53 protein-coding genes (1 of these 53 cut by a window edge) are annotated in these 57,671 nt (G+C 55.1%); 11 read left to right on the plus strand and 42 right to left on the minus strand.

The features are described from left to right. A protein-coding gene (gene pncC / locus AC6I8A_RS15280; protein WP_497818734.1) for a nicotinamide-nucleotide amidase crosses the window boundary here: on the minus strand, positions 1-294 show its 5' portion. 201 nt of this gene lie to the left of the window's left edge; the window shows 294 of its 495 coding nt (coding positions 1-294); it begins with the start codon at positions 292-294; the stop codon falls past the left edge of the window. Between the two features lie 102 nt (positions 295-396). After that, positions 397-1,173, minus strand: a complete 777-nt coding sequence (gene tam, locus AC6I8A_RS15285) for a trans-aconitate 2-methyltransferase (RefSeq protein WP_497818735.1) — start codon at positions 1,171-1,173, stop codon at positions 397-399. Positions 1,174-1,339: 166 nt separating this feature from the next. Between tam and AC6I8A_RS15290 the strand changes: the two genes are divergently transcribed. Beyond that, positions 1,340-2,227 carry a dihydrodipicolinate synthase family protein gene (locus tag AC6I8A_RS15290; protein WP_479489262.1) on the plus strand — a complete coding sequence of 296 codons (888 nt, stop codon included), beginning with the start codon at positions 1,340-1,342 and terminating at the stop codon, positions 2,225-2,227. Between the two features lie 32 nt (positions 2,228-2,259). On the opposite strand, the gene AC6I8A_RS15295 is transcribed toward AC6I8A_RS15290, so the two are convergent. Together AC6I8A_RS15295 and mltB are read right to left on the minus strand one after the other, a co-directional pair. Next, a complete protein-coding gene (locus tag AC6I8A_RS15295; RefSeq protein ID WP_256697208.1) occupies positions 2,260-2,595 on the minus strand; it encodes a zinc ribbon domain-containing protein YjdM in 336 nt (111 codons plus the stop codon). A gap of 85 nt (positions 2,596-2,680) precedes the next feature. After that, positions 2,681-3,763, minus strand: coding sequence for a lytic murein transglycosylase B (gene mltB, locus AC6I8A_RS15300; RefSeq protein WP_154192294.1), 1,083 nt, complete (start codon positions 3,761-3,763; stop codon positions 2,681-2,683). Between the two features lie 366 nt (positions 3,764-4,129). On the opposite strand from mltB, the gene mutS reads away from it, so the two are divergent. Further along, positions 4,130-6,673, plus strand: a complete 2,544-nt coding sequence (gene mutS / locus AC6I8A_RS15305) for a DNA mismatch repair protein MutS (protein WP_293791824.1) — start codon at positions 4,130-4,132, stop codon at positions 6,671-6,673. Between the two features lie 108 nt (positions 6,674-6,781). Here the strand turns inward: mutS and AC6I8A_RS15310 are convergent, their stop codons facing one another. The 15 genes from AC6I8A_RS15310 to cysG form a co-directional block, all read right to left on the minus strand. Then, on the minus strand, positions 6,782-7,528 hold the full coding sequence (locus AC6I8A_RS15310) for a GolD/DthD family dehydrogenase (protein ID WP_479489261.1): 747 nt from the start codon (positions 7,526-7,528) through the stop codon (positions 6,782-6,784). A gap of 26 nt (positions 7,529-7,554) precedes the next feature. Next, positions 7,555-8,862, minus strand: a complete 1,308-nt coding sequence (locus AC6I8A_RS15315) for an MFS transporter (RefSeq protein ID WP_436333202.1) — start codon at positions 8,860-8,862, stop codon at positions 7,555-7,557. Between the two features lie 369 nt (positions 8,863-9,231). Beyond that, positions 9,232-10,230, minus strand: coding sequence for an RNA polymerase sigma factor RpoS (gene rpoS, locus AC6I8A_RS15320; RefSeq protein ID WP_007893257.1), 999 nt, complete (start codon positions 10,228-10,230; stop codon positions 9,232-9,234). A gap of 48 nt (positions 10,231-10,278) precedes the next feature. Then, complete coding sequence (gene nlpD / locus AC6I8A_RS15325; RefSeq protein ID WP_256697212.1) at positions 10,279-11,394, minus strand: murein hydrolase activator NlpD; 1,116 nt, start codon at positions 11,392-11,394, stop codon at positions 10,279-10,281. A 172-nt stretch (positions 11,395-11,566) separates the two neighbouring features. Then, positions 11,567-12,193, minus strand: coding sequence for a protein-L-isoaspartate(D-aspartate) O-methyltransferase (locus tag AC6I8A_RS15330; RefSeq protein WP_008104533.1), 627 nt, complete (start codon positions 12,191-12,193; stop codon positions 11,567-11,569). Then, positions 12,187-12,948, minus strand: coding sequence for a 5'/3'-nucleotidase SurE (gene surE / locus AC6I8A_RS15335; RefSeq protein ID WP_497818736.1), 762 nt, complete (start codon positions 12,946-12,948; stop codon positions 12,187-12,189). Before surE ends, AC6I8A_RS15330 begins: the two co-directional genes overlap by 7 nt. Further along, positions 12,929-13,972: a tRNA pseudouridine(13) synthase TruD gene (gene truD, locus AC6I8A_RS15340; protein ID WP_479489260.1), complete on the minus strand. Its 1,044-nt coding sequence runs from the start codon at positions 13,970-13,972 to the stop codon at positions 12,929-12,931. Before truD ends, surE begins: the two co-directional genes overlap by 20 nt. Next, complete coding sequence (gene ispF / locus AC6I8A_RS15345; RefSeq protein WP_061719965.1) at positions 13,969-14,451, minus strand: 2-C-methyl-D-erythritol 2,4-cyclodiphosphate synthase; 483 nt, start codon at positions 14,449-14,451, stop codon at positions 13,969-13,971. The genes truD and ispF overlap by 4 nt, the downstream gene beginning before the upstream one ends. Next, positions 14,451-15,167 (minus strand): 2-C-methyl-D-erythritol 4-phosphate cytidylyltransferase, encoded by a 717-nt coding sequence (gene ispD, locus AC6I8A_RS15350; RefSeq protein WP_061719932.1) that lies wholly within the window; start codon positions 15,165-15,167, stop codon positions 14,451-14,453. Before ispD ends, ispF begins: the two co-directional genes overlap by 1 nt. Before the next feature lie 3 nt (positions 15,168-15,170). After that, entirely contained in the window at positions 15,171-15,488 is a 318-nt protein-coding gene (gene ftsB, locus AC6I8A_RS15355; protein ID WP_007893240.1) for a cell division protein FtsB, read from the minus strand. A gap of 171 nt (positions 15,489-15,659) precedes the next feature. Continuing rightward, a complete protein-coding gene (locus AC6I8A_RS15360) occupies positions 15,660-15,980 on the minus strand; it encodes a DUF3561 family protein (RefSeq protein WP_008104547.1) in 321 nt (106 codons plus the stop codon). Positions 15,981-16,035: 55 nt separating this feature from the next. Then, positions 16,036-16,641, minus strand: coding sequence for an adenylyl-sulfate kinase (gene cysC / locus AC6I8A_RS15365; RefSeq protein WP_008104549.1), 606 nt, complete (start codon positions 16,639-16,641; stop codon positions 16,036-16,038). Further along, positions 16,641-18,068 carry a sulfate adenylyltransferase subunit CysN gene (cysN, locus tag AC6I8A_RS15370; protein ID WP_497818737.1) on the minus strand — a complete coding sequence of 476 codons (1,428 nt, stop codon included), beginning with the start codon at positions 18,066-18,068 and terminating at the stop codon, positions 16,641-16,643. The genes cysC and cysN overlap by 1 nt, the downstream gene beginning before the upstream one ends. A gap of 10 nt (positions 18,069-18,078) precedes the next feature. Then, positions 18,079-18,987: a sulfate adenylyltransferase subunit CysD gene (gene cysD / locus AC6I8A_RS15375; protein ID WP_007893231.1), complete on the minus strand. Its 909-nt coding sequence runs from the start codon at positions 18,985-18,987 to the stop codon at positions 18,079-18,081. A gap of 9 nt (positions 18,988-18,996) precedes the next feature. Continuing rightward, positions 18,997-20,412 carry a siroheme synthase CysG gene (cysG, locus tag AC6I8A_RS15380; protein ID WP_256697218.1) on the minus strand — a complete coding sequence of 472 codons (1,416 nt, stop codon included), beginning with the start codon at positions 20,410-20,412 and terminating at the stop codon, positions 18,997-18,999. Between the two features lie 248 nt (positions 20,413-20,660). Here cysG and AC6I8A_RS15385 point away from each other — a divergent pair, with 248 nt between their 5' ends. Beyond that, positions 20,661-21,686, plus strand: a complete 1,026-nt coding sequence (locus AC6I8A_RS15385; RefSeq protein ID WP_265299395.1) for an aminopeptidase — start codon at positions 20,661-20,663, stop codon at positions 21,684-21,686. 9 nt (positions 21,687-21,695) lie between these two features. Further along, complete coding sequence (locus AC6I8A_RS15390) at positions 21,696-21,980, plus strand: YciI family protein (protein ID WP_265299393.1); 285 nt, start codon at positions 21,696-21,698, stop codon at positions 21,978-21,980. Between the two features lie 175 nt (positions 21,981-22,155). Here the strand turns inward: AC6I8A_RS15390 and AC6I8A_RS15395 are convergent, their stop codons facing one another. From AC6I8A_RS15395 to cysJ, 3 genes are read right to left on the minus strand one after another with little or no spacing between them, the layout of a single operon-like run. Beyond that, positions 22,156-22,890 carry a phosphoadenylyl-sulfate reductase gene (locus AC6I8A_RS15395; protein ID WP_008104559.1) on the minus strand — a complete coding sequence of 245 codons (735 nt, stop codon included), beginning with the start codon at positions 22,888-22,890 and terminating at the stop codon, positions 22,156-22,158. Beyond that, complete coding sequence (cysI, locus tag AC6I8A_RS15400; protein WP_497818738.1) at positions 22,887-24,611, minus strand: assimilatory sulfite reductase (NADPH) hemoprotein subunit; 1,725 nt, start codon at positions 24,609-24,611, stop codon at positions 22,887-22,889. Before cysI ends, AC6I8A_RS15395 begins: the two co-directional genes overlap by 4 nt. Further along, a complete protein-coding gene (gene cysJ, locus AC6I8A_RS15405; RefSeq protein ID WP_497818739.1) occupies positions 24,611-26,413 on the minus strand; it encodes an NADPH-dependent assimilatory sulfite reductase flavoprotein subunit in 1,803 nt (600 codons plus the stop codon). Before cysJ ends, cysI begins: the two co-directional genes overlap by 1 nt. Before the next feature lie 293 nt (positions 26,414-26,706). Here cysJ and queD point away from each other — a divergent pair, with 293 nt between their 5' ends. Together queD and AC6I8A_RS15415 are read left to right on the plus strand one after the other, a co-directional pair. Next, a complete protein-coding gene (gene queD / locus AC6I8A_RS15410; RefSeq protein WP_256698444.1) occupies positions 26,707-27,069 on the plus strand; it encodes a 6-carboxytetrahydropterin synthase QueD in 363 nt (120 codons plus the stop codon). Positions 27,070-27,198: 129 nt separating this feature from the next. Further along, positions 27,199-27,795, plus strand: a complete 597-nt coding sequence (locus AC6I8A_RS15415) for an inorganic diphosphatase (protein ID WP_265299386.1) — start codon at positions 27,199-27,201, stop codon at positions 27,793-27,795. Positions 27,796-27,831: 36 nt separating this feature from the next. On the opposite strand, the gene queE is transcribed toward AC6I8A_RS15415, so the two are convergent. The 6 genes from queE to rlmD form a co-directional block, all read right to left on the minus strand. Further along, positions 27,832-28,503: a 7-carboxy-7-deazaguanine synthase QueE gene (queE, locus tag AC6I8A_RS15420; RefSeq protein ID WP_256697226.1), complete on the minus strand. Its 672-nt coding sequence runs from the start codon at positions 28,501-28,503 to the stop codon at positions 27,832-27,834. A 149-nt stretch (positions 28,504-28,652) separates the two neighbouring features. After that, positions 28,653-29,951 carry a phosphopyruvate hydratase gene (gene eno, locus AC6I8A_RS15425; protein ID WP_265299384.1) on the minus strand — a complete coding sequence of 433 codons (1,299 nt, stop codon included), beginning with the start codon at positions 29,949-29,951 and terminating at the stop codon, positions 28,653-28,655. Positions 29,952-30,026: 75 nt separating this feature from the next. Next, a complete protein-coding gene (pyrG, locus tag AC6I8A_RS15430; protein ID WP_007891723.1) occupies positions 30,027-31,664 on the minus strand; it encodes a glutamine hydrolyzing CTP synthase in 1,638 nt (545 codons plus the stop codon). 241 nt (positions 31,665-31,905) lie between these two features. Then, the gene (mazG, locus tag AC6I8A_RS15435) at positions 31,906-32,697 is read right to left on the minus strand and encodes a nucleoside triphosphate pyrophosphohydrolase (protein WP_293791782.1); all 792 of its coding nucleotides are present in this window, start codon (positions 32,695-32,697) and stop codon (positions 31,906-31,908) included. 112 nt (positions 32,698-32,809) lie between these two features. Continuing rightward, complete coding sequence (gene relA, locus AC6I8A_RS15440; protein ID WP_256697230.1) at positions 32,810-35,041, minus strand: GTP diphosphokinase; 2,232 nt, start codon at positions 35,039-35,041, stop codon at positions 32,810-32,812. Positions 35,042-35,073: 32 nt separating this feature from the next. Beyond that, positions 35,074-36,390 carry a 23S rRNA (uracil(1939)-C(5))-methyltransferase RlmD gene (gene rlmD, locus AC6I8A_RS15445; protein ID WP_256697231.1) on the minus strand — a complete coding sequence of 439 codons (1,317 nt, stop codon included), beginning with the start codon at positions 36,388-36,390 and terminating at the stop codon, positions 35,074-35,076. A 90-nt stretch (positions 36,391-36,480) separates the two neighbouring features. Between rlmD and barA the strand changes: the two genes are divergently transcribed. Continuing rightward, the gene (gene barA / locus AC6I8A_RS15450; RefSeq protein WP_256697232.1) at positions 36,481-39,210 is read left to right on the plus strand and encodes a two-component sensor histidine kinase BarA; all 2,730 of its coding nucleotides are present in this window, start codon (positions 36,481-36,483) and stop codon (positions 39,208-39,210) included. Positions 39,211-39,321: 111 nt separating this feature from the next. Here the strand turns inward: barA and AC6I8A_RS15455 are convergent, their stop codons facing one another. The 6 genes from AC6I8A_RS15455 to AC6I8A_RS15480 all read right to left on the minus strand — a co-directional run bounded on the left by AC6I8A_RS15455 (position 39,322) and on the right by AC6I8A_RS15480 (position 46,314). Then, positions 39,322-40,461, minus strand: a complete 1,140-nt coding sequence (locus AC6I8A_RS15455) for a glycerate kinase (protein ID WP_497818740.1) — start codon at positions 40,459-40,461, stop codon at positions 39,322-39,324. An 84-nt stretch (positions 40,462-40,545) separates the two neighbouring features. Continuing rightward, positions 40,546-41,430, minus strand: coding sequence for a 2-hydroxy-3-oxopropionate reductase (garR, locus tag AC6I8A_RS15460; protein WP_179452258.1), 885 nt, complete (start codon positions 41,428-41,430; stop codon positions 40,546-40,548). A gap of 19 nt (positions 41,431-41,449) precedes the next feature. Further along, positions 41,450-42,217, minus strand: coding sequence for a 2-dehydro-3-deoxyglucarate aldolase (garL, locus tag AC6I8A_RS15465; protein ID WP_312183541.1), 768 nt, complete (start codon positions 42,215-42,217; stop codon positions 41,450-41,452). A gap of 52 nt (positions 42,218-42,269) precedes the next feature. Next, complete coding sequence (gene gudD / locus AC6I8A_RS15470) at positions 42,270-43,601, minus strand: glucarate dehydratase (RefSeq protein ID WP_256697235.1); 1,332 nt, start codon at positions 43,599-43,601, stop codon at positions 42,270-42,272. 16 nt (positions 43,602-43,617) lie between these two features. Beyond that, complete coding sequence (locus AC6I8A_RS15475; RefSeq protein WP_497818741.1) at positions 43,618-44,958, minus strand: enolase C-terminal domain-like protein; 1,341 nt, start codon at positions 44,956-44,958, stop codon at positions 43,618-43,620. Between the two features lie 9 nt (positions 44,959-44,967). Further along, a complete protein-coding gene (locus tag AC6I8A_RS15480; protein ID WP_008101389.1) occupies positions 44,968-46,314 on the minus strand; it encodes an MFS transporter in 1,347 nt (448 codons plus the stop codon). A 509-nt stretch (positions 46,315-46,823) separates the two neighbouring features. On the opposite strand from AC6I8A_RS15480, the gene garD reads away from it, so the two are divergent. Next, the gene (gene garD, locus AC6I8A_RS15485; RefSeq protein WP_265299363.1) at positions 46,824-48,383 is read left to right on the plus strand and encodes a galactarate dehydratase; all 1,560 of its coding nucleotides are present in this window, start codon (positions 46,824-46,826) and stop codon (positions 48,381-48,383) included. A gap of 123 nt (positions 48,384-48,506) precedes the next feature. On the opposite strand, the gene AC6I8A_RS15490 is transcribed toward garD, so the two are convergent. The 4 genes from AC6I8A_RS15490 to syd all read right to left on the minus strand — a co-directional run bounded on the left by AC6I8A_RS15490 (position 48,507) and on the right by syd (position 51,210). Next, entirely contained in the window at positions 48,507-48,953 is a 447-nt protein-coding gene (locus AC6I8A_RS15490; protein ID WP_265299361.1) for a flavodoxin, read from the minus strand. Positions 48,954-48,965: 12 nt separating this feature from the next. Beyond that, positions 48,966-49,745, minus strand: coding sequence for a tRNA pseudouridine(65) synthase TruC (truC, locus tag AC6I8A_RS15495; protein ID WP_265299359.1), 780 nt, complete (start codon positions 49,743-49,745; stop codon positions 48,966-48,968). After that, on the minus strand, positions 49,745-50,071 hold the full coding sequence (locus tag AC6I8A_RS15500) for a YqcC family protein (RefSeq protein ID WP_256697242.1): 327 nt from the start codon (positions 50,069-50,071) through the stop codon (positions 49,745-49,747). The genes truC and AC6I8A_RS15500 overlap by 1 nt, the downstream gene beginning before the upstream one ends. 590 nt (positions 50,072-50,661) lie before the next feature. Next, complete coding sequence (gene syd, locus AC6I8A_RS15505) at positions 50,662-51,210, minus strand: SecY-interacting protein (protein WP_256697243.1); 549 nt, start codon at positions 51,208-51,210, stop codon at positions 50,662-50,664. A gap of 62 nt (positions 51,211-51,272) precedes the next feature. Here syd and queF point away from each other — a divergent pair, with 62 nt between their 5' ends. The 3 genes from queF (at position 51,273) to xni (ending at position 54,462) form a co-directional block, all read left to right on the plus strand. After that, positions 51,273-52,118 (plus strand): NADPH-dependent 7-cyano-7-deazaguanine reductase QueF, encoded by an 846-nt coding sequence (gene queF / locus AC6I8A_RS15510; protein ID WP_265299355.1) that lies wholly within the window; start codon positions 51,273-51,275, stop codon positions 52,116-52,118. A 182-nt stretch (positions 52,119-52,300) separates the two neighbouring features. Further along, positions 52,301-53,665, plus strand: a complete 1,365-nt coding sequence (ppnN, locus tag AC6I8A_RS15515) for a nucleotide 5'-monophosphate nucleosidase PpnN (RefSeq protein WP_256697245.1) — start codon at positions 52,301-52,303, stop codon at positions 53,663-53,665. A 38-nt stretch (positions 53,666-53,703) separates the two neighbouring features. After that, positions 53,704-54,462: a flap endonuclease Xni gene (xni, locus tag AC6I8A_RS15520; RefSeq protein WP_479486138.1), complete on the plus strand. Its 759-nt coding sequence runs from the start codon at positions 53,704-53,706 to the stop codon at positions 54,460-54,462. A 191-nt stretch (positions 54,463-54,653) separates the two neighbouring features. Here the strand turns inward: xni and rlmM are convergent, their stop codons facing one another. From rlmM to AC6I8A_RS15540, 4 genes are all read right to left on the minus strand, one after another. After that, on the minus strand, positions 54,654-55,754 hold the full coding sequence (gene rlmM / locus AC6I8A_RS15525) for a 23S rRNA (cytidine(2498)-2'-O)-methyltransferase RlmM (protein WP_061719908.1): 1,101 nt from the start codon (positions 55,752-55,754) through the stop codon (positions 54,654-54,656). Continuing rightward, positions 55,747-56,142, minus strand: coding sequence for a DUF423 domain-containing protein (locus AC6I8A_RS15530; protein WP_008109570.1), 396 nt, complete (start codon positions 56,140-56,142; stop codon positions 55,747-55,749). Before AC6I8A_RS15530 ends, rlmM begins: the two co-directional genes overlap by 8 nt. Positions 56,143-56,191: 49 nt before the next feature. Continuing rightward, positions 56,192-57,109 (minus strand): transcriptional regulator GcvA, encoded by a 918-nt coding sequence (locus AC6I8A_RS15535; RefSeq protein ID WP_008109573.1) that lies wholly within the window; start codon positions 57,107-57,109, stop codon positions 56,192-56,194. A gap of 333 nt (positions 57,110-57,442) precedes the next feature. Then, entirely contained in the window at positions 57,443-57,667 is a 225-nt protein-coding gene (locus AC6I8A_RS15540) for a YgdI/YgdR family lipoprotein (RefSeq protein WP_008109575.1), read from the minus strand. Between the last annotated feature and the right edge of the window lie 4 nt (positions 57,668-57,671).

Genomic DNA, 57,671 nt, shown 5'->3' on the forward strand with positions numbered 1-57,671 from the left:
ATATTCTGCCGCCGCTGCTTTAGCCGCACCGGTCGCCATCTCACGCACCGTCTGTTCACTCACGGCGCCATGCTGCTGCAGCGTTGTGTCCTGTACGCCCACCATCTGCTGCTTGGCTTCATTGCTGTAAGTGACGAAACCGCGCTCAAACCAGGCGGAGCTGCCGTTGATATCGGTAAAGACTTTCGCAATCCAGCCACCGGTGCAGGATTCCGCTGCGGTCACCGTTGCCTGACGTTTCTTCAACTGCTCGCCAATACGGCGACTTAGCTGCTGTAACTGTTCATCGTTCATCGCCTTCTCCCGTTGTGGCGCTTCACGTTAGCAGTAAATAGTGCGCTGAAAAGCCCTTTTCAACCTTCAGCCATCATTTCTGCGTACTGGCTTCCAGATACCTCAGCTTATTTTCACTGCAACCATAAACAGACGCGGGAAGGCCAACAAAACCTGGCCGTTGCTGCGTACGGGGTAAGCCGGAATGAGTGCCTGGTGATAATCATGGAGAAATGCTGCCTGCTGGGTATCATCAAGCCCCGCAAGGAAAGGACGCAGCCCGGTGGCACGCAACCAGGTAATGATGCCCTGCGCATCTGCCATCGGGTGATAATAAGTGGTGCGCCAGATATCAACGTTGCAACCCGCGTCGGTCAATAAATCGTAATAATGATCGGTAGTTAGCAGACGTTTGCGATCCGCCGCCTGAGGTGAAATCAGCGTCTGCCACTTTTCATTCGCCGCCACTTCACGCATCAAGCGGTGCGACGGTTCTTCAAGGTTATCGGGCATTTGAATCGCTAACGCGCCACCGATGGCCAATTGATCAACCAGATGTGGCAGCAAGGTGTGATGCTCGGTCAACCACTGCAGCGAGGCATTGGCATAGATGACCTGCTGCGGCTGTTCGGCCTGCCAGCGACGAATATCGGCCAGTTGAAAGTGGCAGGCGGGAAGACGTTCACGTGCCTGTTCTAACATTGCGGCAGAGCTATCAATGCCGGTTATCTGCGCCTTCGGCCAGGCTTGTGCCAGTAGCTCGGTGCTGTTGCCGGGTCCGCAACCAAGATCAGTGGCAAAGCGCACATCACTGAGCGGAATGCGCTCCAATAGCTCACGCGCCGGGCGGGTTCGCTCTGATTCGAATTGGCGATACAGCTGTGGATTCCAGTCTTGCATGGCAATGCTCCTGTCTTGGCTGAGGGGCTAAACACTACCTGCTTTTCTCGCCTTAATAGAAAGAGAAAAGTGCGATATCTCACCTTTTTATCCTCGCTAACTGGTTAGCCTGCGCAGATAGCATTAAGTTAAAACGATGTTTCATTTTTTAACCAAGGAGCTTGTTATGTCTGCACAACCCGCATTGCCCGGCGTATGGTGTCCGTCAGTAACGCCCTTCGACAGCAACAATAATCTGGATATTGATGCGCTTAGCCGCCATTTTTCGCGCCTGAATCAATCAGGCATTGATACCTTGCTGTTGATGGGCAGCATTGGCGAGTTTGCCTCGCTCTCTCAGCAGGAGCGCCTGTTGCTGATCCGCGAGGCGCGCCAACTCTCGCCACTGAGCATGGTGGCAAACGTCTCCAGCACCTGTATTGCGGATATGCTGCAACTGGCGGATGCAGCCTGGCAGAACGGATTTGATGCTGTGATGGTGCTGCCTCCTTACTATTACGGGCAGACACATAAACAGCTGCTGAGCTATTTCAAAGCGCTGGACACACAGCTGGGCGGCAAATGGTTCGCCTACAATTTCCCCGCGCGCACCGGCTGCGATTTAACGCCTGCGCTGGTCGCAGAACTGGCGTCGGAGTTACCCAACTTTATTGGCATCAAAGACACCATGGATTGTTTGTCGCACAACCGCGCAATGATTGAAGAAACGAAGAAAGTGCGTAGCGATTTCACCGTACTTTCCGGCTATGACGAATATCTGCTACCCAATCTGCTGGCTGGCGGTTCAGGTGTGATTTCCGGCTTGAACAATATTGTACCGGAGCTGTTTGCCCGTGCGATGCAGGCCTGGCGGGCGGGCGATTTAGCGCAGCTCAGTGAGATTCAGCAACGCATTGGTAAACTGATGGCGATTTACACCATTGGCGATGATTTTGTTACCACCATAAAAACGGCCGTTGCACGCCGATTTGATTCAATGCGCAGCTACTCGCGCAATTATGGTGGCGAGCTAACAGCGGAACAGTGCGAGGAGGTGGATCGGTTGCTGAATTGAAACAAGCAGGACGGCGCCGAGCCGTCCTGTGATTAGTTCTTTTTGACGAACTCAGATTTGAGTTTCATCTGACCAAAGCCATCAATCTTGCAATCAATGTTGTGATCGCCTTCCACCAGGCGAATACTTTTGACTTTGGTACCAATTTTCAGCGTAGAAGAGCTGCCTTTAACCTTGAGATCTTTAACCACAGTTACGCTGTCGCCATCCGCTAGCAGGTTGCCGTTGGCATCGCGCACCACCAAGCCGTCAACTGCATCATCGGCGTTTGCCGTCCAGATGTGGCCGCAAGATGGGCAATTCAGGTTCTCGCCATCTTGCCAGGTGTAATCGGCCTGGCATACAGGACAGGCAGGTAAGGTACTCATAAGCGCTCCTCAGAAGTCGGATGCGGTGAAGATGGCACCGCAAAAGGGGCGCCATCTTAAACCCTCACACTTTATATGGACAGCATTAAAACATGCCGCCCTGACGTGCTTTAGCCACGGCTTCACCCAACTGCCACACCGCCATTGCATAGTGGGTGCTGTGGTTGTAGCGCGTAATGGCGTAGAAGTTGGGCAGGCCGTACCAATATTGATAACTGGTGCCGAGATCCAAACGCAGCAAGCTTACCTGAGAGTTACCATCCAGCGATCCCTGTGGCGTTAAACCACTCGCGGCTAAGGTGCTTACCGGGTACTTGGTTTTAAAGCCATTCTCCAACGCTGGAGCCTGACCGCTGGCTGGCACCGCAACGTTTTCACCCGCACGCCAGCCGTGTTCTTTAAAGTAGTTGGCTACGCTGCCAATCGCATCAACCGGATCCCAAAGGTTGATATGACCATCGCCATTAAAATCGACCGCATATTGCTTATATGAGGATGGCATGAACTGTCCATACCCCATCGCACCGGCAAAGGAGCCGCGCAGATCCAGCGGATCGTCTTGCTCTGTGCGCGCCATCAGCAGGAAGGTCTCCAGCTCACCACTGAAGTAAGCTGCACGACGCGGGTAGCTAAATGACAAGGTTGCCAGTGCATCCAGCAAGCGCGTTTTGCCCATTACCCTGCCCCAGCGCGTTTCAACGCCGATAATGCCAACAATGATTTCCGGCGGCACACCGTAAACCTGCTGCGCACGCTGTAGCGCATCCTGATACTGATTCCAGAATGCCACGCCATTCTGCACGTTATCCGGCGTAATAAACTTATTGCGATAACGAATCCATGCACCGTTTGGTCCGGTTGGCGGCGTATAGCTCGGCGCTTGCTGGTCCATCAGGCGCAGTACGTAATCCAGACGCTTCGCCTGGCCAATCACCGCGTGCAGCTGCTCACGGTTAAAACCGTGTTTTGCCACCATTTGATCAATAAATTGTTCAGCGGCAGGGTTACCCGCAAAATCGCCAAACATCGGTTGAACCGCGTGCGAAGGTTCCAGCAAAAAACCGCCTTTAGGTGCAGGCACAACGGCGGGCTGCTGATGGGATGCAGGCTTACTGCTGCAGGCAGCAAGCAAAGTAATAAGCGGAAGAAGAGCAACCTTAAAACGCATTGGATATCCATAAGCCAGGTGAAACCGTAAGCACTCATGGTAATCGTTCATCGGAGTGACATACAGAGCAATATCTTAAAATTTAACCGTTTCCCGCCTGTTTCAGCCGGTTACAACGTGAATTTGCGAAACGGCTCCACACTTTACCTTTTTCATTAAATTTTGCTGTTTACCGTTTGCAGCAATTTGTTATGGTCGGCAGCCATAAAGCCCTGCTGGCGGATGAAGGTCCGGTGGCAAAAATGGTAATATCCCGCTTTCGTTATCCGTCCACACGATAACGACACTTCCGGGCTGCATTGACCCAGCCTCAGGTAATTAAAAGAATGAACGTTGAGTGAGAATGAGATGAAAGGAGCAGAGCAAATGGACTTTAGTGGCCATACGCCGATGATGCAGCAATACCTGCGCCTGAAGGCCGATCATCCTGACATCCTGCTGTTTTACCGCATGGGCGATTTCTACGAGCTGTTTTACGATGATGCGAAACGCGCTTCACAGCTATTAGAGATCTCCCTGACCAAACGCGGCGCTTCTGCCGGTGAACCGATCCCGATGGCGGGCGTGCCTTACCATGCGGTTGAAGGCTATCTGGCGAAACTGGTCCAGCTCGGCGAATCGGTGGCGATCTGTGAACAGATTGGCGATCCGGCCTTGAGCAAAGGCCCGGTTGAGCGAAAAGTGGTGCGTATCGTTACACCCGGCACCATCAGCGATGAAGCCCTGCTGCAAGAGCGCCAGGATAACTTGCTCGCCGCTATCTTCCAGAGCCAACGTGGTTTTGGTTATGCAACGCTGGACATCAGTTCTGGCCGCTTCCGCCTGAGTGAACCCGGCGATGTGGAGACGATGGCAGCAGAACTGCAGCGCACCAATCCGGCTGAACTACTCTATCCCGAAGATTTCCAGGCCATGACATTGATCGATCAACGCCGTGGCCTGCGTCGCCGTCCGCTGTGGGAATATGAAATCGATACGGCGCGCCAGCAGCTGAACCTGCAATTTGGCACCCGCGACTTAAGTGGTTTTGGCGTTGAGCAGGCGCATCTGGCGCTACGCGCTGCAGGATGCCTGCTGCAATATGTCAAAGACACGCAACGTACTTCGCTGCCGCATATTCGCTCGCTGAGCATGGAGCGCCAGCAGGATAGCGTGATCATGGATGCTGCTACGCGCCGCAACCTGGAAATTACGCAGAATCTGGCTGGCGGCATTGAAAACACGCTGGCGGCGATCCTGGATAAAACCGTTACGCCAATGGGCAGCCGTATGCTGAAACGCTGGCTGCATATGCCGCTGCGTGATGTCACGACCATCGCGCGTCGTCAGGAGTCTATTGCCGAACTGCAATCGCTCAGTCAGGAACTGCAGCCGATACTGCGTCAGGTGGGCGATCTTGAGCGTATTCTGGCGCGACTGGCACTGCGCACCGCGCGCCCACGCGATTTGGCACGTATGCGACATGCCTTCCAGCAGTTGCCAGAGTTGAACCAGCAACTGGAAGGCGTTGAAGCTACCCAATTAATTCATCTGCGCTCTCAGATGGGTGAATTTAACGAACTGCGTGAGTTGCTGGAACAGGCAATAATTGAATCGCCGCCGGTGCTGGTACGTGACGGTGGCGTGATCGCTCCGGGATACAACGCTGAGCTCGACGAATGGCGTGCGCTGGCCGATGGCGCCACCGATTATCTTGATCGTCTGGAAATCCGTGAACGCGAGAAACTGGGTCTGGATACGCTGAAAGTTGGCTTTAACGCGATTCATGGCTACTACATTCAGGTCAGCCGTGGTCAAAGCCATCTGGTGCCGATTCACTATGTTCGTCGCCAGACGCTGAAGAATGCTGAACGCTATATCATTCCTGAACTGAAAGAGTATGAAGACAAGGTTCTGACGTCGAAAGGTAAAGCGCTGGCGCTGGAAAAAGGCCTTTACGATGAACTCTTTGACCGCCTGCTACCGCATCTTGAAGCCCTGCAAACCAGTGCGGCTGCACTCTCTGAACTGGACGTGTTAGCGAACCTGGCCGAACGCGCCTGGACACTGAACTATTGCCGTCCGGTGCTGCAAGAAAAAGCGGGCATCCGTATTACTGCGGGCCGCCATCCGGTGGTCGAACAAGTATTGAAAGAGCCGTTTATCGCTAACCCGCTGTCACTCTCACCGCAGCGTCGCATGCTAATCATCACCGGCCCCAATATGGGCGGTAAAAGTACCTACATGCGTCAGACGGCGTTGATCGCACTAATGGCGTGGATTGGCAGCTATGTGCCAGCAGAAGAGACGGTCATCGGCCCGATTGATCGCATCTTTACGCGCGTTGGTGCCGCTGATGATCTGGCTTCAGGACGCTCAACCTTTATGGTGGAGATGACGGAAACTGCCAACATCCTGCATAACGCCACCGAAAACAGTCTGGTACTGATGGATGAGATCGGGCGTGGCACCTCAACTTATGATGGTTTGTCGCTGGCATGGGCCTGCGCTGAAAGTCTGGCGAACCGCATTAAAGCCATGACGCTGTTCGCCACCCACTATTTCGAACTGACCACGCTGCCAGAAAAAATGGAAGGCGTCGTGAATGTGCATTTGGATGCGGTCGAACACGGCGACACCATCGCCTTTATGCACAGCGTGCAGGATGGCGCTGCGAGCAAAAGTTATGGTCTCGCGGTGGCGGCGCTGGCGGGCGTGCCGAAGGAAGTGATTAAGCGCGCACGTAACAAACTGAAGGAGCTGGAAGCGTTATCTGGCAGCTCTGCCGCATCCACGGTGGAAGGTTCGCAAATGCAGTTGCTGGTGGCGGAAACCTCACCGGCGGTTGATGCTCTTGAGGCGCTGGACCCAGACAGCTTAACGCCGAAGCAAGCGCTGGAATGGATCTATCGCTTGAAAACGCTGGTGTAGTTATTCGCCCGCCCAGAAGCAACGTTCTGTGCGGGCTATTTTTTCTGTCAGACAATTCCCTGGTGTTAAGCAATATCAGCAGGCTCATCCCAATCAACTCGCCCCGCTTTAAATCACGCTATATCCCCCATCAATCACTAAATTCTCACCATTGACCATGGCCGCTTCATTGCTGCTGAGATACAGCACTGTGCTCGCGACTTCGTCTGGCGTGGCAAAACGTCGCGAAGGAATTTTTGATTTCATCTGCTCGGCTCGCTCCCCATGCCAGTAACGCTTACCTAATTCCGTCTCAACTACCGTAGGTGAAATGGCATTGGCGGTAATGCCAAACGGCCCCAACTCTGCTGCCAACACGCGCGTAAAAGAAACCATGCCTGATTTGCTGGTGCAGTATGCCGCGTGCTCATTGAGCGCAATGACGCTGGCCTGTGAGGCGATATTAATAAAGCGGCCAAAACCTTGTGCCTTCATATAGCGGGCACAATGCTGAGCGAGGAAGAATGGCGCGGTCATGTTAATCAACATCGTGGTATTCCAGCTGGCGAGTTGCACTTCGCCGACGGCTTCCAGCATGCCAATACCGGCGTTATTGACCAGAATATCGATACGGCCAAAATCCTGATGGATTTGCTCTACCAGCTCGCCAAGCGCCTCGACGTTAGCCAGATCGAAAACGTAACCTCGCGCAGGATTGTCCATCTCGTTGGCAACCGATTTGACCTCTTCTGCGCGATCAACCATCGCGACTTGCGCGCCCGCAGAACTTAAACAGCGAGCAATAGCGTAGCCAATTCCCGATGCGGCGCCGGTGACAATGGCGACTTTATTTTGCAGTGAAAATAGTGTTGTCATGTTGCTATCCTTTTCATTGAGGGTATTTATTCGGATTCGGTAGCTGTTGTCTTCAATGGTACGTTACGCTCTAACTTTGGTTGGGGATTACGAATAAAGAATGTCATCACGCCGCCGGCAAAATAGAGCAGAGAGAAAGTAATAATCACGTGCTTGATTTCAAATGACAGACCGAACATCAGTGCAGCAACCGCCGGGCCAATCAGATTGCCGAAACCACCGCCCAGATTTTGTACCGAGACAGCCGCGCCTTTATGTTGCGGCGCCAGCATCGGGAATATCGCTCCCATCGGCACAAAGGAAGTGAGTGTTAAAGCTAATAACAGCGCGCAGACGATGGCCAACGCCAGATTGCCAGGGAAAAGCGAGGGTAAATAATAGAAAGCGGCAGTGGTAATCGTGCATCCGAAGAAGCCAAACCAGCGCATTTGAAAAATCCAGCCAATGCGATCGCCAATAATGCCCCAAAGTACATTGGTTAAAGGTTGCACGAGGAAAAACACGCCCCAGATAGTCGCCCACTCTTTAGTAGAAAAACCTAATTCACGGGTAAAATAAATCGGCATAAACACCGGCAAACCAAATAATGCCACATTACATAAGATGCGCGTTATCAGTGCAAAGAACATACTGCGATCTTCAAAGATTAAGGTTATTCCACGTGATATTTCACGTAATTTTTCTTTGCGGCTAACGCCTTCACTATTTAGATTTTCTTCACTCTGATTTTTAACCGTAAGGAATATAATCATGCCACCCACCGCAGCAAACAGCAGTGAAAGCCAAAGCGTATTAATGAAGCCAATTTCAGGTACCAGAAGGCCAGAAAGGAAGGAAGCCGTGATGCCATAACCAATGGTAAACATCGACCATATCCAGCCGGTAGCAGAGGCAAGGCGATGCTCAGGCGTACGCTGCACCACTAATACGTAGAAGCCATAAAAGAACAACGGATAAGCGAAGCCACGCAACGTGTAACTGACCAGCATCCAGATAAAGTTATTTTCACTCACGCCAAAGTAAACAAATACGGCATGTAGCACCATCCACCAAATAGCGCCGGTGAGCATGATTTTCTTAGGACCATAAATTTCACTGACCGCGCCAGAAAGCCAACTTGAGACCGCAGCAGTTAATGCATAAACGGTGAAAACTAATGAAACTTGTTTTTCTCCATAGCCGAGATCGTAGAGATATCGTGAAAGATGAGCCAACTCAATGCCATCACCGGTCATGAAGATGGCCATCGCAATATATCCCCAAAGTAGAGATATTGGCATTCCGAAAACCACTCTGGAGTAGGGTGACTTTGTACTGCTGCTTTGCACACTCATTGTTCTTCTCACTCCCTTTTAACTATTCATTACCTGAATATCCTGGTGATACAGCGAGCAAGAAAATGGCATAGCATCGAGCTAAAAACTTTTATGGGAGTGACACAAATAAAGAAATAATGGCAATATCGCAAAGAAAGTCGTGCGCAGCATTACAATTTATTAAATGAGAGCAAGATAAAAAACGCATTTATTAGATGTATAATTAACAACTACTGGTTTTAATTTACGCTTATTTAGGTGAGGATTTAAGTGATAACGTTACAAGCTTTTATTTCGATTAAGTAAAGAAGCCCTGTTTTTATATTTTATACCAATAAAAAAAGCGGTGGTTTTCACCACCGCTTCTTGTGTTACCCACGTATTCTGTTATTCACGAAACAGTGCTTCGATGTTCAAACCTTGTGTCTGCAGAATCTCACGCAGACGACGCAATCCTTCCACCTGAATCTGACGTACGCGTTCACGGGTCAACCCGATTTCACGACCTACATCTTCCAGCGTTGCCGCTTCATAGCCTAACAGGCCGAAACGACGTGCCAGCACTTCACGCTGCTTGGCATTCAGTTCAAACAACCACTTGACGATGCTCTGTTTCATATCATCGTCTTGCGTGGTGTCTTCCGGACCGTTGTCTTTCTCATCGGCCAGGATATCCAGCAGCGCTTTTTCGGAATCGCCACCCAAAGGTGTGTCGACCGAGGTAATGCGCTCATTGAGACGCAGCATACGGCTCACGTCATCAACAGGCTTGTCTAGCTGTTCGGCAATCTCTTCAGCACTTGGCTCATGATCAAGCTTGTGCGAAAGTTCACGCGCGGTACGCAGGTAAACATTCAACTCTTTAACGATGTGGATGGGCAGACGGATGGTACGGGTTTGATTCATAATCGCCCGTTCAATTGTCTGACGAATCCACCACGTGGCGTAAGTTGAGAAACGGAACCCACGTTCTGGGTCAAACTTCTCTACGGCGCGAATCAAGCCGAGATTACCCTCTTCAATCAGATCCAGCAGCGCCAGACCACGATTGCTGTAACGACGGGCAATCTTTACTACCAAGCGTAAGTTACTTTCAATCATGCGGCGACGAGAAGGAATGTCACCCCGCAGTGCACGGCGCGCAAAGAAGACTTCTTCTTCTGCCGTCAGCAGCGGTGAATAACCAATCTCGCCGAGGTAAAGCTGCGTCGCATCCAAAACGCGTTGCGTCGCACCCTGTGACAACAGCTCTTCTTCCGCTACGTCGTTGTTATCACCAGGTTCGTTCTCAACGAGAGCCTTCTCATCAAAAACCTCAGCTCCGTTGTTTTCCTCGAATTCCGCATCTTCATGTAAATCGTTAACTTTCAGCGTATTCTGGTTCATTAGCGGCTCCTACCCGTGATCCAAGGGCAGAACCAAGGTTCTGCCGGATTATCGCTGCGGTAAATAACGCAACGGGTTTACGGATTTCCCCTTGTAACGAATTTCAAAGTGCAATCGTACTGAACTGGTACCGGTGCTACCCATAGTAGCGATTTTTTGCCCCGCCTTAACTTCCTGTTGTTCCCGGACCAGCATAGAGTCGTTGTGGGCGTAGGCGCTCAGGTAGTCATCATTGTGTTTGATGATGATTAAATTACCGTACCCACGGAGCGCGTTGCCTGCGTACACCACTCTTCCCGAAGCTGTGGCGACAACAGGTTGTCCACGCGAACCGGCGATATCGATACCTTTATTTCCGCCTTCCGCAGCGGAGAAGTTATCGATGATCTTCCCATCAGTCGGCCAACGCCAGCTTCCCACTGGAGTTGTGCTATTAGTCGTGCTGCTGACTGTAGGTGGTGCGACAACCGGAGCTGTGGTCGTTGCCACATTATTTGCTCCTTTCGACGGCAGCAATTTGCTACCCGACGAATTACCCGAATCATCAGAATACGTAATAACAGGTTGCTGTGCAACAGGGGTGGATTTAATTTGCGTCTGGCTCGGGGTAACTGGCACGCCGCCCTGAGTTGCATCAGCTACGGTGATAGCGTTTCCACCGGTGATGGTTTGGCCGTTGCCGTTGCCCACCTGCAGCGTTTGCCCGGCATTCAAGCCATACGGGGCTGCGATGTTGTTACGCTGTGCCAAATCGCGGAAATCGTTGCCGGTAATCCAGGCAATATAGAACAAGGTATCGCCACGCTTTACGGTATAGGTTTCACCGCCGTAACTACCTTTAGGAATATTCCCATAATTGCGATTGTACACAATGCGACCATTTTCTGTGGCCACATTGTTATTGTCACTTACCATTCCACCTGACGGTTGCGCCGATGGTGTGCCGCCACTTAACATTCCGCCACGCGGCATCGCAGGCACAGCGCTGTTTTGCGAAGAGATCATGCCGCCACTTGGGGCTGAAGCTATACCGCTATCGCCGCTGTTACCACCAATCTGGCTAATGGGTGCCTGTGTATTATCGCCAGAACTACAGCCCGCCAGCCAAAAACCTACCAAAGAAAGTGCCGCCAAACGGCGTAATTGAAATGCTGTGCTTCCCATGCTCACTGATCCCCCGTGATGGCAACCCTGAATATAAATGTGTAACGGCGTTAACCGCATTATCCACTGCGCGTAACGTTAAAAACGGTTTTTAGCATTGATAAACAAGGATAGTAACAATATCAACTGCGCCGTGCCATGTAACAGTTGTGAAGAATTGCGTAAGGATGGCTCAGGCCAGATCGCCCTGAACCAACGGCACAAAGCGTACGGGCTCGATGATTTCTTCAATTAATTCATCGCCCTGACGACGCAAACGCTTTAACACCTGCTGATCCTCACCAACCGGCAGCACCATTTTGCCGCCGTCACCTAATTGCGCTATCAGCAAAGTCGGAATTTCAGGCGGCGCGGCGGTCACGATAATGGCATCAAACGGGCCACGCGTCGCCCAGCCCTGCCAGCCATCACCATGTCGGGTAGAGATATTGTGCAGATCGAGTTGCTTGAGGCGGCGCTTAGCCTGCCACTGCAAGCCCTTGATGCGTTCGACGGAATAAACATGATTAACCAGATGCGCCAGAATAGCGGTCTGATAGCCAGAACCGGTGCCGATTTCCAGCACGCGCGATTCCGGCGTGAGCTCTAACAAGGCGGTCATGCGCGCCACCATGTAAGGCTGAGAGATAGTCTGGCCGTTGCCAATGGGCAGCGCGACGTTTTCCCAGGCTTTATGTTCAAACGCCTCATCGATAAAACGCTCACGCGGCACATCGGCAATGGCTTTCAGCAGGTGTTCATCATGAATGCCCTGCGCGCGCAGTTGCTCCAAAAGCGTTTCGATGCGGCGATTCACCATGCGAGTTTTACCTCTGCCTGGATCAGCCAGTCACTTAAAACCTCTTGTGCTGCATGCGCGGTCAAATCCACATGCAACGCGGTCAGCGAAACATAGCCCGCATCCACCGCAGCGAAATCGGTATCCGGACCAGCATCCAGTTTTTGCCCCGGCGGGCCAATCCAGTAAAGCGGTTGGCCGCGCGGATCTTCGGTGCAGATAACCTGATCGGCGGGATGACGACTGCCGCAGCGGGTAACGCGGAAACCTTTGATCTCCGCTAACGGCAAATCCGGCACGTTGATATTGAGAATGCGGCCAGTACGCAGCGGAGCTCGCGATAGCGCGCGTAACAGCGTACAGGTGATGGATGCGGCGGTGTCGTAATGCTGATGTCCGTTGAGCGAGACGGCGAGTGCAGGCAAGCCCAGATGGCGCCCTTCCATCGCCGCAGCGACGGTACCGGAGTAAATCACATCGTCGCCAAGATTTGGACCGGCATTGATGCCGGACACCACGATGTCGGGACGCGGCGGCATCAGCTTGTTGACGCCGAGGAACACGCAGTCAGTCGGCGTGCCCATCTGCACCGCGATATCACCATTTTCGTGCGTAAAAGTACGCAGCGGCGTTTCCAGCGTTAACGAATTTGATGCGCCGCTACGATTGCGATCGGGCGCGACAACCTGCACCTCGGCAAACTCACGTAAAGCACGCGCCAGCGTCTGAATACCCGGCGCATGAATTCCATCATCGTTACTCAGCAATATCCGCATCGTTACCTTCTTGTTGGAGAAGCTCACGCACCACGCTGGTGGCAAAACTGCCGGCGGGCAGCCAGAATTGCATCTCCAGCGTCATATCGTCCCACCATTCCCAGCGCAGATCCTTTGGCACCACCAGCATTGCACGACGCGCGGCATCAACGCGCTCGCGCTCAAGCAGTGTAATCAATTCTTCTGCGCCTGCCAGGCTCTGTTGCTCAAAAAGCAGCGCGTCACCTTGTGGACCCGGATCGCCACGCCCCGGCAGCGGCGCAGTGATACGCAGTTGGTGATTATCAACGCGCTGCTGTACGTCAGGCAACTCTTCCGCCTGCGCCACAAACCAGCTGCCGCGTCCGGCCAGCTGCACCGCATCGCCCACCTGCACCACGTCCAGAGCGCCATCACGCTGCAAACGCGCGCTGGTCACCTGATTAAACAGATGGCTGCGGGTCGCTGACAACAGCAAACCTTTCATATTGCGATCGCGCGGACGGAATGTCTCCTTCGCCCACTGTTTCGCCTGCGTCAGGTTGTTGCCGCCGCGACCAAAGCGCTGCTCACCAAAGTAGTTCGGCACGCCGCGCTGTTGAATCTGCTGCAAACGTGCGTCGACTTCACGGCGATCGGAAATCTGACGCACCACTAAGCGGAACGCATTGCCCGCCAGCGCGCCGGTACGCAGTTTACGCTTGTGGCGAATTACCTGCAGGATCTCAACGCCTTCCAGCTGGAATCCCGCCAGATTCGGCATGCCATTGCCGGGCACACGGAAACAGAGCGTTTGCTCGGTGATCGCATGACGATCTTTCATGCCGGCATAGCTGAGATCGCGCACCGGTACGCCAAGAAATTTGGCAATGGCCTCGGCGACAAAGCGCGTATTGCAGCCAATTTTACGGATGCGCACCAGCAGCTGCTCGCCTTCGCCATCGTAGGGATAGCCGAGATCTTCAATCACCACAAAATCTTCGGGATTGGCTTTGATAACGCCGGTGGCTGCGGGCACGCCGTGCAGGTAATGCAGCTCACTCATGCCTGATCGGCCTTTATCAGTAGCGCCACCGCTTCACAGGCAATGCCTTCGCCACGGCCGGTAAAGCCCAGCTTTTCGGTGGTGGTGGCTTTAACGTTGACGTCGTCCATATGGCAACCGAGATCTTCGGCGATATTGACGCGCATCTGCGGCACATGCGGCAACATTTTCGGTGCCTGCGCAATGATGGTCACATCGACGTTACCGATGCGATAGCCTTTCAGCTGAATACGACGCCAGGCTTCACGCAGTAAACCGCGGCTGTCAGCGCCTTTAAACGCCGGATCGGTATCCGGGAATAACTTGCCGATATCGCCCATCGCTACCGCGCCGAGTAAAGCATCCGTCAACGCATGCAGCGCCACGTCACCATCAGAATGGGCAATAAAACCGTGTTCGAAGGGAATACGCACCCCGCCAATCACTAACGGACCTTCGCCGCCAAAAGCGTGAACGTCAAAACCGTGACCGATACGCATCATGCGCTCTCCTGTAACTGAATCTGGGTAAGGTAGAAGGCCGCCAGCGCCAGATCTTCTGGCCGCGTCACCTTAATATTGTCGCTACGTCCGCTCACCAACGCCGGGTGATAACCGCAATACTCCAGCGCCGACGCTTCATCGGTAATGGTAGCGCCTTCATGGAGTGCGCGCGTCAGGCAAGCGGTGAGCAGCTGATGCGGGAAAAATTGCGGCGTTAACGCGTGCCATAAATCCTCGCGTTCAACGGTGTGGGCAATGGCGGTTTTGCCGGGTTCGGCGCGCTTCATGGTGTCGCGCACCGGCGCGGCCAGAATCCCGCCAACCTTGCTGTATTCACGTACCGCTAACAGGCGCGCTAAATCGTCCGGATGCAGGCAAGGACGCGCGGCGTCATGCACCAGCACCCATTCGCTGTGTTGAATGGCGTTTAAACCCGCCAGCACTGATTCGGCGCGCGTGTCGCCACCGGTCACTCTGAGAATGCGGGAATCCTGCGCCAGTGGCAGTGAATCGAACCAGCCATCATCATTACTGACCGGCACAATTACCTGTTTTACCGCAGGATGTGCCAGCAGACGTGCGACGCTGTGTTCAAGAAGGGTGAATTGACCAATGGTCAGATACTGTTTTGGGCAGGCAGCCTGCATACGGCTGCCCACACCTGCGGCGGGCACCACGGCAATCACATCCGCAAGGATCGGGCGCTTGTTCATGGCTTATCGTTGTTGATTTTGCGCAGCTTGTTGCGCGTTACGTTTGTTCTGGTCTGGCACCAGACGATAGAAAGTCTCACCGGGCTTAATCATGCCCAGTTCATTACGTGCGCGTTCTTCGATCGCTTCCGAGCCGCCATTGAGATCGTCAATTTCGGCGAATAGCTGATCGTTACGCGCTTTAAGCTTGGCGTTATTCGCCTGTTGTGACGCGACGTCTTCGTTGACGCGCGTATAGTCATGAATACCGTTCTTACCCAGCCACAGGGAATATTGAAGCCATCCCAGCAGCACGAGTAGCAGTAACGTCAGTTTTCCCATCCCCGCCCCCTGAAAAACGGCCCAATCATCCCATAACTTGACGCTGGACTCCACAGCGGCGGCGAAAATGCCGCGCACGGGCGTTTAGCCGGACAAATAATGCCAGAGTAGGAGGCGAGACGGCAGGTAAAGTTTTGTAACCTGCCGATGCGTTTGCACATCAGCTGGGCGTTACCAACCGGAGAGAAATGAGAACAGCAGCCAGAACAGGCATATCACCACCATCGCCGTGGCGATACCGCTCCAGAACAAGTGGGTGCGGATCATCAGGCTGAGCACGATGCCAATCAGCACCGAAACCGGCAGCAGCGCGAGGAAAAATGGCCAGGTGTAGAGGAAGAAGAACAGCGTGTTGGAGCCGTAGAGCATGAACGGAATCGCCAGCGCGCACCAGTACGAGAGAAAGCCAAACACGCCGCCCGGCAGTGACGAGCGAGGCTCATCCGGGGTGCGTTCATCTTTACGGGCTAGCATGGGCGTTACGTTCTGCATAGAGATCCTGTTGACGCTAAGCGCGGCAAACCCAGAGGGATTTGCCGCTGTCGGTTCAGGATCTGATGATATCGCGGTGACGCAGCAGGTCTAACAATTGGCCGGCGAGTTTTGTAACCAATTGTTCGCCATCAAGGTGGATTTCCGGGGCGTCTGGCGCCTCGTAAACGCTATCGATACCGGTGAAATTACGCAGCTCACCGGCACGGGCTTTTTTGTATAAACCTTTGGGATCGCGCGCTTCGCACACCGCCAACGGCGTATCGACAAACACTTCGATGAACTGCCCTTCAGCCAGCAGATCGCGCACCATATTGCGTTCCGCGCGATGCGGCGAGATAAAGGCGGTCAACACCACTAAACCGGCATCGACCATCAGCTTCGCCACTTCGCCGACGCGGCGAATGTTCTCTTTACGATCGTCATCGCTGAAGCCGAGGTCTCGGCACAGGCCGTGACGCACGTTGTCGCCATCCAGCAGATAGGTATTCACCCCCGCCCGATGCAGCGCCTGCTCCAGCGCGCCGGCCACGGTAGATTTCCCCGAGCCGGACAGCCCGGTGAACCACAGCACCACGCCTTGATGGCCGTGCTGCTGTTCGCGCTCCTCGCGCGTTACCGGATGATCGTGCCACACCACGTTTTCATCGTGCTGCGCCATTACTTGCCACCCAGCAGATCGCGTGCGTTCCAGTGTGGGAAGTGACGACGTACCAGCGCGTTCAGTTCCAGCTCGAAATCGCTGAACTGGCCCGCTTGCGCACGCACATCGGTCAGCGGCTGATTGATCATGCCCGCGCCAACCGTCACGTTGCTCAGACGATCGATAAAGATCATGCCGCCGGTCACCGGATTCTGGCGATAAGCATCCAGCACCATCGGTTCGTCAAAGGTCAGTTCCACCAGGCCAATGCCGTTAAGCGGCAGGCTGTCCACCGTGCGCTTCTCCAGCGAGTTGATCTCCACTTGATGGATCACTTTCTCCACGCGCGCGCGGGTTTTCTTACCGGCGATCTTCACTTCGTAACTTTGGCCCGGCTGCAGTGGCTGTTCCGCCATCCACACCACGTCGACGTTGGCGGATTGCACCGCCTGCAGTTCAGCTTCCGCATCCACCAGCAGATCGCCACGGCTGATGTCGATCTCATCTTTCAGCACCAGCGTAATTGCTTCACCGGCACCCGCTTCAGGCAGGTCGCCATCAAAGGTGACGATGCGCGAAACGGTGGACTCCACGCCTGAAGGCAGCACTTTCACGCGTTGACCGACTTTCACCACGCCTGAAGCCAGCGTACCGGCATAACCACGGAAATCGAGATTCGGACGGTTGACATACTGCACCGGGAAACGCATCGGCTGATGATCCACCACGCGGTTCAGTTCAACGGTTTCTAATACGTCGAGCAGCGTTGGGCCGCTGTACCACGGCATGGTGACACTTGGCGTTGCCACGTTATCGCCTTCCAGCGCCGACATCGGCACAAAGCGAATATCGAGATCTTCCGGCAGCTGCGCGGCGAAATCGAGGTAATCCTGTTTGATCTGCTCAAAGGTCTCTTGCTTGTACTCGACCAGATCCATCTTGTTGATGGCGACCACCAGATGCTTGATGCCTAACAGCGTGGAGATAAAGCTGTGACGACGCGTCTGATCCAGCACGCCTTTACGCGCATCGATCAGCAGGATCGCCAAATCGCAGGTCGATGCACCGGTCGCCATGTTGCGGGTGTACTGCTCGTGTCCCGGTGTGTCGGCAATAATGAATTTGCGCTTTTCGGTCGAGAAGTAGCGATACGACACATCGATAGTGATGCCCTGCTCACGTTCGGCCTGCAAGCCATCAACCAGCAACGCCAGATCCAGCTTCTCGCCTTGGGTGCCGTGACGTTTGCTGTCGTTGTGCAGCGAGGAGAGCTGATCTTCATAAATTTGACGCGTGTCGTGCAGCAGGCGACCAATCAAGGTACTTTTGCCGTCGTCGACGCTACCGCAAGTCAGGAAACGCAGCAGGCTTTTGTGTTGTTGCGCGGTCAGCCAGGCTTCTACGCCGCCCTGATCGGCAATCTGTTGTGCAATAACGGTATTCATCTGCGTCTCCTTAGAAATAACCCTGACGTTTCTTCATTTCCATCGAACCGGCCTGGTCGCGGTCAATCACGCGGCCCTGGCGTTCACTGGTGGTGGAGACCAGCATCTCTTCAATAATTTCCGGCAGCGTCTGCGCCTCTGATTCCACCGCGCCGGTCAGCGGCCAGCAGCCAAGGGTACGGAAACGCACCATGCGCTGTTTGATCACTTCGCCTGGCTGCAGATCGATACGGTCGTCATCGATCATCATCAGCATGCCATCACGCTCCAGCACCGGACGCGGCGCGGCGAGATACAGCGGCACGATCTCGATATTCTCGAGGAAGATGTACTGCCAGATATCCAGTTCGGTCCAGTTGGAGAGCGGGAACACGCGGATGCTTTCGCCTTTGTTAATCTGGCCGTTGTAGTTGTGCCACAGCTCAGGACGCTGATTTTTCGGGTCCCAGCGGTGGAAGCGATCGCGGAAGGAGTAGATACGCTCTTTCGCGCGCGACTTCTCTTCATCACGACGCGCGCCGCCAAAGGCCGCATCAAAGCCGTATTTGTTCAGCGCCTGCTTCAGGCCTTCGGTTTTCATGATGTCGGTGTGTTTGGCGCTGCCGTGGACAAACGGGTTGATGCCCATCGCCACGCCTTCAGGGTTGCGATGCACCAGCAGCTCCGCGCCCATCGCTTTCACGGTGCGATCGCGGAACTCGTACATTTCACGGAATTTCCAGCCGGTATCAACATGCAGCAGCGGAAACGGCAGCGTGCCCGGATAGAAGGCTTTGCGCGCCAGATGCAGCATGACCGAGGAGTCTTTGCCGATGGAGTACATCATCACCGGATTGCTGAACTCGGCCGCCACCTCGCGGATGATATGGATACTCTCTGCCTCCAGCTGGCGCAGATGAGTAAGTCGATTTTGGTCCATAATTTTTCCTCAAGCCAAATTGACAACGGCGGACTCGCGAGCCCCCTGCTGTGCCGAATGTTGGAACCAGGCCAATTGCCCGTGCAAATTTACGACTTCGCCAATCACTAACAGTGCTGGCGTGGGCGCGGCGGCTGCCAGCGCTTCCAGTTGTTCTAAGGTTCCGGTCAGCACCTGCTGATCCTGACGCGTACCGCGCCCAATCACCGCCACCGGTGTGGAGGCCGCGCGGCCATGTTCGATAAGCCCGGCAGCGATTTCCGCCGCTTTCACCGTGCCCATGTAAATCGCTAAGGTTTGACGTGCGCGCGCCAGCGACGGCCAATCAATGCCGTCACCATCAGCGCGGCAGTGACCGGTAATAAACAGCACGCTCTGCGCGTGGTCGCGATGGGTCAGCGGAATACCGGCATAGGCGGTTGCGCCTGCCGCAGCGGTGATGCCCGGCACCACCTGGAACGGAATACCCGCCGCCTGCGCCGCCTGCAACTCTTCACCACCGCGGCCAAAGATAAACGGATCGCCGCCTTTTAGCCGCACCACGCGTTTGCCCTGTTTAGCCAGCGTCACCAGCATCTGATTAGTCTCTTCCTGCGGCACCGAATGCGCACCGGCGCGTTTACCGACGCAGATGCGGTCGGCATCGCGGCGAACTAATTCAAGCACTTCGTCGCTGACCAGATGGTCATACAGCACCACATCGGCCAGCTGCATCACCTGCAAGCCACGCAGCGTCAGCAAGCCGCTGTCGCCCGGACCCGCGCCCACCAGCGTGATTTCACCCTGATTGTCGTTATCGTTTTCCAGCTCGTGATCCAGCGTACGGCGCGCTTCATTGACGTTGCCCGCCGCCATTTGGCTGGCGAACCGACCATTAAAAGCGCGTTCCCAGAAACGACGCCGTTCAGACATGCGGTGATAGCGCTGTTTAACCTTGTCGCGCCACTGCCCAGCCACTTCCGCCATCTGTCCGAGATTGGCCGGCAGCAAGGCTTCAATTTTTTCACGCAGCAGACGCGCTAACACCGGCGCGGTGCCACTGGAGGAGATCGCCACCACCAGCGGAGAGCGATCGACAATCGACGGGAAGATAAAGCTGCATTTCGGCTGATCGTCCACCACGTTCACCAGCTTGTGGCGCGCGTTGGCAGCATCGAACACCTGCGCGTTGAGCGCGTTGTCATCGGTAGCGGCAATCACAAGGAACACGCCATCCAGCTGAGCCGGATCGAAGCTGTGGGCGATCCATTCAATCGCCTCAATTTCCAGCAGCGCCTGCAGCTCATGACCGAGTTCGCGCGCGGCGACCAGCACGCGCGCGCCGGCACGCCGCAGCAGTTCTATTTTGCGCGCAGCGATTTCGCCACCGCCGACAACCAGCACCGGACGGCTTTTGAGATCGGCAAAGAGAGGCAGATAATCCACGTTAACCTTGCTAGTTTTACAATAAGTTAACGCGACTATACGTCCCGCCCTTTGGACAGATGAAATTACGAATTGGAATGAGTAGTTACCGAATGGAATAACGACCCAGGATTGCTGATAACATTTTGTGCTTAACAAATGATATTGCTGGTGTTTCGGAGCAAATCAAATTGTGCAAGCGTCGTCACAGTTTCATACTATCCCGGAATTTTTTTAGCATCACTGGATGTCAGAAAAGGACTATCACTATGTTTGCCACTCTCCGCCGCTGCGTGCTGGCAGCACTGCTTGCGGGCGGTTTGCCTTTCTTGGCTCAGGCTGCGAGCACTTCCACCGCGCCGGGGCATTTTGCCGAACAGCAGTTACGCCATATCGCCACCTATTTCCCCGGCCGCATGAGCGGCAGTCCAGCCGAGTTGCTGACTGCCGATTATCTGCAGCAGCAGTTCAGCCAGCTGGGATATCAGAGTAATACCCGCCAGTTCAAAACCAGCTATAACTGGCTGGAGAAAAAGGGCGAGAGCCGCACGCACAAAGTCACGGCCACCTCGGTGATTGCCGCGCGTGCCGGTGAAGTGCCGCAGGAGATTCTGATCGTTACGCATCTGGATACCTGGACACCGCTCAGCCGCCATGAAGCCGATAACAATCTCGGCGGCCTGCGTTTGCAGGGCGTGGACGACAATGCCTCCGGGCTGGGCGTGATGCTGGAGTTGGCACAGGCGCTCAGCAAGACGCCGCTGCACTACGGCGTGCGCTTCGTGGCGCTGAGCGCCGGTGAAGCCGGTTTGCACGGCATGGATGATTATCTGGCGCGCATGAGCGTGCAGGAAAAGAAGAACACGCTGTTGGTGATCGATCTGAATAGCCTGATCGTTGGCGATCATCTCTATTTTAATAGCGGTATCAATACGCCATCGGCGGTACGCAAGCAGACCAGCGTGCGCGCCGTGCAGCTGGCGCAGCGTTACGGCATCTCCGCCGCCAGCCACGCGATGACCGCACGCGATTATCCCGGCGTCAATCCGTTCGATAAAGCTGGCATGCCATTGCTGGATGTCACCGCCGCCAACTGGGCGCTGGGCAACAAAGATGGGCAGCAACAGCGCGCGCGCTCCAGCCACTTCCCGGCAGGCAACGTGCGCCATCAAACCGAGCGCGATAACCTCAACTATCTCGATCACTGGCTGCCAGGCCGCATCACGCAACGCACGCGTGACAGCGTGAAGATTCTGCTGCCGCTGCTAACCGAGCTCGCTAATCCGACAACCTGAGGATTCACTATGTACGTGGTATATCTGAACTATTTTCGTCCGGTAGAAGAAGTGGAAGCGTTACTCGACCCACATGTTGCGTGGCTTAACCGCTACTTTGACAGCGGCGTATTTATTGCGGCGGGACGTAAAGATCCGCGCACCAGCGGCGTGCTGCTGGTGAAGGATATTGATCGTGCGCGGCTGGACACCATTCTGGCGGAAGATCCGTTTGTGGCAGTGGCGCATTACGAAGTGACGAAAGTGAATGTGACGCGTGCGGCGGAAGAGTTTGCGGTGTTAAAAGGGATTTGATTGTGCTGGTAGTCCCCCATCCCGGCCTTCCCCCGTAAACGGGGGAAGGAGATGTTGCCACATGCACCTTCAGAACTCACATATTGCAGCATCTTCCTCCCCCATTTATGGGGGAGGACCGAGGAGGGGGACAGCAAGCACAAATTAAGGATGGGGTACAGCCAGCACTTACCACTTAACCCTCATGCAACCCGCATTCGCGCTTCAGGCCGAAGAAGCGCGTCTCTTCTTCGGCCATGCCAGGTTCCCACTTTTTGGTGGTATGCGTATCGCCCACTGACAGATAACCTTCATCCCACAGCGGATGGTATTTCAATCCGTGTTGGGTCAGATATTGATGCACCTGACGGTTATCCCAGTCAATGATCGGCAGAATCTTGAACACCCCGCGCTGTACCGCCAGCACCGGCAAACTGGCGCGACTGCCAGATTGATCGCGGCGCAGGCCAGCAAACCAGGTTTGCGCGCCCAGCGTTTCCAGCGCGCGATTCATCGGTTCTACTTTGTTGATCTGGTTGTACTGCTCAATCCCTTCAACGCCCTGCTCCCACAGTTTGCCGTAACGTGCTTCCTGCCATGCCGCTGAGGTATCAGCACGGAAAATCTGCAGGTTAAGATTGAGCTTGTCGGTCAGCTCATCAATGAAGCGATAGGTTTCCGGAAACAGATAACCGGTATCGGTCAGGATCACCGGAATGTCCGGCTTCTGCTGCGTCACCATATGCAGCAAAACCGCCGCCTGAATACCAAAGCTGGATGACAGCACAAATGCGCCTGGCAGCTGTTCTAATGCCCAGCCCACACGTTGTTCAGCAGAGAGTTTCTCCAGCTGCACATTGCTTTCCGCCAGCGCCATAATGCGGTCAACTTTTGATGAACCATTCAGTGCTGCGAGATCGAGTACCGTCATACTGCCTCCGAGTCCCAGAAATCACGGGCGGGATCAACCACGGCTTTAATGATGCCGGTGCGAATCACGAAGTCGCCGAAGCCTTCATCGGCCTGACGCTCGGTTGCCCAGCGCGCCACCAGTTCATCAATGCTGGCAAGGATTTCGCCTTCGTTGATGTTCTCGCGGTACATGCGTGGGATGCGCGTACCTTCGCGGTTGCCGCCAATATGTAAGTTGTAACGGCCCGGCGCTTTGCCCACCAGACCCAACTCCGCCAGCAAAGCACGGCCACAACCATTTGGGCAACCGGTAACGCGTAACACTATGTGCTCTTCGCCGACGCCGTGCTTATGCATGATCTCTTCCACTTTGGTGACGAACGACGGCAGGAAGCGCTCAGCTTCGGCCATCGCCAGCGGACAGGTCGGGAACGCCACACACGCCATCGAGTTCTCACGCTGCGGCGTGACCGCTTCCATCAAACCGTGTTCACGGGCGATGGCTTCGATCTGCGCTTTTTGCTTCTCCGGCACGCCAGCCACAATCAGGTTCTGGTTGGCGGTCAGGCGGAAATCGCCCTGATGCACTTTCGCGATTTCAGCAATGCCGCGTTTCAGCGGACGGCCAGGATAATCCAGCAAACGGCCGTTCTCGATGAACAGCGTCAGGTGCCATTTCTCATCGATGCCTTTCACCCAGCCAATACGGTCGCCGCGCGAAGTAAACGCATACGGACGAATCGGTTCGAAGGTCAGACCGGCACGCTTTTCCACTTCCGCTTTGAAAGTCTCTACACCGACGCGTTCCAGCGTGTACTTGGTCTTGGCATTTTTACGATCGGTACGGTTACCCCAATCGCGCTGCGTGGTGACCACCGCAGCCGCCACGTCGAGGATCTTCTCAACCGGCAGGAAGCCGAACTCGCTCGCGGTGCGCGCGTAGGTCGCTTTGTTACCGTGATCAATCGACAAACCACCGCCAACCAGCAGGTTAAAGCCAATCAGCTTGCCCTTCTCGGCGATGGCGATGAAGTTCAGGTCATTTGCGTGCAGATCGACATCGTTATGCGGCGGCACCACAACCGTGGTTTTGAATTTACGCGGCAGATAGGTTTCGCCAAGAATCGGCTCTTTATCGGTGGTCGCGACCTTCTCTTTGTCCCACCAGATTTCAGCGTAAGCGCGGGTTTGCGGCAGCAGATGTTCTGACAGCTTTTTCGCCCACTCATATGCTTCCTGATGCAGCTCTGATTCCACCGGATTCGAGGTACACAGCACGTTACGGTTCACGTCGTTGGCGGTCGCCAGCGCATCCAGCCCGACTTCGTGCAGCATCTGGTGTGTCGGCTTCACGTTCTTCTTCAGAATGCCGTGAAACTGGAAAGTCTGACGGTTAGTCAAACGGATGCTGCCGTAAATGGTTTTATCGGTGGCGAACTTATCAATCGCCAGCCACTGCGTTGGCGTGATGATGCCGCCCGGCAGACGGCAGCGCAGCATCATGGCGTGACGCGGTTCGAGTTTCTGCGCAGCGCGCTCGACACGAATATCGCGGTCATCCTGCTGGTACATGCCGTGGAAACGGATCAGCAGGAAGTTGTCGCCGGTGAAGCCGCCGGTCAGACCATCGTCGAGATCGTCGAGGATGGTGCCGCGCAGGTAGTTGCTCTGTTTTTTCAGACGCTCAGCGTCGACCAGCTTGCCTTCAACGACCAGCGGTCCAGGATGTTTTTCGCTCATTAGTAAACGTCTCGCTGATAACGGCGCTCAATGCGCAGCTCACTTAAAAATTCGTCAGCCGTTTCACGATCCATGCCGCCGTGTTCGACCACCACATCCAGTAATGCCTGCTCAACGTCTTTCGCCATACGATTGGCGTCGCCGCAGACGTAAAGGTGCGCGCCTTCCTGTAGCCAGCTCCACACCTCCGCACCTTTGGCGCGGATTTTATCTTGTACGTAAACTTTCTCGGCCTGATCGCGTGACCATGCCAGATCGATATGGGTCAGCAAGCCATCTTTGACGTACTTCTGCCACTCCACCTGATAGAGGAAATCATCAGTGAAGTGCGGGTTGCCGAAGAACAGCCAGTTTTTACCGCCTGCGCCATCGTTGTCACGCTGCTGCATAAAGGAGCGGAACGGCGCGATGCCGGTGCCCGGACCAATCATGATCACTGGCGTTTCCGGATTAGCCGGTAAGCGGAAGTTATCGTTGTGCTCGATGAAGACGCGGATTTCGCCATCCTCTTCGATACGATCCGCTAACCAGGTTGAGGCGCCGCCGCCGCGCTGGCGACCGTCAATTTCAAAGCGCACCGCACCCACGGTGATGTGCACTTCGGTTTCGTTCTCCGCCTGTGATGAGGCGATGGAATACAGGCGCGGCGTCAGCGGACGCAGCAGGCCCGTTAATTGTTCGCTATTCAATTCGGTGGGTGCCTGACGCACCATATCGACAATCGGGAAGCTCTGCGCATAGCTCTGCAGCTTCGGCTTGTCACCGGCCAGCGCCAACAGCGCATCATTGCGGGATAGCGCCGCATACTGCTCAACGATTTGTGGCGTGTTGACCGTCAGCTCGAAATGCGTTTTCAGCGCTTCGGCCAGCGGCAGATTTTTGCCCTGCACCTCTACCGGCTCATCACCTTTTAACCACACCAGCTGCAGCAGTTCCTGCACCAACGCGTCATCATTCTCAAACCATACGCCCAGCGCATCGCCCGGCTGGTAGCGCAGGCCTGAATCGCCGAGGTCGATCTCGATGTGGCGTACATCTTTATCCGAATCGCGCCCGGTGATCTTCTGGTTAGCCGCAAAGCTGGCCACCAGCGGCTCTTCTTTGGTATACGGACTGCTGTCGACCAGATTAACGCTGCCCGCCGCCGTAACGGCGGCCTGCGCTGGCGATTGGCTCGGCACACGCGCTTTCAGAATCTCAGTGATCTGCTGACGCCACGCGTTCGCCTGATCTTTGTATTCAACATCGGCATCCACACGATCCAGCAGACGTTCTGCCCCCAGCTCAGCCAAACGCTCATCAAAGTCTTTACCGGCTTTGCTGAAAAACTCATAAGAGGTATCGCCAAGGCCGAACACCGCAAACGCGGTGCCTTCAAACTTCGGCGCTTTCTTCGACAGCAGGAACTTGTGCAGCGCCACAGCTTCTTCCGGTGGCTCGCCCTCGCCTTGCGTGGAGGTCACCACCACCAGCAGCTTTTCCTGACCGATCTGCTTGAATTTGTAATCGCCGGCGTTAACCAGATTGACGCTCAGCTTGGCGGCCAGCAGGTCATCACGCAGCTGTTCAGCCAGGCGACGCGCGTTACCGGTCTGCGAGGCGGAGATCAGCGTAATGGTCGGGGTTTCTGCCTGAACCGGCGCTGGCGCGGCAACCGCACCCGGCGTCTGATTGACCATGCCCCAGAAGTAGCCGGAGAGCCAGGCCATCTGAGTGGTGTTGAAATCCGTGGTCGCCGCCTGTAAGCGCGCGAGTTGCTCCGGTGATAACGGAAGCAGTGAACCTGGTGCCTGAGTCGTCATTGCGTTAAAAATTCCAGTGTCAGAAGTCCGGATCAATATGTTGCGAAAGAATGCGTAGGTTACCGGGCTGTATATTAACGATTAAATACGCCTTCGACATATTAAATAACCAAAATGACTAAGTGGTTTTTCGGGTAAAGTTAACCAGCAAAAGTGGTAAATGAAGGCGATATGATTCAAAGAGTTAATTAGACGTTTGGCGTTGAGAAGGCGCAAAATGCCCTTTTCGTTGCCAGCGGGTGCGAAAAATCTGCAATTCAGGTAGACTTCAGCGGTTTTTAAGTCTGAGAGCCATTATGTCTACCACGTTATTTAAAGAGTTCCAGTTCGAATCTGCCCACCGCTTACCTCACGTGCCGGAAGGCCACAAATGTGGGCGTTTGCACGGCCATTCGTTCCTGGTGCGATTAGAAATTACCGGCGAAGTGGATGCGCATACCGGTTGGGTAATGGATTTTGCCGAACTGAAGGCGAAGTTTAAGCCACTGTATGAACGCCTCGATCATCACTATCTGAATGACATCCCGGGTTTAGAAAACCCGACCAGTGAAGTGCTGGCGAAATGGATTTGGGATCAGATGAAGCCGATTCTGCCAGAATTGAGCGCGGTGATGATTAAAGAGACCTGCACCGCCGGCTGCGTTTACAAAGGTTAATTGTGTTTTCGGGCTGCGCCAGTGCAGCCTGACTTTCCTGCTGTACGCTTCTTTACTTACCTTTCATCCCACTGTCATCTGCCGCCTCTAAGTTGTTGTCTCCTTCATTAAAGATCAAGAGAATCAACAATGAATCTGGTAAAACGCCTTTCCCTGATTGCAGTTTTTGTTTCCGCCTCTGCCGCCGTTCAGGCGCAAAATATTCTCGATTTTCCGCAACCGGATAAAGTGCCGGATGAGTTCTTTGCCGTAACCGAAATTCCAGCGGGCGGCATGATCAAATATGAAACCGACGCCAAAACCGGCTTTATTTTTGCCGACCGTTTCCAGTCAATGCCGGTTGCCTATCCTGCAAACTATGGCTCGCTGACGCAGTCGCTGGCGGGAGATGGCGATCCGCTGGATGTGATTTTCTATACCCGCGCGCCGCTACAACCAGGCACACTGATCAAACTCCGTCCGATTGGCGTGCTGAAAATGATTGATGGCGGCGAAAAGGACGACAAAATCGTCGCCGTGCCAACCAGCAAAATCGACCCGACCTATGACGAAATTAAAGAGATGAGCGACCTGCCGAAGATCGAGCAAGAGCGTTTGCAGTCATTCTTCCGCGTGTATAAGCAATTGCCGGATGGTCGGAAGAAAGTTGAGCTAAATGGTTTTGAAGATGCGGCGAAAGCCAAAACTGAAATCAAACAGGCGTTTGATGCGTACAAAGCGAAATAGTAAGTTTGCGGTCGCCATGAATGGCGACCCTACAATTTAGGCGATATTCAAATATTTGTGCGTCTGCATCGAAAGCCGCCAGTTGCGGGCGATACAGGTTTCAATACAGAGCTTGGTGGCCGCATCGCCGCGACTGATCGGTTGCAGCGCCACAATGCGCTTTTTCTCGTCGTGCAATCCCGCCAGCAATTCATCTAACGCTTCCACATCACGCTCACGCGCCACCGGATGCTTGATTTCATCTGCGCGCTGCAATGCCTGCGGCAATACGTCGTAGCCACCGCGCATGTTCACCTTGGGTGAAACTGTCACCCAGGTCGCGTCAGAACACTGCACGTCATGCGTGCCGCTGGTTTCGATCTGGCAGGCAAATCCCGCCGCTTCTAGTTGTTCCGTCAAAGGGCGCAGATCAAAAATCGCAGGTTCGCCGCCGGTAATCACCACATGACGTGCGGTCCAACCCTGACGTTGAATGGTGTCGATCAGCATCGCCGCATCGGCGCTGCCCCACGCATCGCTTTCCACGGTTTTAACCAGAATATCGCCGAGCGAGGTCTCCCGATCCGCCCGCTTTTCCCAGGTATGTTTGGTATCACACCAGCTACAGCCCACCGGACATCCTTGTAAGCGGATGAACAGCGCCGGAACACCGGTGTAAAAACCTTCGCCCTGCAGCGTCTGGAACATTTCGTTAATCGGGTAGAACATTTTTCACTCACGTCTAAAATTTGAGGCGCAGATTATGGCAGATCTTGCGCGCTGAGTAACAGCTGCTTCGTGCCAAATAAAAGCAAAAGCCCCGCACAAGGCGGGGCTCTATTCAGACGATGCCGCCCGCAGGCAGCATACTCAGGCGATTACGCCTGGCCTTTAACTTCTTTCAGACCGTTGAACGGTGCTTTGCTGCCCAGCGCTTCTTCGATACGAATCAGCTGGTTGTACTTAGCAACACGGTCAGAACGGCTCATAGAACCGGTTTTGATCTGGCCAGCTGCAGTACCTACCGCCAGGTCAGCGATGGTTGCATCTTCGGTTTCACCTGAACGGTGTGAAATCACCGCAGTGTAACCCGCATCTTTCGCCATCTTGATTGCAGCCAGAGTTTCGGTCAGTGAACCGATCTGGTTGAATTTGATCAGGATGGAGTTAGCGATGCCTTTATCGATACCTTCTTTCAGGATCTTGGTGTTGGTTACGAACAGGTCGTCACCTACCAGCTGGAGTTTGTCGCCCAGCACTTTGGTCTGGTAGGCGAAACCAGTCCAGTCAGATTCGTCCAGACCATCTTCGATAGAAACGATTGGATACTGATTAGCCAGATCTTCCAGGAAGTGCGTGAACTCTTCTGAAGTGAAGGCTTTGTTGCCTTCGCCAGCCAGCACATATTTGCCGTCTTTGTAGAATTCAGATGCTGCGCAGTCCATCGCCAGGGTGATGTCTTTGCCCAGCTCGTAGCCTGCTGCTTTTACCGCTTCAGCGATAACAGCCAGCGCTTCGGCGTTAGAACCCAGGTTTGGCGCGTAGCCACCTTCGTCGCCAACAGCGGTGCTCATGCCTTTCGACTTCAGCACTTTCGCCAGGTGATGGAAGACTTCAGAACCCATGCGAATCGCTTCTTTCAGGGTTGGCGCGCCAACTGGCTGAATCATGAATTCCTGGATATCGACGTTGTTGTCGGCGTGCTCACCACCGTTGATGATGTTCATCATTGGCAGTGGCATAGAGTATTTGCCTGGGGTGCCGTTCAGTTCAGCGATGTGAGCGTACAGCGGCAGGCCTTTAGAGGCAGCAGCAGCTTTCGCAGCAGCCAGTGAAACCGCCAGAATGGCGTTAGCACCGAAGTTAGATTTGTTCTCAGTACCGTCCAGCTCGATCATGATCTTATCGATGTTCGCCTGGTCTTTGGCATCTTTACCGGTTACCGCGTTAGCGATTGGACCGTTAACAGCCGCAACCGCTTTGGTTACGCCTTTGCCCAGGAAACGAGATTTGTCACCGTCACGCAGCTCCAGTGCTTCGCGAGAACCGGTTGATGCACCTGATGGCGCAGCAGCCAGACCAACGAAACCGCCTTCCAGATGCACTTCTGCTTCTACAGTTGGGTTGCCACGGGAGTCGATGATTTCGCGACCGATGACTTTTACGATTTTGGACATTCGATTTTCCTCAGTACAAGTTAGTCAATCCTAAGACAAACAACGCGCGAAAAGTTCGCGCGTTGTTCGTGAAACTTACTTCGCTAAACGCTTCTGGTGTTCCTGCGCGGCTTTCACAAAGCCAGCGAACAGCGGATGACCATCGCGTGGGGTCGACGTGAATTCCGGGTGGAACTGACAGGCAACAAACCACGGGTGGTTCGGGATCTCAATGATCTCAACCAGCTGATCGTCGCCAGAACGACCGGCAATATGCAGACCCGCCGCTTCAATCGGCTTCAGCAACATATTGTTTACTTCGTAACGATGACGGTGGCGCTCGGTAATGATTTCAGAACCGTACAACTGACGCACTTTGCTTTCCGGCGTCAACTGGCACTGCTGGCTGCCCAGACGCATGGTGCCGCCCAGATCGCTCTGCTCAGTACGCTGCTCAACGTTGCCCTCTTCGTCACGCCATTCGGTGATAAGCGCAACCACCGGATACTTACAGTCTGGCACAAATTCCGTAGAGTTCGCGCCTTCCATACCGGCAACGTTGCGGGCAAATTCCATCAGCGCAACCTGCATGCCAAGGCAAATCCCCAGGTAAGGCACGTTGTTCTCACGGGCGTATTGCGCCGTCATCATTTTGCCTTCCACACCGCGGTAGCCGAAGCCGCCAGGGATCAGAATAGCATCCAGATCTTTCAGTAATTCGACACCGCGCGTTTCAACATCCTGCGAGTCGATCAGTTTGATGTTCACGGTAACGCGATTTTTCAGGCCGCCGTGTTTCAACGCTTCAATCACTGATTTGTACGCATCCGGCAGTTCGACATATTTGCCGACCATACCGATGGTCACTTCGCCGCCCGGATTGGCTTCTTCGTAAATCACCTGCTCCCATTCGGCCAGGTTCGCTTCCGGCGCGTTCAGATTGAAACGCTTGCAGATGTAATCATCCAGACCTTGCGATTTCAGCATGCCTGGAATCTTATAAATGGAATCCACATCTTTCAGGGAAATAACCGCTTTTTCTGGCACGTTACAGAACAGCGCGATTTTAGCGCGCTCGTTCGCCGGCACAGCGCGGTCAGAACGGCAGATCAGCACGTCTGGCTGAATCCCGATCGACAGCAGCTCTTTCACTGAATGCTGGGTTGGCTTGGTTTTCACTTCGCCTGCGGCCGCCATATACGGCACCAGCGTCAGGTGCATATACATGGTGTGTTCACGACCGACATCGACCGCCATCTGGCGAATCGCTTCGAGGAACGGCAGAGATTCGATATCACCCACGGTACCGCCGATCTCAACCAGAACGACGTCATGACCTTCGCCGCCTTCAATGATGCGTTCTTTGATGGCGTTGGTGATGTGCGGGATAACCTGAATCGTAGCGCCCAGATAGTCACCGCGACGCTCTTTGCGCAGCACTTCTGAGTAGATACGACCGGTAGTAAAGTTGTTGCGGCGCGACATTTTAGTGCGGATGAAGCGCTCGTAGTGACCTAAATCCAGATCGGTTTCGGCCCCATCATCGGTAACAAATACTTCACCGTGCTGCGTTGGGCTCATGGTACCCGGATCGACGTTGATGTACGGATCGAGTTTCATGATGGTCACATTCAGACCACGTGCTTCAAGGATAGCTGCGAGGGAGGCTGCGGCAATGCCTTTGCCCAGAGAGGAAACGACCCCGCCGGTCACAAAAATATAATTCGTTGTCATGCTGAACCTGAGAGTTTAGGTTTAAAGACGGTGGAATAACCAAGACGGGAAAATAGTATACTTGAAGTCGTCTTAAGCCACAATTGATGAATCACACCATCGTCCTCCACAGGTAAGCCGGTAACATAGCGGATAGCAGGGTGCGAAATGTTGATGTACGTCACAAAGTCACCGCAAGGCTGAATCGAGTAAGCTCAAGCGGCGAATTTATGCGCAGTGCTGGAATAATCGCCAGATTCGCTTACTGCTTGTTCTCCAACACTTTCACCTGCTGCCAGGCGGCTTCCATTTGATCCAGGGTGGCATCGCTCATCGCTAAACCTTGTGAAGCGATAATAGTTTCAACCTGACGGAAGCGGCGCTCAAACTTATCGTTGGCTTTCTGCAACGCGACTTCCGCTTTGCTGCCTAAATGGCGCGATAAATTGACGGTCGCGAACAGTAAATCACCGATCTCCTCTTCCAGCTTGTCGTTATCCACCACCGCTTGCTGCGCTTCGTGCATCACTTCGTCGATCTCTTCATGCACTTTATCCAGCACCGGACCGAGATTATTCCAGTCGAAGCCCACCGTGCTGCAACGCTTCTGAATTTTGTGCGCGCGCATCAATGCCGGCAGCGCTTTAGGGATGTCATCTAACGCAGAGTGCTGCGATTTTTCCGCGCGCTCGCTGTGTTTGATCGCTTCCCAGTTTTGCAGCACTTCTTCGCTGGTTTCGGCCTGAACATCGCCAAAAATGTGCGGATGACGGCGCTCAAGTTTGTCGCTGATGGCGTTGCAGACGTCGTCAAAATTGAAGCGCTGCTGCTCATCGGCCATCTGTGCGTAAAACACCACCTGAAACAGCAGATCGCCAAGTTCACCGCGCAGATCGGCAAAATCTTCGCGCTGAATGGCATCGATCACTTCGTAGGTTTCTTCCAGCGTATAAGGCGCGATCGAGGCGAAGGTTTGCTGACGATCCCACGGGCAGCCGCGCTCCGGGTCGCGCAAGGTTTGCATGATGGTAAGCAGGCGGTTTAAGGGCGTCATGAGAGGATCCTTTGGGAAAATTTAGGGAGAGAATGCGCCGATGTCGCATATGGCAGCGTCTCCTTCCCCCGTGAACGGGGGAAGGCCGGGATGGGGGAACAGCCAGCACTTACTAATGCAAACGGCGCGCGTCGATAATGTCCGGCACCTGATTAAGGCGTGCCAGCACGCGGCCAAGCACTTGCTGGTTATAGATCTCAATATCCATATCAATGGTCGCCAGCTGTTTTTTGGTGTCGCTACGGCTGGAGACGCCGAGCACGTTGACCTTTTCGTTAGCCAGAATGGTGGTGATATCGCGCAGCAAACCGCTACGGTCGTTGGCAGTGACGCGCACCACCAGCGAGTAACCGCTGGAGTAATCTTCGCCCCACACCGCATCAACGATGCGTTCCGGTGCGTGCGAAATCAGCTCGGTTAACTGGTCGCAGTCGGCACGGTGAATTGAGATGCCACGTCCCTGGGTGATAAAGCCCACGATATCGTCGCCAGGAATCGGCTGGCAGCAACGGGCGATGTGGTGCAGCAGATTGCCCACGCCTTCCACCACCACGCGACCGCTCTCTTTGCGCGCCGACGGCGCATGTGACTTCTGCGTCAGCAGGCGCAGCGCCTCGCGATCTTCCTCTTCGGCGCTCGGCTTGTTGAGCTTGCCTTGCAGGAAATTCACCATCTGATTGAGGCGAATATCGCCGCCGCCAATCATCGCCAGCAACTCATCCTGCGAACTGACGTTATAGCGCGGCAGCAGCAGTTTCTCCGCTTCGCGCATGCTGATATCCATCTGATTCAGCTCGTTTTCGAGGATCTGACGGCCAGCGATAATATTTTTGTCGCGATCCTGCTTACGGAACCAGGCGTGAATTTTCGAACGTCCGCGGCTGGTGGTGATATAGCCGAGGTTCGGGTTCAGCCAGTCGCGGCTTGGATTCGGCTGCTTCTGGGTGATCACCTCAATCTGATCGCCCATCTGCAACTGATAGGTAAACGGCACGATGCGCCCGCTGATTTTAGCGCCAATGCAGCGGTGACCGATATCGCTGTGAATGTGATAGGCAAAGTCGAGCGGCGTTGATCCCGCCGGCAGATCGACCACGTCACCTTTCGGGGTAAACACATACACGCGATCGTCGAATACCTGGCTGCGCACCTCTTCCAGCATCTCGCCGGAATCAGCCATCTCTTCCTGCCAGCTAATCAGCTTACGCAGCCAGGCGATGCGCCCTTCATGTCCCGCCGCGCCGCGCGCGTTGCTGGAGGTTGGACCTTCTTTGTACTTCCAGTGTGCGGCGACGCCCAGCTCGGCATCTTCATGCATCTGGCGCGTACGGATCTGGATTTCCACCGTTTTGCCCTGCGGCCCAAGCACCACGGTATGAATCGATTGATAGCCGTTGGGCTTGGGATTGGCAACGTAGTCGTCAAACTCACTCGGCAGATGGCGAAACAGCGTATGCACCGTACCGAGTGCGCCGTAGCAATCTTGCAAGCGTTCCGCCACGATGCGCACCGCACGCACGTCAAACAGCTCATCGAACGCTAACGACTTCTTCTGCATCTTGCGCCAGATGCTGTAGATGTGTTTTGGACGACCATAAACTTCGGCACGCACGCCCTCTTTCTGCATCTCGGCGCGCAGGTTGGCGACGAAGCTTTCGATGTAGCCTTCGCGATCGATACGGCGTTCGTGCAGCAGCTTAGCAATACGTTTGTATTCATCGGGATGCAGATAGCGGAAGCAGTAATCTTCCAGCTCCCATTTGAGCTGGCCGATACCCAGGCGGTTGGCCAGCGGCGCGTAGATATTGGTGCTCTCTTTCGCCGCAAGCACGCGCTCATCTTCTGGCGCGTCTTTCATTTCACGCAGATGGGCGATACGTTCCGCCAGCTTGATGACCACGCAGCGGAAATCTTCCACCATCGCCAGCAGCATGCGGCGCACGTTATCCACCTGCTCGGAGGCCATCGAATCGTTGTGAATCGCTTTCAGCTGACGAATAGCATCCATGTCGCGCACGCCGTGCACCAACATCACAATCTCTTTGCCAAAGGCTTTTTCGAGATCCTCTTCGCTCACCACATCGGCGTTAGCGAGCGGGAACAGCAGCGCCGCGCGTAGGCTGTCGATATCCATGCTGAGCATGGTGAGAATTTCCACCATCTCAATACCGCGCCACAGCAGCAGAGCTTGATCAGGATGGTTGTGCGTTTCGGCTTCACAGTAGCGCCACGCATCCGCCAGTCGTTGACAGGATTGCGGGTTGTTAATACTTAAACTGGCGATCCACTGGTCGAGGGCAAATTCGCCCGCCGTATTTAAATGCGCACTTCTAACCGCAACCATATCCTCTCCTGCCACAGCGATGTGGACATCGCTTATGCTTTGCTAAACAGCACCATGGATTCGAGATGACTGGTATGTGGGAACATATCCAGCATCGCGACCCTTTCCAAATGGTAGCCCGCTGACAGCAATGTCTGACTGTCACGCGCCAGCGTTGTAGGGTTACAGGAAACATAGACCACACGTTCTGGCGCAAGTTTAACCACATGCGTCATCACGCCCGCGGCCCCAGCACGCGCTGGATCCAGTAACACCTTGTTAAATCCCTGCGTCGCCCACGGCTGACGCGATACATCTTCCTCCAGGTTATGCTGGAAGAAGCGAACATTCTCAAGATTATTCTGGACTGCATTATACGCTGCCTGCTGCACTAATGCTGCAACGCCCTCCACACCTACAGCATTTTGTACGAACTTTCCGAGAGGCAAAGTAAAGTTTCCCATGCCACAGAACAAATCCAGCACACGATCTTCTGGCTGCAAATCCAGCCATTCGATGGCTTTGGCCACCATCTGCTGATTCACGCCATCATTGACCTGAATAAAATTCTGCGGGCTAAAGGTTAGCGGCAAATTCAACGAGTGATAAAAAGGTTCACGCGCATTCAGCGCCTGCAAACTTTCACTGCCATCAGCCAGATAGAGCGACAGTTGCTGCTCATGCGAAAAACGTTCCAGTTTTGCGCGATCCCCTGCAGAGAGTGCATCAAGATGGCGCAGCACCATCAGCGGGCCATTGTCCGCCAGCACCAACTCAACGTGGCCCAAGCGTTTGACCGCTTGTAAATCACTGAGACACTGGTGCAACGGTTGCAGTAACGCTTCAAGTTCGTGCACCAAAACCGGGCATTGCTTCAGCTCAACCAGATCGTTGCTGGCGGCCTGGCGGAAACCCATTTGCAGGCGCTGCTGTTTTGGCTGCCACTGCAAGCCTAAACGCGCACGACGACGATAGCCCCACGCGTTGCCGCTGATGATCTCATCGACCTTTACTGGCAGCGGCGCTTCGCGGCTTAACATGCGGCTCAAGGCGCGCGCTTTGCTCTCCTGCTGCAAAGCCACCGACGCATGCTGCTGCTGGCAGCCGCCGCATACGCCGAAATGGACGCAGCGCGGTTTTTCCCGCTGTGGGCTGGGATTGATGATCTTGTTGGCTTTGGCGCGCGCGTATTTGCTTTTATCCTCGAACACCGTCACTTCCGCCTGTTCACCAGGCAGCGCGCCGCTGACAAACATCGCCTTGCCTTTATGGCGCGCAACACCTTGTCCGAAAGGATCGAGGTCTTCGATGGTGACGGATATGCGCGCCTTAGTCGTCACACGCTGTTTTGCAGAGTAAAATTGCGCCATAGTATTGTGAAATCTCTACTTTAATTGGGTGTGCAGCCGTTCAATGCGCTCGCACAGGGAAAAAATGCCAGGAATCGCCAGGCCACAATTATGACCAAATACAGCCTGCGGGCGCGAATGATGATTTTGATACTGGCACCAACGCTGATGATTGGCCTGCTGCTCAGTACCTTCTTTGTGGTGCACCGCTACAACGAATTACAGCATCAGGTGCACGACGCGGGGGCGAACATCATCGAACCGCTGGCGGTCTCCAGTGAATACGGCATGACGTGGCACAACCGCGATGCGATTCGCGAATTAGTCAGCCTGCTGCATCGCCGCCACTCCAATATTGTCCGTGCCATCACCATTTTCGACAACAACAATCACGTCTACGTCACCTCGAATAACAACCAAAACCTCTCGTTATTACAGAAAGAGGACATCTCCACGCTGGAAGATGGCGTCTCGGTGGAGCGGCAAGGCAATGTGATGATTCTGCGCACGCCGATCATCTCTGAACGCTATTCGGTGGATGAATTGCCGGGCGAAGATGCCAAGCCAGCCGGGAATCCGCTGGGTTATGTGGCGATAGAATTGGATCTGCAATCGGTGCGGCTCGAGCAGTACAAAGAGGTGTTTGTCGCCACGCTGCTGCTGCTGTTCTGCCTGTGCATTGCCATGCTGTTTGCCTATCGCCTGATGCGCGACGTCACCGGCCCGATTCGCAACATGGTCACCACCGTGGACCGCATTCGTCGCGGCCAGCTGGACAGTCGCGTGGATGGCTACATGCTGGGCGAGCTGAGCATTCTGAAAAACGGTATCAACGCCATGGCGATGTCGCTCACCGCCTATCACGAAGAGATGCAGCAGAACATTGATCAGGCGACTTACGATCTACGTGAAACGCTGGAGCAGCTGGAGATTCAGAACGTGGAGCTGGATCTGGCGAAGAAGCGCGCGCAGGAAGCGGCGCGTATCAAATCAGAGTTCCTCGCCAATATGTCGCATGAGCTGCGTACGCCGCTGAATGGCGTGATTGGCTTTACCCGCCAGATGCTGAAAACCGGGCTGAGCACCAACCAGCGCGACTACATGAGCACCATCGAGCGCTCGGCGAATAACCTGCTGAGCATCATTAACGACGTGCTCGATTTCTCGAAACTGGAAGCCGGCAAACTGGTGCTGGAGTCGATCCCGTTCCCGCTGCGCGCCACGCTGGATGAAACGCTGGTGCTGCTGGCGCCGTCAGCCCACGACAAAGGGCTGGAAATTACCGTGTGCCTGGAAAAACAGGTGCCGGACAACGTGATTGGCGATCCGCTGCGCCTGCAGCAGATCATGATCAACCTGATCGGCAACGCGATTAAATTCACCGAGCACGGACATATCGATCTGCGCGTTGAGCTGCGCAGCATCAGCAACACGCGCGTCGAGCTGGAGATTCAGGTGCATGACACCGGCATCGGTATCTCCGAACAGCAGCAGTCGCAGCTGTTCCAGGCGTTTCGCCAGGCCGATGCCAGTATTTCACGTCGTCATGGCGGCACCGGTTTAGGGTTGGTGATCACACAGAAACTGGTGAGCGAGATGGGCGGCGAAATTGCCTTCCACAGCCGTCCGAATCAGGGTTCCACCTTCTGGGTGCATATTCATCTTGATCTCAATCCGAACGCACCGGCCATTCCGCGCATGCTGGATGATTTGCGCGCCACGCCGCTGGCCTATATCGAACCCCACCCGGCGGTGGCGAAAGCGGTGCAGGAGATGCTGAGCATCACGCCGTTGCAGGTGCAGCACTTCTCCAGTCTGGAAGAGATGCCCGATACGCACTTCCCGCTGCTGCTGATGGGCTTGCCGGTCACCGAACCGCATCCTGCGACGCTATCGGATGCGTTGATTACGCGTCTGCATGCGCGTGCCGATTCGGTGCTGCTGGCGCTGCCGAGTGAAATGATGCTGTTTGCCGACGACTTGCGCGCGCGCGGCATTGCCGGTTGTATCGCCAAGCCGGTTTCGTTAACACGCTTGCTGCCAATGCTGCTCGACTTACATGACTGGCAAAGCGATGCGCTGCCGCGTGGCGCACGTCAGCCGTTGACGGTAATGGCGGTGGATGACAATCCCGCCAACCTGAAACTGATTGGCGCGCTGCTGGAGGAGCAGGTGCAGCACATCATTCTGTGTGATAACGCCGAGCAGGCGATTCGCCAGGCGCGCCTGCACAAGCTGGACGTGATTCTGATGGACATTCAGATGCCAGATATCGATGGCATCCGCGCCAGCGAAATCATCCGCAGCCTGCCGCTGCACGCCACCACACCGATTGTCGCCGTTACTGCGCATGCGCTGGATGGTGAACGTGCGCAGCTGATCAATGCTGGCATGAATGACTATCTGGCGAAGCCGATTGACGAGGACAAACTGAGCCAGCTGCTGCAACGCTACGCGCCGAACCGAATCGCGCCGCAACCACAACCGCCTGAAGTGGCGCCGTCCCTGGATTGGACGTTAGCGCTGCGTCAGGCCGCCAATAAACCTGATTTAGCCCGCGATCTGCTGCAAATGCTGCTCGATTTCCTGCCAGAAGTGGAAGAGCACGTTGAGAGTGCGATGGCGAGTAACGATGTGGTGGGCTTGCGCGAGATTATTCACAAACTGCACGGCAGCGCCAGCTACAGCGGCGTGCCGCGCCTGAAGCAGCTGTGTCAGCAGTTGGAGAAGAGTTTGCATCAGGAGAGCGATATCGACGCGCTTGAACCGGAGCTGCTGGAGTTGAGCGATGAGATGGCGAACGTGGCGCGAGAGGCGAGAAAATTGTTGGCGTTGGGTTAGTGCGGTGCGGTTTTCCCCTCACCCCAGCCCTCTCCCGCAAGCGGGCGAGGGAGCAAAATGTGCACCGAACAATTCCCTCTCCCTCTGGGAGAGGGTGAGGGTGAGGGAAAACTATCTCCCTCTACCCACCTTAATCACCGCCGCCACATTGCGCGCCGTCAAACGCACGTTCTGCGCCGCATTGGCCAGCGCGTCTTCCAGCGAACAAATGCTAAACAGCACGCTAAATACCGCATCCAGCCCATGTTGATGCACCACGCCGACATCCGCCGTCAAACTCCCGGCAATGCCAATCACCGGCTTATTAAACTGCTTCGCGACTTTTGCCACACCAATCGGCACCTTGCCGTTGATGCTCTGGCTATCAATGCGCCCTTCGCCGGTAATCACCAGATCGGCATCTTTCACCTGCTCGGCCAGGCCCAGGGCTTCGGTGACAATCTCGATACCGCTGCGCAACTCGGCCTGGCAAAACGCATGCAGCGCCGCGCCCATGCCACCGGCCGCGCCGCCGCCATCAATGTGTAAAACATCAATATCCAGATCGCGATGAATCAAGGTGGCGTAATGTTCCAGCGCTTTGTCCAGCTGTTGCACCAGCTCCGGCGTTGCGCCCTTTTGCGGACCGAAGATCGCCGACGCCCCCTTTTCACCGGTAAGCGGATTACTGACATCGCAGGCCACTTCAAAGCGGCACTCTTTAATACGCGCATCCAGCTGTGCGATGTCAATGCGCGCCAGCTGCGGCAATGCACCACCGCCATAGGCAATTTCCTTGCCGTGCTCATCCAGCAGCTGCGCGCCCAGCGCTTGCATCATGCCGGAACCGCCATCGTTGGTGGCGCTGCCGCCAATGCCGATGATGATGTGATCGACACCGCGATCAAGCGCATCTTTGATCAGCTCGCCGGTGCCAAACGAGGTGGTAATCAGCGGATCGCGCTGTGCGGCGGGCACTAACTCCAGCCCACTGGCCGCCGCCATTTCGATAAACGCGGTACGCTCATCGCCTGACAAACCGTAGAACGCTTCCACTGGCTTGCCGAGCGGTCCAGTAACCGTCAGCCGGACAATGTTTCCCTGCGTTGCCGCCACCATCGCTTCAACCGTGCCTTCGCCACCGTCGGCAACCGGTATTTTCACGTAGTCAGCTTCAGGAAAGATATCGCGGAATCCCGCTTCAATCGCCGAAGCCACTTCCAGGGCGGATAAACTCTCTTTATATGAATCCGGTGCGATGACAATTTTCATAGGCAATCCAGCGCGGTTGATGACGGACATCCGTCCTGCGAAGGCAGCGAGCCGCCCGGCATCCGCAGACGCCGGACGATTGCACTACCGAGTGATCTCAACTTTCGCTAATTTTTCATAATAGCAGGCCAGCGCGCTATGGTCGGAAGTGCCCTGTCCGTCCACCTTGAGCGCCTGCATCATCTCCATGACCGCAGCGGTGAGCGGCAGATGCGCGCCAATCTCGTGTGAGGTATCCAGCGCATTGGCCAGATCTTTGATGTGCAGATCGATACGGAAGCCCGGTTTAAAGTTACGATCCAGCACCATCGGCGCTTTGGCATCCAGCACGGTGCTGCCCGCCAGGCCACCACGAATCGCCTGATAAACCAGCTCAGGATTAACGCCCGCTTTGGTCGCCAGTGACAACGCTTCCGACATCGCCGCGATGTTGAGCGCCACGATCACCTGATTCGCCAGCTTGGTAACATTACCCGCACCAATGTCGCCGGTGTGGACCACCGAACCCGCCATCGCTTTCATGATGTCGAAGCACTGATCGAACACCGCTTTATCACCGCCGACCATCACCGACAGCGTGCCTTCAATCGCTTTCGGCTCGCCGCCGCTCACCGGCGCATCGAGCATTTTGATGCCTTTCGCCGCCAGCGCATCATGCACTTCGCGGCTGGCCAATGGCGCAATGGAACTCATGTCGATCACGATCAGGCCAGGCTTCGCGCCTTCGATGATGCCGTTAGCGCCGAGGCACACCTCTTTAACCTGCGGCGAGTTCGGAACCATGGTGATCAACACATCCACCTGCTCAGCTACCTCTTTTGGCGTCTTCGCCACGGTGGCGCCCAGCTCCACCAGCTCTGCTTCGTTGCCGACATTATGGTCGCGCACCACCAGCGAATAACCGGCTTTCACCAGGTTTTTACTCATCGGTTTGCCCATGATGCCGAGGCCGATAAATCCAATTTTCATTGCCTTTCCTCTCAGTCAGTTATTTTTTAAATTTGTCGCACAGCGCCTGCGTGGCGTGACGGAACACGCCCAGATCGCTGCCTACCGCCACAAAGCTGGCGCCCCACTCCAGATAACGGCGCGCATCGGCTTCCACCGGCGCCAGAATCCCGCTCGGTTTCCCCGCCGCTTTGGCGCGTTCGAATACGTGTTTAATCACTTTCAATACTTCGGGATGCGCAGGCTGGCCGAGATAGCCGAGCGCTGCCGAGAGATCGCCCGGCCCCACGAAGATGCCATCGACACCATCGACTGCGGCAATAGCATCGATATTGTCCACCGCCTGTTGCGTTTCGATCTGCACCAGCACCGTGATGTTATCGTTGATGGTGCTGTTGTAGTCCGGCAGCGTGCCGTACATGTTGCTGCGGTGCGAAACCGAGACACCGCGAATACCAGCCGGTGGATAGCGAGTAGACGCCACCGCGCGAATCGCCTCTTCCTCTGTTTCCACAAACGGCACCAGGAAGTTGTAGAAGCCGATATCCAGCAAGCGCTTGATGATGATCGGTTCATTGCACGGCGGACGCACCACCGGCGCGCTGTGGCTGCCCTTCAGCGCCATCAGCTGCGGCACAAAGGTGGTGATGTCATTTGGCGCGTGTTCGCCATCCAGTACCAGCCAGTCAAAGCCCGCCAGGCCCAGCACTTCGGTGGTTAATGGATTAGCCAGCGCGCACCAGCTGCCAATCAGGGTTTCTCCTGCCAGCAAACGGCGACGAAAAGGGTTCGGCCAGGCATTGCTCATTGTCTTCACTCCTGTCGGTTACAGCAGGCTCCCGCGCGGGGAGCCGGAAAAGTTAGCGCACCAGGCACGGACGCTTGTTATCAAAGGTCCAGTTCGGTACGAGAAACTGCATGGCTTGCGCATCATCGCGCGCGCCCAAACCGTGTTTCTGATACAGCGCGTTGGCCTGCATCACCTGATCCATATCCAGCTCGACGCCGAGGCCCGGTTTTTGCGGCACCTGCACCATGCCGCCTTTAATCTGGAACGGCTCTTTGGTCAGGCGCTGATTGCCTTCCTGCCAAATCCAGTGGGTATCGATGGCGGTAATCGCGCCCGGTGCGGCAGCGGCAACGTGGGTGAACATCGCCAGTGAGATGTCGAAGTGGTTGTTGGAGTGCGAGCCCCACGTCAGGCCGAAGTCGTGGCACATCTGCGCCACGCGCACCGAACCCTGCATCGTCCAGAAGTGCGGATCGGCCAGCGGGATATCGACCGATTGCAATGACAGCGTGTGGCCCATTTGACGCCAGTCGGTAGCGATCATGTTGGTGGCGGTCGGCATGCCGGTGGCGCGGCGGAACTCCGCCATCACTTCACGCCCGGAATAGCCTTGCTCGGCACCGCACGGATCTTCCGCATAGGCCAGCACGCCTTTCAGCTGCTTACCGAGCAGAATCGCCTCGTTCAGCGACCATGCGCCGTTAGGATCGAGCGTCACGCGCGCCTGCGGGAAGCGCTTCGCCAGTGCCGTTACCGCTTCGGCCTCTTCGCCGCCGCGCAGCACGCCGCCTTTCAGTTTGAAATCGTTGAAACCATATTTTTCATACGCCGCTTCCGCCAGGCGCACCACCGTATCCGGCGTCAGCGCTTCTTCGTGGCGCAGGCGATACCAATCGCATTTGTCGTTTTCCTGGCTCTGATACGGCAGCGAGGTTTTCTTGCGGTCACCGACATAGAACAGGTAGCCGAGCATTTCCACGCGGTCACGCTGCTGACCATCGCCGAGTAGCGAGGCAACGTTCACGCCCAGGTGCTGCCCCAGCAGATCGAGCAGTGCCGCTTCGATGCCGGTCACCACGTGAATGGTGGTACGCAAATCGAAGGTTTGGTTGCCGCGCCCGCTGGCATCGCGGTCGGCAAAGGTGCTACGCACCAGATTGAGGATATTTTTGTATTCACCAACGGTTTTCTGCACCACCAGCGCCGCCGCATCCTCCAGCGTCTGACGAATCTTTTCGCCGCCCGGAATCTCACCCACCCCGGTATGTCCGGCATTGTCTTTAATGATGACGATATTGCGGGTGAAAAACGGTGAATGCGCGCCGCTCAGGTTGAGCAACATGCTGTCGTAACCGGCCACCGGAATGACCTGCAGCGATGTAATTTTCGGTGTCTGACTCATTTCCTGCTCCTTAGACTTAGCCGCGACCCAATGCTGGGCGCTTGCGGTCGAATGACCAATTGGGAACCAGATACTGCATAGCGGTGGCGTCATTACGTGCGCCCGCCGGCAGCGATTTGTACAAAGCGTTGGCCTGATGCAGACGATCCCAATCCAGCTCGACGCCAAGGCCCGGCTTATCCGGCACGGCGATCTTGCCGTTGCGGATCTGCAGCGGCTCTTTGGTCAGGCGCTGATCGCCCTCCTGCCAAATCCAGTGCGTATCAATGGCGGTGGGTTTGCCCGGCGCAGCCGCGCCAACGTGGGTGAACATCGCCAGCGAAATATCGAAGTGGTTATTGGAGTGACAGCCCCAGGTTAATCCCCAGTCGTCGCACAGCTGCGCCACGCGCACCGCGCCGCTCAGCGTCCAGAAGTGCGGATCGGCCAGCGGGATATCGACGGAATTGAGCATTACCGCGTGGTTCATCTCGCGCCAGTTGGTGGCGATCATGTTGGTGGCGACCGGCAAGCCTGTCGCACGGCGGAATTCAGCCATCACTTCGCGACCGGAATAACCCTGCTCGGCACCGCACGGATCTTCGGCGTAGGTCAGCACATCGCCCATGCCTTTACACAAGCGAATGGCTTCGTCGAGCGTCCAGGCACCGTTGGGATCAACGGTGATGCGCGCATCGGGAAAGCGTTTTTTCAGCGCTGCCGCCGATTCAATCTCCTGCTCGCCAGGCAGCACGCCGCCTTTGAGTTTGAAATCTTTGAAGCCGTATTTGTCCTGCACCGCTTCCGCCAGCCGCACCACGGATTCCGGCGTCAGCGCCTCCTGATGGCGCAAGTGATACCAATCGTGGCTGGCATTTTCGCCGGTCAGATAGGGCAAATCGGTTTTACGACGATCGCCGAGATAAAACAGATAACCGAGCACCGTGACTTCATCGCGTTGCTGGCCCGGTCCGAGCAGTTCCGCCACCGGCACGCCGAGGCATTGGCCGAGCAGATCGAGCAGCGCAGCTTCCAGTGCGGCCACCGCATTGACGCGCAGCTCGAAGGTCCACGCGCCTTTGCCGAAGGTATCGAAATCCGCCGACTGATTGCCTTTGTGCACCTGCTGCACCAGACGATTCATGCGCGCAACCTGCTGACCTTTTACCTGCGGAATCGCCTCAACCAGCGTTTGGTAGATGGTTTCACCGCCCGGTGCTTCACCGACGCCGGTATGTCCGGCGCTGTCAGTCAGCACCACAATATTGCGGGTGAAGCAGGCGCTGTGCGCGCCACCGATGTTGAGCAGCATGCTGTCGTAACCGGCAACCGGAATCACCTGCATGTCGGTGATGACCGGCGTGCTTTGCGTAGTCATAGTCCGTCCTTATGGCCTGGTTTTCAGCTCGACGCGTTTGATATCGCCAGCAATCACCAGGAAGCTAAATGCGGCGACAAAGGCATGGATACCGACATAAATCAGCGCGCCTTCGAAGGAACCGCTGGTGGCGATGATGTAACCGATAGCGATTGGCGTGACGATGCCGGAGAAGTTACCGAACATATTGAACAGACCGCCGCTCAAACCGCTGATCTCTTTCGGTGCAGTATCTGCCATCACCGCCCAACCCAGCGCGCCAATGCCTTTGCCGAAGAACGCCAGCGCCATGAAGAACACCACCACCCATTCGGTGTCGGTGTAGTTACACATCACCATTGAAATGGAGAGCAGCATGCCGAGCACAATCGGCGTTTTACGCGCGATATTCAGCGAACCGGTTTTGCGCATCAGGTAATCAGAAATCACCCCGCCCAAGACGCCGCCAAGGAAGCCGCATACCGCCGGAATCGAGGCAATAAAGCCCGCCTTTAGAATCGACATGCCGCGCGCCTGCACCAGATACACCGGGAACCAGGTAATAAAGAAGTAAGTTAAGGCGTTGACGCAGTATTGGCCGAGATAGATGCCCAGCATCATGCGGGAAGTCAGCAACTGTTTGATCTGGAACCACTTTTCGCTCCAGCTCACTTTGCGATCGTCCTTTTTGACATCCATGTTAATCAGCGCGCCGCCCTGCTCCATGTACTCCAGCTCGGCTTTGTTAACGCCCGGATGATCGGTGGGATCGTGGATCACTTTCAGCCAGATGAAGCTGAGGATGATGCCCAATCCGCCCATGAACCAGAACACGTGCGCCCAGCCCACTTCGGATACCAGCCAACCCATGATCGGCGCGAAGATCACCGTGGCGAAGTATTGCGCCGAGTTGAAGATCGCTACTGCGGTGCCGCGCTCCTGCGCCGGGAACCAGGCCGCAACGATGCGGCTGTTACCGGGAAAGGATGGCGCTTCCGCCAGGCCGACCAGGAAGCGCAACAGGAACAGCGAAATGATAATGCCAAAGCCGCTGAACAAATCGACGAAGCCCTGCAGCAAGGTGAACAGCGACCAGAGGAAGATGCTCCAGAAGTAGACGCGTTTTGAGCCGAAGCGGTCGAGCAGCCAGCCGCCCGGAATCTGACCAATAACGTACGCCCACGAGAAGGCGGAGAAGATGTAACCCAGGCCGACCGAATCAAGGCCGATATCTTTGGACATCGCCGAACCGGCAATCGAAATGGTTGCGCGGTCACCGTAGTTGAACGAGGTGACGATAAATAACATCACCACAATCCAGTAACGGGCATTGGTGCGCTTTTGCACCGCTTCCGCTGTCTGGCTGAAACTATTCATGATGCACTCCTGAAATATAGCGAACGCTACATCCACTCTGACTGCATACACATCGCGTTGGGTATCAGAATGATGTTGGGTTAAACACGGCGATTTTTATATTTGGCAATACGATGATGCGTCGTGACGAATAACCTAACGTTGAAGAACGAGAATCAGTATAGGAACAGCCTGGAGGTGAAACACTGGAAGAACGCATGAGGATGAAGGGCGAATGAGAATGATTTTATGGCATCTGCACATAACGCTGCGGCGTGGCTCACGGAACGCTTTTTTTCACCGCGATTTTGCCTGGTAAACGTACAGGCCAAGAGCAGTTTGTGAGTCCCTTCACTTGCGTTTGGATAAACGAACCAAAATCCTCTGATAAATCTCCTTAAAGCCAGTCAGTTGCACAATGCATCCGGCAAATACCCCTGCATATACTGAGGCTGGCAAAAAACGATGACGTGATGGACGTATTTTAAACCGCGCTGCTAAGTACAGTGCGACGAACTGGAAGGTGAGCAATGAACCGTCCTCTGACAGAAAAACCGCTCTATATCAAAGTGCACGATGCCGATAACGTGGCGATCGTGGTCAACAATCAGGGATTGCCGTCCGGCACCCGTTTCAACGATGGGCTGCAACTGACGGAGCATGTGCCGCAGGGACATAAAGTCGCGCTGAATGACATCCCGCAAGCGGGCGCGATCCTGCGCTACGGTGAAGTGATTGGCTACGCACTGCGTCCGATCCCACAAGGTAGCTGGATTGAAGAATCATTGGTGGCGCTGCCCGAAGCGCCACCGCTCAACAGTTTGCCACTGGCAAACAATGTGCCGCCCGCGCTGCCGCCGCTGGAAGGTTATACCTTCGAAGGCTATCGCAACGCGGATGGCAGCGTGGGCACGCGTAACCTGCTCGGTATCACCACCAGCGTTCACTGCGTAGCGGGCGTGGTGGATTATGTGGTGCAGATCATCGAGCGTGATTTGCTGCCGCGCTATCCCAATGTCGATGGCGTGGTGGCACTGAATCATCTGTATGGCTGCGGCGTGGCAATCAATGCGCCGGCCGCGGTGGTGCCGATTCGCACCATTCACAACCTGGCACTTAATCCCAATTTCGGTGGCGAAGTGATGATCGTCAGCCTCGGCTGCGAGAAATTACAGCCGGAACGTCTGCTGACCGGTACACCGGACGTGCAGGCAATTTCGCTAGATGATAACGACATTGTGCGTTTGCAGGATGAGCGGTTGGTGGGCTTTGGTGCGATGGTGGATGAAATCCTGCAGGTCGCCGAACGTCATCTGAAGAAGCTGAATCAACGCCAGCGCGAAACCTGTCCGGCATCAGAGCTGGTGATTGGCACGCAATGCGGCGGCAGCGATGCTTTCTCGGGCGTAACGGCGAACCCCGCCGTGGGATTTGCCTCCGACTTGCTGGTGCGCTGCGGCGCAACGGTAATGTTCTCAGAAGTGACCGAGGTGCGTGATGCCATTCATCTGCTGACGCCGCGCGTGGTGGATGAAGCGGTCGGTAAACGACTGCTGGAAGAGATGGCGTGGTATGACGATTATCTCAGCCAGGGCCAAACCGATCGCAGCGCCAATCCCTCGCCGGGCAACAAAAAAGGCGGGCTGGCGAATGTGGTGGAGAAAGCGCTGGGCTCGATTGCGAAGTCAGGTCGCAGCCCAATTGTTGAAGTGTTATCGCCAGGTCAGCGCCCTACCAAACGCGGGCTGATTTATGCGGCCACGCCAGCCAGCGATTTCGTCTGTGGCACGCAGCAGATGGCATCGGGCATTACCTTGCAGGTGTTCACCACCGGGCGCGGCACGCCTTACGGCTTGGCCGCTATTCCGGTGATTAAGATGGCAACGCGCAATGCGCTGGCAGAACGCTGGCATGATTTGATGGATATTAATGCCGGAACCATTGCGACGGGCGAAGAGAGTATTGAACAGGTCGGTTGGCGACTGTTTGAGTTGATTCTGGAGATTGCCAGCGGGCGCAAACAGACGTGGTCGGATCGTTGGGGGATTCGTAATCAGCTGGCGGTATTTAATCCGGCGCCGGTGACGTGATGGTTGTTGCCCTCACCCTAGCCCTCTCCCACTTCGCGGGAGAGGGAACAAACCGTGCGGGCTGCACCCTCTAAATATTCCCTCTCCCGCTGGCGGGAGAGGGTTAGGGTGAGGGAAAAGTCATTACAGCAACTTACCCCAGCTCTCCACCCAAGGTGACGTCACTGATTCTGGCTCAGGATCTTCTGTCGCATCCACCAGCAATACCTCGCCGATACGCTGTGCGCTCTGCTCCTGCAAAGTGGCATCGAAGGTTTTACCGGCACCGCAGAAATTGTCATAGCTGCTATCGCCCAAGCCAATCACGCCGTAACGCAATTCAGGTTGATAACCCAGCTCATCGCGCACCTTAACATACAGGCGGGCAATGTTATCCGGGAAGTCGCCCTGGCCAGTGGTTGAGGTGACAATCAGCACCACCTCTTTGCTGTATGCCTGCCAATCCGCCATCGACGGATCTTCAAACACCTTCACCTCGTGGCCCTGCTCTTTCAGCACCGTCTGTGCTTCTTCAGCCACCAGCAGCGCATTGCCGTAAACCGTACCTGTAAAAATGCCAATCTTTGCCATCTTGCCGCTCCTTTATTTTGTTGGCTTATCCTGGACTGCATCAATGGCAAACTCAACCCTGGGAACATCAGGGATCTGATCCTGCCAGCCAAATTGATCAAGCATCTGCTGCCAGACGCGATCCAACCCGGCGCGAATCACTAAGGGCGCGCCGGTGACGGGATGGGTAAAGCTAAGTGCGCTGGCGTGCAGCATCAGGCGATTAAGGCCAAAGTGTGCCGCCGCACCACGATTCTGGCGCAGATCGCCGTGCGCGCTGTCGCCAATAATCGGATGACGCAGATGCACCATGTGGCGGCGCAGCTGATGTTTACGGCCGGTGTGCGGCGCCATCTCCACCAGCGTATAGCGCGCGGTGTCATAACGGCTGATAGCGACCGGCATCTCAACGTGTGCCAGCGCCTGGTAATCCGTTACCGCCGGTTGGGCAACAGGTTCCTGAGTGGCGAATTTGTCGGCAATCTTATCCAGCTCTTCCACCAGCGGATAATCCAGCGTCGCGCCGCCTTCCAGCCAGCCGCGCAGCACCGCATGATAGGTTTTCTGCATCTGATGCTGTTCAAACTGCTGCGCCAGTAGATGGGCGACTTCGCTCGATAACGCCATCAGCAACACGCCAGACGTTGGGCGATCGAGGCGGTGCACGGTGAAGACATGCTGACCAATCTGGTCGCGCACCGTTTGCATCACTACCACTTTTTCATTGCGATCGAGCCAGCTGCGATGCACCAGCCAACCGGCTGGCTTATTCACCGCGACCAGCCACTCATCTTGATAAAGGATTTCGAGCATCAGGCGGAAGGTTCCTGGAACAGCGCATCAAATTTGTTGAGCGTCAGCAATAACGCCGCATAGCCTGCGGTGTCGTCTGGCAATGCGACTTCATAATAAGGTGCGATAGCGAAATTCTGCGGTAACGGCGCGCCACTTTCGAGCAGCGCATAAAAGCGCGGCATCAATACCCATTGCAGCCACTGCAGTGGCTCCATGGTATCGAGACAGAAAGGTTCGGTACTGGCGAAGGCGTTCGCCTCGGGGGATTGTGACTGCCAATGGCCGTGTTCGCGCATCACCGCTTCGACCTGCTGCAGGCGCTGAAAAATCATTTGCGACGACATGCGCCACCTCCAGAGAAAAATTGGGCGGCAAGCATACCATCAGTCACGCCCGGCGCAAAAATGGCATAAAAAAAGGGAGCACTGTGATTACAGTGCTCCCGGTTTTCGTTTGCAGCATTCCAGCTACTGCTGTGCTCCCTGCTCATCCATGACAACTTTTCCTGCGCTTTCCGTCGCTTGTCATCATGACATTGGTCCTTAGCATCCTGGCCCGCCACATTCCGCGTGGCTCTCATTCTCCGTCCTGGAGGTGTCCCTGACTCAATCCTGAGTGTCCTGCTTCGTCCTGAAGCCTTCCTTGTGCCGTAAACTCCGTTACGTTCCTGCCTCATGGCTGACATTCTCCTGAACGTCTCTTAATCCCCAGCATCCTGCCAGTGGTGACTATTCTCCCAGAAACCATCGCAATAACAAGCCAGTAAGAAGCGTTAATGGATTAAGCCCTGTCTTAATTTTCAGATTGATGCCATAAGTTCATGATTCACAATATTTTTACATTTACGGCTTCCAGAAGTCTGCACGATGATCTAGCGATCTCTCACACGCGGCGTGAGAGATCTCTCACAAAGCGAAGCCTGAAAATCTGCAAATCACTGAGTAACCGGTTGTAATGCATTAAGAAATGTCTTAACGGATGGCGCCAGCACTTCGCGCTTTTTAGTGCCAGGCTCCTCCAGAATGACCTCACCGGTAAGATTGCACAGCGCAATCACATCATTCTCTGAATCGGTGGTGGCGATAAACAAGGTCGGTGCTTGTCTTAAGCGGCGCTTCATGACCAGATGGCCAATCAGGTTCTCCTGCAGGCGGGTGAAATCCGCTTCGCTCCATACCTGCAGCAGGGTAATCGGCCGCTGCTTTAAGGTTGCCGTCATATCGCCTGCAAATTGCGTGGTGTAAAACGCACTGATTTCCGGTTGCAGCTGCAGATCCAGTGCGCGCTCCACCGCTTCAAGCGTGGCCGGTAAGGTAAACGGCTGCGGCTGCCACAACACGCGGTCATCCAGCGTGCTGATAATACAATCTGAAGGAACGCCAAGCAGATCGGCGCTGGCGGGAAAATGTCCGGTTTGTTGCTGCCAATGTTCAACGTAGCGGGCGGTAAACTCACGCAGAGCATCTACGGTTTGCTGCATCATTCATATTCTCGCAGGTGTTAGGTTACACTTAACCACTTTGATGAAATTTAGTGGTAACCGTTATGTCTTCTGAAAACCGGGATCAGGCATTAAGCGGCCTGACCTTAGGTAAGCCCACGGCTTATGTTGATCGTTACGATAACACGCTGCTGCAATCCGTACCGCGCAGCCTGAACCGTGAGCCGCTTGGGCTGTATCCCGATACACTGCCATTTACTGGTGCAGATATCTGGACGCTATACGAACTCTCCTGGCTCAACAGCAAAGGCGTTCCGCAAGTCGCGGTGGGCGAAGTGGTGCTGCGCGCCGATAGCCAAAACCTGATCGAGTCGAAGAGTTTCAAGCTCTATCTTAACAGTTTTAATCAGACAGTTTTCGCTGACTGGGGCGAAGTGCGCCAGACGCTGGAGCGCGATCTCAGCGCCTGCGCAAAGGGTCAGGTCAGCGTGGCCCTGTTTCGTCTTAGCGAAGTGGAAGGCCAGCCAATCGGCCACTTCAATGGCGAAGTGATTGATGAGCAAGATATCGAAATCCACGATTACGCCTTCAACGCAGATTATCTGGCGCAGGCTGCTGGCCGCGAGGTGGTTGAAGAAACGCTGGTTAGCCATCTGCTGAAATCAAACTGCTTAATCACCAATCAGCCCGATTGGGGCTCGGTAATGATCCGCTACAAAGGCCCGCGTATCGATCGTGAAGCGCTGCTGCGTTATCTGATCTCATTCCGTCAGCACAATGAGTTTCATGAGCAGTGCGTTGAACGCATTTTCAACGACGTTCAGCGCTTTTGTCAGCCAGAAGCGTTAACCGTTTATGCACGTTACACGCGGCGCGGCGGTCTGGATATCAATCCGTGGCGCAGCAACGTGCCCTTCTCTCCCGGTTTTTCCCGCCTGGTTCGCCAGTAACAGATTGCGAGACGCCTCGCAGGGCGCTGCACGGATGCGCGGTTCCTCTTGAGCATTCACGGCGGACAACGTTACTCTGTTGAAGGCGCGATTGAAGCATGCGCGACCAGGGATTTTCGTCGCTGCGTTAATAAGTTAAGCGCAGCGTCATCAGCCACGCATTTGCGTGTAAAGGAGTTCTCTTGATTACACATATCAGCCCGCTTGGCTCGATGGATCTGCTCTCCCAGCTTGAAGTCGACATGCTGAAGCGCACCGCCAGCAGCGACCTTTATCAGCTGTTTCGTAACTGTTCTCTTGCGGTACTCAATTCCGGCAGCCAAACCGACAGCAGCCAGGAATTGCTTTCGCGTTTCGAAAACTTTGATATCAACGTGTTGCGCCGTGAACGCGGCGTGAAACTTGAACTCATCAACCCGCCGGAAGAGGCGTTTGTTGATGGCCGTATTATTCGTTCGCTGCAGGCGAACCTGTTTGCCGTGCTGCGCGACATCCTGTTTGTGAACGGACAACTGGCGGCCACCGAACGCTGCCAGAGTGATGAACCGGAAGACTCTGCGCATATCACCAATCAGGTGTTTTCGATTCTGCGTAACGCGCGTGCGCTTCATATTGGTGAGTACCCGAATACCGTGGTGTGCTGGGGCGGTCACTCCATCAATGCGGTGGAATACCAATATTGCCGCAATGTCGGCACGCAAATGGGCCTGCGCGAACTCAACATCTGTACCGGTTGCGGGCCGGGCGTGATGGAAGCCCCGATGAAAGGTGCCGCCGTTGGCCATGCGCAGCAGCGCTATCATGACAGCCGTTTTATCGGCCTGACCGAACCGTCAATCATTGCCGCAGAGCCACCGAATCCGCTGGTCAATGAGCTGATCATCATGCCGGATATCGAAAAACGCCTCGAAGCCTTTGTGCGTATCGCCCACGGCATCGTGATTTTCCCTGGCGGCGTAGGCACGGCTGAAGAGCTGCTCTATCTGTTGGGTATTCTGATGAATCCGCATAACAGCGATCAGGTACTTCCGCTGATTCTGACCGGACCCAAAGAGAGCGCCGACTACTTCCGCGTGCTGGATGATTTCATCGTTAACACGCTGGGTGAAGGCGCACGCAAGCACTACAAAATCATCATTGATGATGCCGCTGAAGTAGCGCGTCTGATGAAGAAAGCCATGCCGCAGGTGAAAGAGTATCGTCGCGAAACCGGCGATGCCTACAGCTTTAACTGGTCGATTCGTATCGCACCCGAATTGCAGGTGCCCTTCCTGCCGACGCACGAGAATATGGCAAACCTGAAGCTGTTCCCGGATCAGCCTGCCGAGCTGTTGGCAGCGGATCTGCGTCGCGCTTTCTCCGGCATTGTCGCGGGTAACGTTAAAGAGATCGGGATTCGTGAAATTCGCGAGAAAGGTCCATATAAGCTGCACGGCGATGCCAATCTCATGCACCGCATGGATGAGCTGTTGCAAGGCTTTGTCGCACAGCAGCGCATGAAGCTGCCGGGCAGCGCCTACATCCCTTGCTACGAAATCATCAAATAACCCATCAGGAAGGCAGCCTGCGGGCTGCCACTATCGCTATGTCGTTTCATCTTCTTATCATTGATGCACTCAATCTGATTCGCCGTCTGCACGCCGTTCAGGGATCGCCGTGCCGCGACAGCTGTGTTGCCGCCTTGCATCAGTTATTAGGACATACCCAGCCCACGCACGTAGTGGCGGTGTTTGATAGCAATGAGCGTCAGCCTGGCTGGCGCCATCAACTCTTGCCGGATTACAAAGCGGGTCGTCCGCCGATGCCGGAAGATTTGCATCTGGAGATGCCCGCGCTGCAGGACGCCTTCCGCGCCGCTGGCGTCAGCTGTTGGGTGGCAGATTTAGATGAAGCAGACGATCTCGCCGCCACGCTGGCGGTGAAAATGGCTGACGCCGGTCACCAGGCAACGATTGTTTCTACCGACAAAGGTTATTGTCAGCTGCTGGCACCCAATATTCGTATTCGCGATTATTTCCAGAAGCGCTGGCTGGATGTGCCTTTTATCGAGCAAGAGTTTGGCGTTTCGCCCACGCAGTTGCCCGATTACTGGGGATTGTGCGGTATCAGCAGCAGTAAAATTCCCGGCGTACCCGGCATTGGCCCGAAAAGCGCCCGTGAGCTGTTAATGCAGTTTGGTTCGCTGGATGCGATTTATCAGCAATGGGATCAGGTGCCGAGCAAGTGGCAGGGGAAATTGCAGGAACAGCGGGAGATGGCAGAAATCTGCCGCAAGGTCTCGACGTTAAAACGGGATTTGGTTTTACAGGGCAATCTCAATACATTGAGATATCATACAAAATAGCGGTCACCATAAATGGCGACCCTACAAAACACATCATATCCTGCGAAATAATTTGTGCTACAGCAAGGCGGCAAGTGCGCGAGTCCCCGGGAGCATACATCAGTATGTGACCGGGGCGAGCAAACGCAGCCAACGCCGCTGTAGTGCAAAGTATGAAGCAGGACCGCTGTAGTGCAAAGTATGAAGCAGGACTAGCGCTCGTCGCGACGGCCGCCAACTGCCGCCCACAACCGGCGTACGTGAACGGTGACCTCTTCGCGGTCGTGATAGAGCTGACGTGCCTGAATCTGGGCATTTATGCCCTGCGCTTTCAGCGCGTCATCAATCATCGCCAGGTTCTGCGTCACTTCTTCGTAGCGCTTTTTCATGGGCAGCTTAAGGTTGAAGATCGCTTCACGGCACCAGCCATTCACCAGCCATTCGGTCATCAGGCTCGCTACGCGCACCGGTTTTTCCACCATGTCGCACACCAGCCAGCTGATATTGGTACGCGGCGGACGGAATTTAAAACCATCTTCGCGGCAGTGCGTGACTTGTCCGGTATCCATCAGGCTTGGCGCCATCGGACCGTTATCCACCGCAAATACCCACATGCTGCGTTTCACCAGCTGATAGGTCCAGCCGCCGGGGCAAGCGCCAAGATCGACGGCGTACATGCCGCTGGCTAAACGCTCATCCCACTCATCCGCCGGCACAAACACGTGGAAGGCCTCTTCCAGCTTGAGCGTGGAACGGCTCGGCGCATCGGACGGGAACTTCAGGCGCGGGATGCCCATGTAGAATGGTGAGTTGTTTTCCGGCAGCGAATAGCCAACGTAGCAGGTGCCCGGCGCAATAAAGAACACATGCACCACCGGACGCTTCGGCGTTTCGTAATTAAGCAGGATTTTGCTTTCACGCAGGCTGGCACGCAGCGGCACAGTTAATTTACGGCAGAACTTGGTGAGCTCTTTCGCTTCATTGGTATCCGGCACTTCAACGCGCAGTTCACCGCCCTTCTCCACCACACCGGTCAGCATGCCGACAATCGGCGTGATGCGATCTTCTGGCGGCAGATCGCGCAGCAGCTCTCCCACCACCAGCATCTGACGCGCAAAGATCAGCTCGGCAAACGGCAGCGTTTGGATCAGCTTTTCAGCGTCTTCCTGCTGATAGCACTCATACAGCACGTAACCCGAGTCATCTTTGACGCGCGGGAAGCCGTAAATTTCGCGTTCAGCCGCTTTCGCGCTGATTTCTGCCGCGCACTCTTTCTCAAATCCCGGACGGCAATAGAGTAAAACTTTATTCATGGCGATCTGCCTTTCGTTTCAGACGCAGTGCGCCAATCAACATCAAGAACCAGCCAATAAGGAAGCACAAGCCGCCCACTGGCGTAACAAAAACCCAAAACTTCATGTGCGACAGCGCCAGACAATAGAGGCTGCCACTGAACAACACGGTACCCAGCGCCATCGCGGCGCTACTCCAGTAAAACCAGATATTGGCGCGGCGCAGCATGGCGGCACCCAAGCCGATCACCGCCAACGTGTGATACGCCTGATATTCGAGGCCGGTATGTATCCACGCCATTTCGGCCGGGCCAAGCGATTTGCTCAGCACATGCGCCCCGAAAGCACCAAACGCCACCAGCAGAAATCCACTGATAGCGGCAAAAACAAACATGGCACGACTGGACATCAAAGAATCCTCAAGGTAATGCGCACATCACTGTGCAGCCATCGATGCATTAGTGATCGTAGCGAAAACGGAATTTTTCTTGTTCATTGGCCGCTTTTTCCAGGATCCACTGACGAAAGGCGGCTATTTTACCCAGTTCTGCCTGGCTGTCATGACAAACCAGATAAAAAGCATTTTTACTGACTAATACGTCATTAAAAGGACACACCAGGCGACCGGCTTCAATTTCACTCTGCGCCATCACATTATTTGCCAGCGCCACGCCCTGACCATGTATCGCCGCCTGCAGCACCATGGCGCTGTGGCTGAAGATCGGGCCCTGTTGCACATTAATGTGCTGCAATCCCAGCTGGCGCGTATAAGATTGCCAGTCGCGGCGCGATGCATCATGCAGCAGCGTGCAGTGCGCCAAATCAGCCGGTGATTTGAGCGGATTGTCGCCGGTCAGCAACATTGGTGAGCAGACCGGCAGCAAATATTCGGCATACAATTTCTCAACCCGCAGGCCTGGCCAATTGCCGCGACCGTAGAAAATCGCCACGTCGACATCGTCCGCCAATTTCTCCTCATCACGGTCCACCGCCTGGATACGCACGTCGATGCCCGGATAAGCCATATTAAAGCTGGAAAGGCGAGGCACCAGCCACTGAATGGCGAAACTCGGCAGCAAACTGACGGTAAGTGCACCTTTGGCGCTGCGCGCCTGCAACTTACGTGTAGCATCGTTTAGGGCGGAGAAAATCTCCTTGATGTCTAAATAGTAGCTTTGACCTTCTTCTGTCAGTAAAAGCGAACGATTCCTCCGGCGAAACAGCTTTAAACCTAAGAAATCTTCCAGAGATTTGATCTGATGGCTGACAGCAGCCTGGGTAACAAACAGCTCTTCAGCGGCTTTGGTGAAGCTTAAATGACGGGCAGCAGCATCGAAGACGCGTAAAGCATTGAGCGGCGGAAGGCGTTTAGACATGGTTTTCCGTATCCGGATTGACAAGGTAATACTTCAACTTATACAAAGTCGCTACGTATTAGTTTTTTTAATCCGAGACATTATAATTTGTCCGTTGAGGAAGCTCCAGCAAATACCTATAGTTGCCCCACTTCCTGAGCCGGAACGAAAAGATTTCTGGAAACGTGCGAGAGATCGCAGACTTTTGGAGAGCTTTTGGCTTGTGGTCGTGATGTTGTGTTTGCATTTTGATCTGCCGCTTGCAGATCAAGCTTTTAATTCCTGTAGATTTACCCTGTCTGTCCATAGTGATTTTAAATAGCACCGCAAATTGCGGTGCTTTTTTTTGCCTAATTACTGCCCCATCTCTACCATCTCTTTAACGTCAGAGCGGTTAATCTGCTGCTTGTTGCCATTGGCATCCTGATAGCTGATCATACCGGTTTCATCATCAACTTTAGGTTTGCCGTCGGCGACGATGGTGCGACCATCATTAGTGTGCATCACGTAATTGCTGGAACATGCGGACAGGGTAAAGGCCAGAGTACATACGGCCAACACTGCGGTGAGTTTATTCATCTTA

The organism is Pantoea sp. X-Soil-ISGK-275, assembly GCF_059730795.1.

Coding starts and splice junctions, on each gene's coding strand:
- AC6I8A_RS15310 (WP_479489261.1), bottom strand. CDS start 7,528: ATGACAACACTATTTTCACTGCAAAATAAAGTCGCCATTGTCACCGGC.
- AC6I8A_RS15385 (WP_265299395.1), top strand. CDS start 20,661: ATGTTTGCCACTCTCCGCCGCTGCGTGCTGGCAGCACTGCTTGCGGGC.
- AC6I8A_RS15455 (WP_497818740.1), bottom strand. CDS start 40,461: ATGAAAATTGTCATCGCACCGGATTCATATAAAGAGAGTTTATCCGCC.
- AC6I8A_RS15295 (WP_256697208.1), bottom strand. CDS start 2,595: ATGAGTACCTTACCTGCCTGTCCTGTATGCCAGGCCGATTACACCTGG.
- truC (WP_265299359.1), bottom strand. CDS start 49,745: ATGCTCGAAATCCTTTATCAAGATGAGTGGCTGGTCGCGGTGAATAAG.
- AC6I8A_RS15530 (WP_008109570.1), bottom strand. CDS start 56,142: ATGTCCAGTCGTGCCATGTTTGTTTTTGCCGCTATCAGTGGATTTCTG.
- nlpD (WP_256697212.1), bottom strand. CDS start 11,394: ATGGGAAGCACAGCATTTCAATTACGCCGTTTGGCGGCACTTTCTTTG.
- cysJ (WP_497818739.1), bottom strand. CDS start 26,413: ATGACGACTCAGGCACCAGGTTCACTGCTTCCGTTATCACCGGAGCAA.
- gudD (WP_256697235.1), bottom strand. CDS start 43,601: ATGAGTCAGACACCGAAAATTACATCGCTGCAGGTCATTCCGGTGGCC.
- AC6I8A_RS15315 (WP_436333202.1), bottom strand. CDS start 8,862: ATGAGTGTGCAAAGCAGCAGTACAAAGTCACCCTACTCCAGAGTGGTT.
- rlmD (WP_256697231.1), bottom strand. CDS start 36,390: ATGGCGCAATTTTACTCTGCAAAACAGCGTGTGACGACTAAGGCGCGC.
- tam (WP_497818735.1), bottom strand. CDS start 1,173: ATGCAAGACTGGAATCCACAGCTGTATCGCCAATTCGAATCAGAGCGA.
- AC6I8A_RS15360 (WP_008104547.1), bottom strand. CDS start 15,980: ATGCAGAACGTAACGCCCATGCTAGCCCGTAAAGATGAACGCACCCCG.
- AC6I8A_RS15290 (WP_479489262.1), top strand. CDS start 1,340: ATGTCTGCACAACCCGCATTGCCCGGCGTATGGTGTCCGTCAGTAACG.
- barA (WP_256697232.1), top strand. CDS start 36,481: ATGACCAAATACAGCCTGCGGGCGCGAATGATGATTTTGATACTGGCA.
- cysC (WP_008104549.1), bottom strand. CDS start 16,641: ATGGCGCAGCACGATGAAAACGTGGTGTGGCACGATCATCCGGTAACG.
- truD (WP_479489260.1), bottom strand. CDS start 13,972: ATGAGTGAGCTGCATTACCTGCACGGCGTGCCCGCAGCCACCGGCGTT.
- AC6I8A_RS15415 (WP_265299386.1), top strand. CDS start 27,199: ATGAATCTGGTAAAACGCCTTTCCCTGATTGCAGTTTTTGTTTCCGCC.
- garL (WP_312183541.1), bottom strand. CDS start 42,217: ATGAGCAATGCCTGGCCGAACCCTTTTCGTCGCCGTTTGCTGGCAGGA.
- cysD (WP_007893231.1), bottom strand. CDS start 18,987: ATGGACCAAAATCGACTTACTCATCTGCGCCAGCTGGAGGCAGAGAGT.
- AC6I8A_RS15540 (WP_008109575.1), bottom strand. CDS start 57,667: ATGAATAAACTCACCGCAGTGTTGGCCGTATGTACTCTGGCCTTTACC.
- ftsB (WP_007893240.1), bottom strand. CDS start 15,488: ATGGGAAAACTGACGTTACTGCTACTCGTGCTGCTGGGATGGCTTCAA.
- cysN (WP_497818737.1), bottom strand. CDS start 18,068: ATGAATACCGTTATTGCACAACAGATTGCCGATCAGGGCGGCGTAGAA.
- mutS (WP_293791824.1), top strand. CDS start 4,130: ATGGACTTTAGTGGCCATACGCCGATGATGCAGCAATACCTGCGCCTG.
- cysI (WP_497818738.1), bottom strand. CDS start 24,611: ATGAGCGAAAAACATCCTGGACCGCTGGTCGTTGAAGGCAAGCTGGTC.
- syd (WP_256697243.1), bottom strand. CDS start 51,210: ATGATGCAGCAAACCGTAGATGCTCTGCGTGAGTTTACCGCCCGCTAC.
- pyrG (WP_007891723.1), bottom strand. CDS start 31,664: ATGACAACGAATTATATTTTTGTGACCGGCGGGGTCGTTTCCTCTCTG.
- AC6I8A_RS15500 (WP_256697242.1), bottom strand. CDS start 50,071: ATGTCGTCGCAAATGATTTTTCAGCGCCTGCAGCAGGTCGAAGCGGTG.
- AC6I8A_RS15475 (WP_497818741.1), bottom strand. CDS start 44,958: ATGACTACGCAAAGCACGCCGGTCATCACCGACATGCAGGTGATTCCG.
- surE (WP_497818736.1), bottom strand. CDS start 12,948: ATGCGGATATTGCTGAGTAACGATGATGGAATTCATGCGCCGGGTATT.
- eno (WP_265299384.1), bottom strand. CDS start 29,951: ATGTCCAAAATCGTAAAAGTCATCGGTCGCGAAATCATCGACTCCCGT.
- ispD (WP_061719932.1), bottom strand. CDS start 15,167: ATGAACAAGCGCCCGATCCTTGCGGATGTGATTGCCGTGGTGCCCGCC.
- rlmM (WP_061719908.1), bottom strand. CDS start 55,754: ATGAATAAAGTTTTACTCTATTGCCGTCCGGGATTTGAGAAAGAGTGC.
- xni (WP_479486138.1), top strand. CDS start 53,704: ATGTCGTTTCATCTTCTTATCATTGATGCACTCAATCTGATTCGCCGT.
- AC6I8A_RS15535 (WP_008109573.1), bottom strand. CDS start 57,109: ATGTCTAAACGCCTTCCGCCGCTCAATGCTTTACGCGTCTTCGATGCT.
- AC6I8A_RS15490 (WP_265299361.1), bottom strand. CDS start 48,953: ATGGCAAAGATTGGCATTTTTACAGGTACGGTTTACGGCAATGCGCTG.
- rpoS (WP_007893257.1), bottom strand. CDS start 10,230: ATGAACCAGAATACGCTGAAAGTTAACGATTTACATGAAGATGCGGAA.
- AC6I8A_RS15330 (WP_008104533.1), bottom strand. CDS start 12,193: ATGGTGAATCGCCGCATCGAAACGCTTTTGGAGCAACTGCGCGCGCAG.
- queF (WP_265299355.1), top strand. CDS start 51,273: ATGTCTTCTGAAAACCGGGATCAGGCATTAAGCGGCCTGACCTTAGGT.
- AC6I8A_RS15480 (WP_008101389.1), bottom strand. CDS start 46,314: ATGAATAGTTTCAGCCAGACAGCGGAAGCGGTGCAAAAGCGCACCAAT.
- garR (WP_179452258.1), bottom strand. CDS start 41,430: ATGAAAATTGGATTTATCGGCCTCGGCATCATGGGCAAACCGATGAGT.
- AC6I8A_RS15390 (WP_265299393.1), top strand. CDS start 21,696: ATGTACGTGGTATATCTGAACTATTTTCGTCCGGTAGAAGAAGTGGAA.
- mltB (WP_154192294.1), bottom strand. CDS start 3,763: ATGCGTTTTAAGGTTGCTCTTCTTCCGCTTATTACTTTGCTTGCTGCC.
- ispF (WP_061719965.1), bottom strand. CDS start 14,451: ATGCGTATCGGTCACGGTTTTGACGTTCACGCTTTTGGCGGCGAAGGT.
- queE (WP_256697226.1), bottom strand. CDS start 28,503: ATGTTCTACCCGATTAACGAAATGTTCCAGACGCTGCAGGGCGAAGGT.
- AC6I8A_RS15395 (WP_008104559.1), bottom strand. CDS start 22,890: ATGACGGTACTCGATCTCGCAGCACTGAATGGTTCATCAAAAGTTGAC.
- relA (WP_256697230.1), bottom strand. CDS start 35,041: ATGGTTGCGGTTAGAAGTGCGCATTTAAATACGGCGGGCGAATTTGCC.
- mazG (WP_293791782.1), bottom strand. CDS start 32,697: ATGACGCCCTTAAACCGCCTGCTTACCATCATGCAAACCTTGCGCGAC.
- garD (WP_265299363.1), top strand. CDS start 46,824: ATGAACCGTCCTCTGACAGAAAAACCGCTCTATATCAAAGTGCACGAT.